The 57,671-nt window shown below is 37.4% G+C and carries 55 protein-coding genes and 1 pseudogene (1 of these 56 running past the window's edge); 42 read left to right on the plus strand and 14 right to left on the minus strand.

Going from position 1 to position 57,671, the window contains the following annotated elements:
• From JEP40_RS14885 to JEP40_RS14925, 10 genes and pseudogenes are all read left to right on the plus strand, one after another.
• The coding region (locus JEP40_RS14885) for a VENN motif pre-toxin domain-containing protein (RefSeq protein WP_198624165.1) at positions 1-399 on the plus strand (399 nt) is incomplete at its 5' end.
• A 38-nt stretch (positions 400-437) separates the two neighbouring features.
• Positions 438-698 (plus strand): hypothetical protein, encoded by a 261-nt coding sequence (locus JEP40_RS14890; protein WP_198624166.1) that lies wholly within the window; start codon positions 438-440, stop codon positions 696-698.
• 142 nt (positions 699-840) lie between these two features.
• Positions 841-1,221: a hypothetical protein gene (locus tag JEP40_RS14895; RefSeq protein WP_198624167.1), complete on the plus strand. Its 381-nt coding sequence runs from the start codon at positions 841-843 to the stop codon at positions 1,219-1,221.
• 268 nt (positions 1,222-1,489) lie between these two features.
• Positions 1,490-1,774, plus strand: a complete 285-nt coding sequence (locus JEP40_RS14900) for an EndoU domain-containing protein (RefSeq protein WP_198624168.1) — start codon at positions 1,490-1,492, stop codon at positions 1,772-1,774.
• Positions 1,775-1,787: 13 nt separating this feature from the next.
• Positions 1,788-2,045 carry a MafI family immunity protein gene (locus JEP40_RS14905; RefSeq protein ID WP_198624169.1) on the plus strand — a complete coding sequence of 86 codons (258 nt, stop codon included), beginning with the start codon at positions 1,788-1,790 and terminating at the stop codon, positions 2,043-2,045.
• 893 nt (positions 2,046-2,938) lie between these two features.
• Positions 2,939-3,016: pseudogene (locus tag JEP40_RS19205) on the plus strand (hypothetical protein); the annotation flags it as partial.
• A gap of 6 nt (positions 3,017-3,022) precedes the next feature.
• Positions 3,023-3,172: a hypothetical protein gene (locus tag JEP40_RS19135; protein ID WP_232799314.1), complete on the plus strand. Its 150-nt coding sequence runs from the start codon at positions 3,023-3,025 to the stop codon at positions 3,170-3,172.
• Positions 3,173-3,281: 109 nt separating this feature from the next.
• Positions 3,282-3,635 (plus strand): hypothetical protein, encoded by a 354-nt coding sequence (locus JEP40_RS14915; protein WP_198624170.1) that lies wholly within the window; start codon positions 3,282-3,284, stop codon positions 3,633-3,635.
• A 265-nt stretch (positions 3,636-3,900) separates the two neighbouring features.
• A complete protein-coding gene (locus JEP40_RS14920) occupies positions 3,901-4,221 on the plus strand; it encodes a hypothetical protein (RefSeq protein ID WP_193014347.1) in 321 nt (106 codons plus the stop codon).
• A gap of 316 nt (positions 4,222-4,537) precedes the next feature.
• Positions 4,538-4,723, plus strand: coding sequence for a hypothetical protein (locus JEP40_RS14925; protein WP_198624171.1), 186 nt, complete (start codon positions 4,538-4,540; stop codon positions 4,721-4,723).
• 769 nt (positions 4,724-5,492) lie between these two features.
• Here the strand turns inward: JEP40_RS14925 and JEP40_RS14930 are convergent.
• Complete coding sequence (locus tag JEP40_RS14930; protein WP_198624172.1) at positions 5,493-8,426, minus strand: autotransporter domain-containing protein; 2,934 nt, start codon at positions 8,424-8,426, stop codon at positions 5,493-5,495.
• Positions 8,427-8,746: 320 nt separating this feature from the next.
• Positions 8,747-10,396, minus strand: coding sequence for an alpha-keto acid decarboxylase family protein (locus tag JEP40_RS14935; RefSeq protein ID WP_198624173.1), 1,650 nt, complete (start codon positions 10,394-10,396; stop codon positions 8,747-8,749).
• A gap of 148 nt (positions 10,397-10,544) precedes the next feature.
• On the opposite strand from JEP40_RS14935, the gene JEP40_RS14940 reads away from it, so the two are divergent.
• Both JEP40_RS14940 and dld read left to right on the plus strand, forming a co-directional pair.
• Entirely contained in the window at positions 10,545-11,432 is an 888-nt protein-coding gene (locus JEP40_RS14940; RefSeq protein ID WP_198624174.1) for a LysR family transcriptional regulator, read from the plus strand.
• 232 nt (positions 11,433-11,664) lie between these two features.
• Positions 11,665-13,425, plus strand: coding sequence for a D-lactate dehydrogenase (gene dld, locus JEP40_RS14945; RefSeq protein ID WP_198624175.1), 1,761 nt, complete (start codon positions 11,665-11,667; stop codon positions 13,423-13,425).
• A 67-nt stretch (positions 13,426-13,492) separates the two neighbouring features.
• Here dld and sbcB read toward each other — a convergent pair whose 3' ends face one another.
• The 3 genes from sbcB to JEP40_RS14960 form a co-directional block, all read right to left on the minus strand.
• Positions 13,493-14,923 carry an exodeoxyribonuclease I gene (gene sbcB / locus JEP40_RS14950; RefSeq protein WP_198624176.1) on the minus strand — a complete coding sequence of 477 codons (1,431 nt, stop codon included), beginning with the start codon at positions 14,921-14,923 and terminating at the stop codon, positions 13,493-13,495.
• A gap of 111 nt (positions 14,924-15,034) precedes the next feature.
• A complete protein-coding gene (locus JEP40_RS14955; RefSeq protein WP_198624177.1) occupies positions 15,035-15,646 on the minus strand; it encodes a LysE family translocator in 612 nt (203 codons plus the stop codon).
• Positions 15,647-15,669: 23 nt separating this feature from the next.
• Positions 15,670-16,092: a VOC family protein gene (locus JEP40_RS14960; RefSeq protein ID WP_198624178.1), complete on the minus strand. Its 423-nt coding sequence runs from the start codon at positions 16,090-16,092 to the stop codon at positions 15,670-15,672.
• Between the two features lie 256 nt (positions 16,093-16,348).
• Between JEP40_RS14960 and JEP40_RS14965 the strand changes: the two genes are divergently transcribed.
• Together JEP40_RS14965 and tmaR are read left to right on the plus strand one after the other, a co-directional pair.
• A complete protein-coding gene (locus JEP40_RS14965) occupies positions 16,349-17,611 on the plus strand; it encodes an MFS transporter (RefSeq protein ID WP_198624179.1) in 1,263 nt (420 codons plus the stop codon).
• A gap of 255 nt (positions 17,612-17,866) precedes the next feature.
• Positions 17,867-18,205: a PTS system regulator TmaR gene (tmaR, locus tag JEP40_RS14970; RefSeq protein WP_023582581.1), complete on the plus strand. Its 339-nt coding sequence runs from the start codon at positions 17,867-17,869 to the stop codon at positions 18,203-18,205.
• Between the two features lie 177 nt (positions 18,206-18,382).
• On the opposite strand, the gene rne is transcribed toward tmaR, so the two are convergent.
• Entirely contained in the window at positions 18,383-21,886 is a 3,504-nt protein-coding gene (gene rne / locus JEP40_RS14975; protein ID WP_198624180.1) for a ribonuclease E, read from the minus strand.
• 531 nt (positions 21,887-22,417) lie between these two features.
• On the opposite strand from rne, the gene rluC reads away from it, so the two are divergent.
• Positions 22,418-23,371: a 23S rRNA pseudouridine(955/2504/2580) synthase RluC gene (gene rluC / locus JEP40_RS14980; RefSeq protein ID WP_198624181.1), complete on the plus strand. Its 954-nt coding sequence runs from the start codon at positions 22,418-22,420 to the stop codon at positions 23,369-23,371.
• Between the two features lie 104 nt (positions 23,372-23,475).
• Here rluC and JEP40_RS14985 read toward each other — a convergent pair whose 3' ends face one another.
• Together JEP40_RS14985 and JEP40_RS14990 are read right to left on the minus strand one after the other, a co-directional pair.
• Positions 23,476-23,871, minus strand: coding sequence for a hypothetical protein (locus JEP40_RS14985; RefSeq protein WP_198624182.1), 396 nt, complete (start codon positions 23,869-23,871; stop codon positions 23,476-23,478).
• A 45-nt stretch (positions 23,872-23,916) separates the two neighbouring features.
• Positions 23,917-24,516 (minus strand): Maf family protein, encoded by a 600-nt coding sequence (locus tag JEP40_RS14990; RefSeq protein ID WP_198624183.1) that lies wholly within the window; start codon positions 24,514-24,516, stop codon positions 23,917-23,919.
• 141 nt (positions 24,517-24,657) lie between these two features.
• On the opposite strand from JEP40_RS14990, the gene yceD reads away from it, so the two are divergent.
• The 21 genes from yceD (at position 24,658) to umoD (ending at position 42,302) form a co-directional block, all read left to right on the plus strand.
• Positions 24,658-25,191 (plus strand): 23S rRNA accumulation protein YceD, encoded by a 534-nt coding sequence (yceD, locus tag JEP40_RS14995; RefSeq protein WP_198624184.1) that lies wholly within the window; start codon positions 24,658-24,660, stop codon positions 25,189-25,191.
• A 5-nt stretch (positions 25,192-25,196) separates the two neighbouring features.
• Positions 25,197-25,367, plus strand: a complete 171-nt coding sequence (gene rpmF, locus JEP40_RS15000) for a 50S ribosomal protein L32 (protein WP_006537252.1) — start codon at positions 25,197-25,199, stop codon at positions 25,365-25,367.
• A 24-nt stretch (positions 25,368-25,391) separates the two neighbouring features.
• Entirely contained in the window at positions 25,392-26,429 is a 1,038-nt protein-coding gene (gene plsX / locus JEP40_RS15005) for a phosphate acyltransferase PlsX (protein WP_198624185.1), read from the plus strand.
• 4 nt (positions 26,430-26,433) lie between these two features.
• Positions 26,434-27,387, plus strand: coding sequence for a beta-ketoacyl-ACP synthase III (locus JEP40_RS15010; RefSeq protein WP_198624186.1), 954 nt, complete (start codon positions 26,434-26,436; stop codon positions 27,385-27,387).
• Positions 27,388-27,406: 19 nt separating this feature from the next.
• The gene (fabD, locus tag JEP40_RS15015) at positions 27,407-28,339 is read left to right on the plus strand and encodes an ACP S-malonyltransferase (RefSeq protein ID WP_198624187.1); all 933 of its coding nucleotides are present in this window, start codon (positions 27,407-27,409) and stop codon (positions 28,337-28,339) included.
• A gap of 8 nt (positions 28,340-28,347) precedes the next feature.
• Positions 28,348-29,082: a 3-oxoacyl-ACP reductase FabG gene (gene fabG, locus JEP40_RS15020; RefSeq protein ID WP_036937746.1), complete on the plus strand. Its 735-nt coding sequence runs from the start codon at positions 28,348-28,350 to the stop codon at positions 29,080-29,082.
• A gap of 157 nt (positions 29,083-29,239) precedes the next feature.
• A complete protein-coding gene (acpP, locus tag JEP40_RS15025) occupies positions 29,240-29,476 on the plus strand; it encodes an acyl carrier protein (RefSeq protein WP_004247087.1) in 237 nt (78 codons plus the stop codon).
• A 74-nt stretch (positions 29,477-29,550) separates the two neighbouring features.
• The gene (fabF, locus tag JEP40_RS15030) at positions 29,551-30,792 is read left to right on the plus strand and encodes a beta-ketoacyl-ACP synthase II (RefSeq protein WP_115349523.1); all 1,242 of its coding nucleotides are present in this window, start codon (positions 29,551-29,553) and stop codon (positions 30,790-30,792) included.
• A gap of 133 nt (positions 30,793-30,925) precedes the next feature.
• Positions 30,926-31,753, plus strand: a complete 828-nt coding sequence (pabC, locus tag JEP40_RS15035) for an aminodeoxychorismate lyase (RefSeq protein WP_198624188.1) — start codon at positions 30,926-30,928, stop codon at positions 31,751-31,753.
• A gap of 17 nt (positions 31,754-31,770) precedes the next feature.
• A complete protein-coding gene (gene mltG / locus JEP40_RS15040; protein ID WP_198624189.1) occupies positions 31,771-32,793 on the plus strand; it encodes an endolytic transglycosylase MltG in 1,023 nt (340 codons plus the stop codon).
• Positions 32,794-32,795: 2 nt separating this feature from the next.
• A complete protein-coding gene (gene tmk, locus JEP40_RS15045) occupies positions 32,796-33,443 on the plus strand; it encodes a dTMP kinase (protein WP_198624190.1) in 648 nt (215 codons plus the stop codon).
• Complete coding sequence (holB, locus tag JEP40_RS15050) at positions 33,440-34,423, plus strand: DNA polymerase III subunit delta' (RefSeq protein ID WP_198624191.1); 984 nt, start codon at positions 33,440-33,442, stop codon at positions 34,421-34,423. Before tmk ends, holB begins: the two co-directional genes overlap by 4 nt.
• A gap of 78 nt (positions 34,424-34,501) precedes the next feature.
• Positions 34,502-35,287 (plus strand): metal-dependent hydrolase, encoded by a 786-nt coding sequence (locus tag JEP40_RS15055; RefSeq protein WP_198624192.1) that lies wholly within the window; start codon positions 34,502-34,504, stop codon positions 35,285-35,287.
• A 42-nt stretch (positions 35,288-35,329) separates the two neighbouring features.
• Positions 35,330-35,680 (plus strand): purine nucleoside phosphoramidase, encoded by a 351-nt coding sequence (gene hinT, locus JEP40_RS15060; RefSeq protein ID WP_198624193.1) that lies wholly within the window; start codon positions 35,330-35,332, stop codon positions 35,678-35,680.
• A gap of 39 nt (positions 35,681-35,719) precedes the next feature.
• Positions 35,720-36,121: a YcfL family protein gene (locus JEP40_RS15065; protein ID WP_198624194.1), complete on the plus strand. Its 402-nt coding sequence runs from the start codon at positions 35,720-35,722 to the stop codon at positions 36,119-36,121.
• A 17-nt stretch (positions 36,122-36,138) separates the two neighbouring features.
• Positions 36,139-36,720, plus strand: coding sequence for a penicillin-binding protein activator LpoB (locus JEP40_RS15070; protein ID WP_198624195.1), 582 nt, complete (start codon positions 36,139-36,141; stop codon positions 36,718-36,720).
• Positions 36,698-37,597 carry a phosphotransferase gene (locus JEP40_RS15075; protein ID WP_198624196.1) on the plus strand — a complete coding sequence of 300 codons (900 nt, stop codon included), beginning with the start codon at positions 36,698-36,700 and terminating at the stop codon, positions 37,595-37,597. Before JEP40_RS15070 ends, JEP40_RS15075 begins: the two co-directional genes overlap by 23 nt.
• Before the next feature lie 38 nt (positions 37,598-37,635).
• Positions 37,636-38,655 (plus strand): beta-N-acetylhexosaminidase, encoded by a 1,020-nt coding sequence (gene nagZ / locus JEP40_RS15080; protein ID WP_072069890.1) that lies wholly within the window; start codon positions 37,636-37,638, stop codon positions 38,653-38,655.
• Positions 38,652-39,197, plus strand: coding sequence for an alpha/beta hydrolase YcfP (ycfP, locus tag JEP40_RS15085; protein WP_198624197.1), 546 nt, complete (start codon positions 38,652-38,654; stop codon positions 39,195-39,197). The genes nagZ and ycfP overlap by 4 nt, the downstream gene beginning before the upstream one ends.
• Positions 39,198-39,641: 444 nt before the next feature.
• Positions 39,642-40,949, plus strand: a complete 1,308-nt coding sequence (locus JEP40_RS15090) for an NAD(P)/FAD-dependent oxidoreductase (protein ID WP_198624198.1) — start codon at positions 39,642-39,644, stop codon at positions 40,947-40,949.
• An 852-nt stretch (positions 40,950-41,801) separates the two neighbouring features.
• Positions 41,802-42,302 carry a flagellar biogenesis regulator UmoD gene (gene umoD / locus JEP40_RS15095; protein ID WP_198624199.1) on the plus strand — a complete coding sequence of 167 codons (501 nt, stop codon included), beginning with the start codon at positions 41,802-41,804 and terminating at the stop codon, positions 42,300-42,302.
• An 86-nt stretch (positions 42,303-42,388) separates the two neighbouring features.
• On the opposite strand, the gene mfd is transcribed toward umoD, so the two are convergent.
• Positions 42,389-45,838, minus strand: a complete 3,450-nt coding sequence (gene mfd, locus JEP40_RS15100) for a transcription-repair coupling factor (protein WP_198624200.1) — start codon at positions 45,836-45,838, stop codon at positions 42,389-42,391.
• 193 nt (positions 45,839-46,031) lie between these two features.
• Here mfd and lolC point away from each other — a divergent pair, with 193 nt between their 5' ends.
• The 5 genes from lolC (at position 46,032) to pepT (ending at position 51,471) form a co-directional block, all read left to right on the plus strand.
• Positions 46,032-47,234, plus strand: coding sequence for a lipoprotein-releasing ABC transporter permease subunit LolC (gene lolC, locus JEP40_RS15105; RefSeq protein WP_198624201.1), 1,203 nt, complete (start codon positions 46,032-46,034; stop codon positions 47,232-47,234).
• A 40-nt stretch (positions 47,235-47,274) separates the two neighbouring features.
• Positions 47,275-47,985, plus strand: coding sequence for a lipoprotein-releasing ABC transporter ATP-binding protein LolD (lolD, locus tag JEP40_RS15110; RefSeq protein WP_232799319.1), 711 nt, complete (start codon positions 47,275-47,277; stop codon positions 47,983-47,985).
• Positions 47,985-49,232, plus strand: coding sequence for a lipoprotein-releasing ABC transporter permease subunit LolE (lolE, locus tag JEP40_RS15115; protein WP_198624202.1), 1,248 nt, complete (start codon positions 47,985-47,987; stop codon positions 49,230-49,232). The genes lolD and lolE overlap by 1 nt, the downstream gene beginning before the upstream one ends.
• Before the next feature lie 84 nt (positions 49,233-49,316).
• A complete protein-coding gene (gene cobB / locus JEP40_RS15120) occupies positions 49,317-50,174 on the plus strand; it encodes a Sir2 family NAD+-dependent deacetylase (protein ID WP_198624203.1) in 858 nt (285 codons plus the stop codon).
• A gap of 52 nt (positions 50,175-50,226) precedes the next feature.
• Positions 50,227-51,471: a peptidase T gene (gene pepT / locus JEP40_RS15125; RefSeq protein ID WP_198624204.1), complete on the plus strand. Its 1,245-nt coding sequence runs from the start codon at positions 50,227-50,229 to the stop codon at positions 51,469-51,471.
• Positions 51,472-51,550: 79 nt separating this feature from the next.
• Here the strand turns inward: pepT and JEP40_RS15130 are convergent, their stop codons facing one another.
• Positions 51,551-52,273 (minus strand): vWA domain-containing protein, encoded by a 723-nt coding sequence (locus tag JEP40_RS15130; RefSeq protein WP_420094342.1) that lies wholly within the window; start codon positions 52,271-52,273, stop codon positions 51,551-51,553.
• A 273-nt stretch (positions 52,274-52,546) separates the two neighbouring features.
• On the opposite strand from JEP40_RS15130, the gene JEP40_RS15135 reads away from it, so the two are divergent.
• Entirely contained in the window at positions 52,547-52,825 is a 279-nt protein-coding gene (locus JEP40_RS15135; protein WP_198624205.1) for a hypothetical protein, read from the plus strand.
• 126 nt (positions 52,826-52,951) lie between these two features.
• On the opposite strand, the gene JEP40_RS15140 is transcribed toward JEP40_RS15135, so the two are convergent.
• The 4 genes from JEP40_RS15140 to purB all read right to left on the minus strand — a co-directional run.
• Positions 52,952-54,073 carry a cupin domain-containing protein gene (locus tag JEP40_RS15140; RefSeq protein ID WP_198624206.1) on the minus strand — a complete coding sequence of 374 codons (1,122 nt, stop codon included), beginning with the start codon at positions 54,071-54,073 and terminating at the stop codon, positions 52,952-52,954.
• Between the two features lie 192 nt (positions 54,074-54,265).
• Positions 54,266-55,720, minus strand: coding sequence for a two-component system sensor histidine kinase PhoQ (gene phoQ / locus JEP40_RS15145; protein WP_198624207.1), 1,455 nt, complete (start codon positions 55,718-55,720; stop codon positions 54,266-54,268).
• Position 55,721: 1 nt separating this feature from the next.
• Positions 55,722-56,396, minus strand: a complete 675-nt coding sequence (phoP, locus tag JEP40_RS15150; protein WP_232799316.1) for a two-component system response regulator PhoP — start codon at positions 56,394-56,396, stop codon at positions 55,722-55,724.
• Between the two features lie 214 nt (positions 56,397-56,610).
• Positions 56,611-57,671, minus strand: partial view of an adenylosuccinate lyase gene (gene purB, locus JEP40_RS15155; protein ID WP_198624208.1) — the 3' portion only. 310 nt of this gene lie beyond the right edge of the window; only the last 1,061 of its 1,371 coding nucleotides appear in the window; its start codon lies off the right edge, out of view; it ends in the stop codon at positions 56,611-56,613.

Below are 57,671 nucleotides of genomic sequence, written 5' to 3' on the forward strand. Positions count from 1 at the left end.
TTTTATGGCAAAACCCCCAAAGAACTCACCGAGACTGAAAAGCAGAATATAAGTGCATGGGCAACGTTAACTTCAGGGATTGTCGGCGGTTTAATCAGCGATAATAGTGCAGGTGTTGCCAATGCTGCCCAAGCAGGGAAAGTGGTGGTTGAGAATAATGCGATAGGTGCTACTAAGCCAATCATTAAAGGCCTAGAAAAGGGTTACGAATGGTGCATAAAAAATGTGACCTGTCGAAATGGTCCTATGCAATTAGGGGTAAATTTTGGTTTAACATCAGCGCAAACTCAAGAAGCCATGGATGCTGGAGCTGCTGCCAGAAATGGTGATATAAAAGCCATGAGGAACCTTTCACCGGAACAGGTTGCTTATATTGATGAACAAATTCTAGAGATTTAATAAACAAAATTACAGAACATAATACTCAGCTAGGCGTATTGAATCATAAACAAGGAACTATTTCAGGTGCACATAAACAAGATTCATTTTTAGAATCTGTTGAAATGATAGGAGCTAAAGTAAATCTCACTATAACTGATAAAAAATATCCTGGCTTAATTGAATATAAATATCAAATTCCAGCATTTAATGGCAGAGGGCAGCAAATAGGATTTAAAGCAGAGCAAACAAAAACAACATATGATCCTGCTATATTGACTGACTCAAAAATTAACGATATGTCCTATAAAGCTTCGTAAAAAGCGGAAAATTTTTTCAAAGATAATCCAGATTATAGACAATATTCAGCTCAGATTGATGGTTACTGGTTTCTGGTGACTCGAGATGCAAAAACTGGAGAAATTAACAACGCATTTATAACAATGCCCCCAAGAGGTAAAAATGAATATTGACAAATTAGATTGGTTAATAAATATAAAAAAAAATCTGTATAAAAATGATGGCAGGGACTTATATGATATTATTTTTGAAACGCTAAAAAATAATAAAATGATGTATCCTGCGTTTTTAAGGATGGCTAGTGAAGGACATGGTTTTTCTCCATCAGAAGGTAATGGTTACGCATTAGACCAAGATTGGGATATACCCGATGAATTTGATGAGGTCAGTTTTATGTTTGGAGATTACGAAAGTTCTACTCTCTCTCCTCAGAAATTTGTTGAGTTAATGCGACTAATAACGAATGGCTATTTAAATGAGTATCCAGAAAATGAAGATATGATAGAGCGTTCTATGAAAAGGCTTCAAGAACGCTATACCTAATGTTGAAGTATTTTTAATTACTCTTCAGCCAACTGGACAATCAACTGTGCAGAATTTAGAGCTATTAATGAACTTATGTTGTCAAATCCTAATTTAAAAGTTAAGGATATACAACTTACACCAGCGGTTCGTCCTAGAACTGGTGAAGTTGTTACCCGCGGTGATAATTGTAAAAATATATTTGGTGCTAAATAATGATATTTATGGATGAAGAGTTTTTAGAATCTAATGACCTAGATTGGTTCTCTTCTTATGAGGATGGGTTGTCTTGTTCCCTGGTAATCCAGAGAAAACAACTTTTCCATCTAATTGGCCAGCAGAAAAAGTAATACATGAAATTAGTGATATAGCGACATCACCAACGACTCAGTGGTATGCACAATCAGGAACCGGCGGTTTATATACAAAAGCGGGAAGACCAGCTAGATGGGTGGCATGGGAAACTCGTGATGGAGTACGTATGAGGGTAATTTACGAGCCAGCAAATGGTAAAGTAGTTACTGCTTTTCCTGATAAAACATCGCAACCAGGTTCTCTGAAACCAATAAAATGATTAGGTAACAAGTATGGGTGTTAATCAGAAAATACAATCTTTTGGCAACAAATTAAAAGGACGTTTAGATGCATCATTAGCTGACTTTGATTTAGAGTACATAAATCATTCAGAAAATATTTTAGCATTTGAAACATTATGTGATCATATAGCAGATTATGGTGTAGAAATAACAAAAGATGAGTATAACCAAGTCATAGAGATAGTGAATGAACTCAACCTTGAATTAGATGAAAGATATTTATATATAAAACCAGAAAAAAGTAGTTAAGTTGAACGCTATCGTGGATCCCAAGGTTCAGTTGGGATCCATCTTGTGACTTTACTTTCATTCAGCCAATCGAATAATCAACTATTCAACTTGGCTAGTAAGGTATGAGCACCCATTTCAAACTTGGGGGCTAATTTCAATATCTATATTCGCTTTAAGCTGACGAGATATTTGAATTAGTAGGCGAAATTGGGGCGCAGGTTATCGACTTAGCAACCACGGTTGATACTATTCGTGGCACTCACCAAGCGAAAGCCGATTCAAAACTCGATAATCTTTCTGATACGGCTTACGACAATCTCTATCAAGCCCTTTCAGAAACCAACGATAACGTTACTGAGCGTGATATTCAAAATCACCTAATGACAGCTCCGCCGAGTGTATCAGTAGTACCAAGTATTGTTGGAAATACAATTGGAGCGATTGGTTCTGAATCAGCAAATAAAATAATTACAGAAGAGTTAAAATTAAAGGATGGGAAATGAAAATATTTATATACTTTTTATTTTGGTCTTTGAGTATGTGTGTAACTGTTTTTTTGACAATAATATTAATTAAACTTCTAGTTAAACTAATATTATATTTTGAAAAAAACTCGTTTATTTGGGAATTAAATGATTTTATTGATACATTAAAAATAGGAGGAGTAATGGGATTATTTTTAGGAGCCGTAATTTGTTTAGTTAACTATTTAGAATATAAAAGGCACTAGTGTGATTTTACAAAATAGCTAATAAAATTAATTCTTAAATTACAGGGGGGATTGATAGATATAACTATTAAGCCCCAAAGAGTATATCAATCCTTAACTCCTGAAATTAAAACTGAAGGATATTATGGAAAAACCGATATAACAGGGACAACTACTTTGTCCACTTTCCTTAACTTCCGGAATTGTCGGCGGTTTAATCAGCGATAATAGTGCCGGAGTTGCCAATGTAGCCCAAGCAGGGAGAGTGGTGGTTGAGAATAACTTTTTGAGTACGAATCAATTAGAAAATTTTGCCCATCAGGCAAGAAATTGTGTTGGTGAAGAATGTCAGAAAATTATTCGTGATATGGTATACCAATGTAAAGCAACAGGAAGAAATAAAGCAGATTTGTTCAACCTCGCCAGAGCAGTGTAAACAGCAGTATGGGTATTTAGTTGAACAATGAAATGCTTTCGATACAGCAATAAAACATCTAGCAGCAGACCAATCGTTGCCTGATGATTTCCGTGATTATCTGCCTGCAGTGTATATGTTAAGTATGGATGCGACAGGGATCACAGTCGAACATCAGTGGGCTAAACGATTTGAGGCAATGGGGCTTGAACCAGAAGCAGCCGGTTTGATAGCGATGGCACTTCCCGGAATGATTAATGGTGGAAGTGGTAAAGGTAATCGTGGAACAACAGATAAACGAATCAATAGCACCAAGTTAGGATCAGAAAAAAATGCGTTAAATAGAATTGGTGAGAATTCAAACAATACTAAAAATCTTGGTCAGAAAGAAGTTAACTCAGTTTATAATAAACAGCTGATTATAAATGCAGAAAAATATCAACTGCGAAGCCTGGTCTGCAAACTGCTATTCCCCGAGATCTGAATGAGCAAACATTTTGGAAATCAGTTCAATCTAAGCCACTACAAGGTAAAGAGTTACCAGGGCTTAATAATGATCCTTGTTTTCCTACATCAGCTGGATTTCAAAAAATGGAAGCGAAACATAGACTCCCATATGGTCAAACTATAACAATGCATTACCAGTATAACTCAACGACTGGTAAAGCTTACGATATGAAAATTACTATACCTCAGAGGGTTCAACAAGATCCGAAACAAGTTGTAGATACAATAAAGGATAATGTTAAATGAGAATACAAGAATCGAGCGGTGAACTGATTGATGTGTTTGCTATTTATTGGATAAACAATAAATCATTATGTCTTGGTTTGCCTAAAGGTTATGGTGGATTGTCTGTTTATGATTTATCAGAAGTTGATCTAATAGAATCGAAACTTATTGGTACATTAATTTACTTCCAAAATGATGGTGCGGGTTCTGGCGTATACCATTGGGCTTTAATCGAAGAATCATTATTGGATGACTTGCTTGAATTAGATGAAACCGCCTATAAAAGATTTTTAGAGATATTAAAATCTGAAGGTCAGTTAGACGATAATTTTTATTGATAATAGATCCCTGCATTTACAGGGATCTCCCTTACCCCCTCACTTCTTTGCCAGCCGGATAATCAATTGTCTGGTTTGGCGAGTGAGGGTGACGTTGCTACCCACTGTAAACCCTAACTAATTCAGTTAATTACTTCTAGTAATCAGTGTCGGACTCGCAATTATGCATTAATTCTCTGGTGCTAGTTTTTTCTAATCTAAATGACGACAATCTCTATCAAGCCCTTTCAGAAACTAACGATAATGTTACAGAGCGTGATATTCAAAATTACCTCTTCCAGCAATGAGAGCAATCACGACAGAAAGTGGGGCATTAATGGGGTATGGATTAGGTAATTTTATAGTAAAATCGGTAACTAATTGGATAGGTAAAGTAATAACAAAAGGCAATAATCCTGGATTTAATAATGTATTGAGACAATATTCAGAGTCGGAAGTTAAGGGAAACTCTTATATTATGCAGGAAGTACCCGAAAGTAAAATTCCTTCTGGGAGTAAGTAATGTGAGTGGTAGCTTTTCAGCGGAATTTTGGGTATCTAAATTACAATAGTTAATAGATAAAAGAGAAGAGAAATGAGAAAAATAAAAAAATCACTTTTTATTTTTGCTATTATTTTATATTCCACGATAGGTATGTTAGGCTTATTTTTAATGGGGATTGTTTTTGATTTTTTCCTATTTATTGTTGATTACTTTTATTTTAATACCCCTGTTTCAATATTATTTTAAGATTATGAAGTAGAGAGACTATTAAAAATGAGTGTGGGTGGTGGAGTTATTCTTGGTATTAGTATCTTTATTATCCAACTAATGGAAGTGAGAGAAAGATAATTTGATGATTTTTTATTAAACATTATTAACACTTCTATTTTAATATCTTAGTTATAATCGACAGGTTATATTTAAATATAAGCATTCGGTGTGATGAATCTGTAAAAACATGGCTATATTCACCAATCAAAATGGTTGCTAATTCGAAATATCTTTCTGTCAAATATAAAAAATAATGGCATAGTGGTATTAAATAGTGACTATGCCGACGAAACTTAATCTTTTGCCTAAATTACTTTATTCGCTCTCCGCATGACGGATAATCCACTATCCGGCTTGATGAATGAGAGGAAAATTCCAAATTCTCAGGTATGTAACAACTTATCATTGCGGATAAATTCTGGTTAGAGTTGAGAATTCATCAATAACAGCCTCATTCCTATAAACTATCCGCTTTGAATATTTCGCTTTATCATAAGAAGAGTGTTAAAAATCTTAATCAGAAAGAGATAGATACTTTTATATCAATACTATTATCTTGTTGATTTTTTGCTGTTAATCCACTATATCCAATTGATAATTTTGATATTTCATTGATTTGGATAGTTGTTCCTGCTTTAACCACAAGAGCATCCCGTGCCGTATCAATGCTATTAGCTGTAAATGTCGGTTGGGTATCGGTGAAACGTAAATTGATACCTCGATCCACATCGTTATATTGGTGTAACCAACCTAGTTCACCATACATCGAAATATTAGATTTACTGTTAAGTTTCCACTTGTTATTTAAACGCAATCCTGTAGTAGATGTGGTTGAATCTAAGCTTTGTGAATGGGCTTGTAAGGATGCACGGCCTCCTTGTTCGTTAATGGTAGCACTTTTTGTTTTGGCGTATTCTAAATTAACAAAAGGCTCTAATTGTGCGTTCGAGAGAGTTATTGGATAAGCTGCTTCGATAAATATCTGGCTGGTATTCCCATTATAATTAGCCTTATTTTTATCTGATTGCACGCCATAGTTGACCGTTTTTGACGTATGGACACGATGAAACGTATTCGATGCACCTGCACGTAGCGTGATACGGTTAAAATCATAACCACCATAGAGTGATAAGTGGTAATTTTCGCTATTTGCGTGACTGTTATAACCTGAAAGAGAGGTTTTGGTGAACCCCGTTGCTATACCAAGTAGCGTTTTATCATTGTTAAAACGCTGGTCCGCACCTAATAGTACGCCATAGGTAGAAGCATCATAGCTATTCGCATTACCATCACTTGAGCTATCTTCCCAATTATAAAGAATTTTAGCCCAGAGATTGCCTTTGTTGTCTGTACTTTCTTTTTCACCATTAAGTATTTCTGCGTTTTTGACCTGAGAGAGGAGTGTCTCTTTTATTTGTCGGCTATTGTTAAGTTGATTAGATAAAACATCGGCATGAATTTGGCCAGTTAATTCATTAAAGGCATAGCGGACATCATCCTTTAGGTCCATTCCTACAACGCTTTCATAGATAGAATGCCCTGAAGGCAATGCATCTATGGCATTGGCGATTGATGTTTGGTTTTTTGTTTTTGCTAAGCTTGAAAAAGCAGTATTATTTCTTCCGACATTTAATATTACTGAATTCTGATCGTAAGATAGTGTTGTTCCTACAAATAGATAGTTTGGTTTAACATAAGCAAATTTACCATTAATGCCTTTATCTGCCATTAAAATAGTATATTTTGTGTTATATAAACTCTGAATATTGGCTTTTGTGAGGAGATTTTGATTATTTTCAAGAGTTACATTAACCGTTCCTCCGTTAAGTACCGCGGTGCCGAGGCTCGTTATTTTATCGCTATCACCTTGTAAATTTATTTCAACCAGATAGTGACTACCAGAATTAAAAATCACAGTATCATCTATACTAATCGTACCAATTGAATGGCCTGGTGATACGATGCCTCCTGAATTAACCTCTAGCTTATTAATTTTTCCTTTACCAGCAAGTACACCCTTGTCATTGATATTGACTTGAGAATTTATGCTCCCATCATTTAATAGCAACGTTCCTTTGTTAACATCCAGTAAAGAATTTAATTTTCCTTCAAGTAGCAATGTACCACCATTGATGGAAGAATTTTTTGAATAGTTATTTTCGCCTATAAGTAGTAAATTTCCTTGATTAACCTCGACGCCTGCAAAATGGTTATTGCCTGATAAGATCAATGTACCATCGCCTTGTTTGATTAATTTACCTGGCCCACTAATATCATTTTTCCATTCATCAAGTTTACCAAACTCAGCGAAGTCGAATTCATTAGTTGTTTGATTAACAAGAAAATGATTATAGAAGTATGAAGGTCCATTATAGGCTTTAGGAAGATTAATTAATCCCCAGTTAGAGTTTGGATCATTTTTATTTGAAGCCCAGCCAGCCAAAGAATTACTCGGATAGGCTGTGCTCGCTAAAATAGATTGCCTTTGTTCTTTGGTTAAATATGCAAAACGTAAACGTAGCAAATTGCTGGCTGAACCGGGTATTTTGTTGGGAGAAATTAGCGATGAGATTTCAGGATCTTTTGTTCCATAATAACCTGCTTCATCGTTAGTTATTCTTTTCGATGTAGTTAAACAACTTTGATTTTTACACTGATTAGCGACATTTTGGCGGACTTCTTTGGCAAGTTTAACAAAAGTTCGAGTTATGTCATCATCTGCAAGCATCTGTGATAACAGGTAATAATTTCCTATTCTCGATGCAATAGTATCTGTTGCAAAGTGAGCCCCTACGATGACTCGGCTTTCACCATATTCTATTGCTCGAGCAAACATTTCACTACCCTTTTCAGGGAATAAAATGGATAAAACTGCGGCTTGCTTATATCCGTTCCATGTATGCCCACTTGGGTAAGATGAACCTGTTATATTGCTGTAATCATTAATGTAATTACCTTCTTTATCAATTACTTGATAAGGTCTACCGCGTAAAAAGATTTCTTTTAAGATAAAATCTATCGAACGTGCTCTTTTTTTGTTTGGATCATAAGCATATGTACCTGTGTTATGTAATATGTTCAGATCTTGGTAAGCTTGAATATCGCTAAAATTGATCGACTTGGCATTGTCGCCAAATAAAATATTAGCATAGGTATTCAAAACATAAGAATGATCCTGTGACTTATCGGCCTCAGCTAGTTCTCTACGTTTACCAGTGATAGCTTGATAATTATTGCTTATTATTCTGTCTAGTTCGGCTGTTGTTGACCCTTTTTTAGGTGGAGTTGTGATGACGCCATTTTTGATCTCTTCCAGCCAATTATTGCGTTGGTCTATAATACGTTGTTTGGTTTCGGAAAGATCTGTTTCAGACCATGATGAACTCGAAAAAAGTAAAAAAAAGAAGCTTAACGAGGTAGGAATTACAATGTTTTTCATAAGATAAGCCATAGTCTCCAAAAAGTTTGGAGCTAATTTATATTATCTATGTTTAATTTTTATGACAGGCATTATTATATTAATAGGTATATTTAAAGTGGTTTTTAATTTACCTATTCAAAAATGTTTTGGGTTGTTTTTTTACTAGCAATATATGATTATTTTAATATGACATTAGGAACAATGTAATAATAAAATATTGGCATGATATATATTTAAAATTATATCACACCAATTATTTAATCTAATCTAGTTTAATGAATAAAAACAAACTAGAATTTTGTTCGTTTTGTTCTATTAGAGTGCTTAATTTATCGTTTTATCTATTTATTTTAAAATGAATATAACGAACTCTTTGACTCTTTTAATTTTTTCGCTAATTCAGAAGCTTCATATCGCTCTGTTACTATTTCGATGTAAGAGGCACTTTCTGTTGACTCAGCTACTTTAAGTGCTTTGTTTAATTCATCTATCGTTATAACTTTCTCACAATGCCAATCTTTTGCACCGAAAGCTTTAGGCAATTGATGATAATTCCATTGAGCAAGATCGTTATAATAAGCTTCAGGATAATCACATAATAATCGTTCAATTAAATAACCATCGTTATTTAAAACAAGAATAATCGGTTTTAATCCAAAACGAATAAATTGGCTAATTTCTTGTACGGTTAATTGATGTGAACCTTCACCTGTAATTAAAATAACTCGTTTCTCAGGCGCGGCAAGTGCGGCACCAAATGATGCTGGTGTTGCCCAACCAATGGAACCCCATAATGTTTGGTTATGAAACTGAGCACCTTTTGGTAATAGAGCAAAGCCTAATCCCATTGATGATGTACCTGTTTCAGCAATAATAATATCGTTAGGTCTAAAGAATTTCTCTAATCGAGGATAGAGATATTGAGCAGTAATTTTAGCATTATCAGATAAAATTGCGTCCCCTAATCCTTTAGCTTTTATTTGATGATAAGTTTTATTAGGTAGTCGTTTTGTTAGTTCAGAGAGAATATCTTCCATATAAACAGAAGAGTAGATAACAGAATCAATTTCAATATATTCTGGCATGATGCTGATAAATTGTTCTGGTTTAATATTGGCAGTGAAACTCCCTGTATTAAAGTCAGTCATCATTGCTCCGATCCCTAATACGTATTCACTATTTTCGACAAATTCTCTGACATCAGGCGTCATTAATTGACCATCATACATCCCAACATATTGAGTATTAGATTCACTTAATATGCTTTTATCCATAAACATAGTGGCATAAGGTAAACCTGTTTTATCAATAAAAGCTTGGACATTATCTGATAACCCCAAACGTGTGGATAAAATACCGGGTAATACGCAGATATTATTGCTTTGTGTAAGCTTATCAATAAGCAGTGATACCACTTTTTCTAGTGTTTCTTTATCACTTATTGGTTTTTTCGGTGTGGTAGCCGAAGTGTTTTCTATCACTGGCATCACAGCATAATCAGAAGGTAAACCAATATAAACAGGACGACGTTCTTTTAATGCTGCTGCAATTAAACGCTCCATTTCAGCGATACAATTTTCAGGCGTTAATATTGCATGAGCACAAGCAAGACGTTGGGCTAATTGATAGAAAATATCAAAATCACCATTACCTAAGGTATGATGAACGAGACGTTTACTTTTTTGTACACCACTTGCAGGCATACCAACTAAATGAAAAATAGGTAGATTTTCTGCATAAGAGCCAGCAATAGCATTAATCGCACTTAATTCTCCAACTCCAAATGTTGTCGATAATGCTGCCATACCTTTAATTCGAGCATAACCATCAGCAGCATAAGCTGCATTTAATTCGTTACAGTTACCAATCCAACGCATATGGTTGCTATTACAAATCGTGTCTTCTATAGGAAAGGCGTAATCACCGGCAACACCAAAAATATCACTTATACCCAAGTCATATAATCGGTTTAAAATATACTCAACGACAGTCTTATTCATATTATCTCCAGAAAATCCGAATAATCATCTGTAAAAATAGAGTGATTCATTTACATTATGCTTAATGTTTTATCGTGGATATAAATCAATATGAAATGGTTTATTATTATTGAGGGTATAACTAAATGTAATAAGGTAAATATTACTAATGGATATTCGTGCATTGCGTTATTTTGTTGAAGTCATTCAATTAAATGGCTTTAGCCGAGCAGCTGATGCTCTATTTATTACTCAGCCTGCAATTAGTCGTAGCATTAAGAAATTAGAAAATGAATTAGGTGTTATTTTATTAGTAAGAGAAGTCGATGGCGTAAGGTTAACTGATGATGGCGCGATACTTTTTGAACATGCAAAAAAGATAATCGCACAATTTAACAGTATGAATAAAGCTCTACAGGACAAGTCTGGACCATTAACAGGTACATTAAATGTGGGATTACCTCCGGTAATAGCTTCGACGTATTTTGCTGATATCATTATGGCATTTAGTTCTCGGCACCCTCAGGTTGAACTAAAAATATTTGAATTAGGAACTAAACTAATGGCGGAAGCGATGATAGAGGGAAAAGTAGAAACTGCCGCCGTGGTGTTACCTTTTAATAATGACATATTTGAATTGACGCCTTTTTCAGAAGAAAGCCTGATGCTATTAGTGTCTCCGTCACATCCTTTAGCCATCAAAAAAGAAGTATATTTTAAAGAGTTGATTAATGAGCCTTTTATTTTTTTCTCTGAAGATTTTCGCATTAATGATTTAGTTTATAGTGCTTGCGGTATTTATAATACAAAGCCTATTGTTGCGGGACGTAGTAATCATTTAGATTTAATTATAGCGATGGTAAAAGCGGGAGTCGGTGTAACATTACTGCCTGGGAGTATGTGTCATAAAAATCCTATTGATGATTTAGTAGTGCTTCCTGTTTTTGAACCCACATTGTCATATCAATTAGCATTAGCAAATAATAAAAGTAGTTATAAAAGTCGAAGTTGCCAAGCATGGGATCGACTAGCAAGAGAAAAGTTAATAATAGAATAAAATAGTAAATTGATGCTTATTTATATTCTATTTAAGAAATAAATATCAAAAATATTTTTAAATAACAAAAATAACTGAAGATAAAAAATGTTATTTTTTAGCGAAATGTGCATAGCAGTATAAAAGCAGTTATATAAATGATAAGTTTATATTTTGCACGTAGCCTTATGAGTAATAATAAAAACGAGCAAAATACAAATTAATCAGACAAGACAGGAATAGGATAGGGAAAATGAATGAGAGTAATAGTTCTGTAAATCAACATTTTATTCGTAAACTTGAAAGTATTGTTGGTAAAAAACAGGTATTAACACAAGCACATAAAACAGAACGTTATCGCAAAGGCTTTCGTTCAGGTCAAGGCAAGGCATTAGCAGTTGTATTTCCTGCCAATTTATTAGAACAATGGCGTGTTTTTAAAACTTGTGTTGAAGCTGATAAAATCATTATTATGCAAGCAGCGAATACAGGATTAACAGAAGGTTCAACACCTAATGGTGATGATTATGATAGAGATATCGTGATTATTAGTACATTACGTCAAGATAAAATACAGGTTCTCTCAGAGCATAATCAAGTTATTGCCTTTCCTGGTAGTACGCTGTGGCATTTAGAAAAAGTATTAAAGCCATTAGGACGTGAACCTCATTCTGTTATTGGCTCGTCTTGTATTGGTGCTTCAGTTATTGGTGGGATCTGTAATAACTCCGGCGGAGCTTTAGTTCGTCGAGGGCCTGCTTATACAGAATTGTCGCTGTATGCTCGTGTTAATGAAAAAGGTGAAGCTGAATTAGTTAACCACTTAGGAATTGATTTAGGCGAAACCCCAGAAGAGATTTTAACCAATTTAGATAATCGTCATTACCATGAGAAACAAGTACAAGTGACAGAAAAATTAGCGTCTGATCATGAATATCATGAACGTGTGCGTGATGTAGATGCCAATACGCCTTCTCGATTTAATAATGATGAACGCCGTTTATACGAAGCTGCGGGTAGCGCGGGTAAATTATCTGTATTTGCTGTGCGATTAGATACATTCCCTGCTGATCATCGTACTCAAGTCTTTTATATTGGTACTAATAATCCTGACGAGCTAGAAGATATTCGTCGCCATATTCTCAGTCAATTTAAAGTATTACCCGTTGCGGGTGAATATATGCACCGAAGTTACTACAAAATGGCAGAAGTTTATGGCAAAGATACATTTTTAATTATTGATAAGTTAGGTACAGATAAGATGCCTGCTTTATTCGCTATTAAAGGGCGTGTTGATGCTGTTCTTAATAAAGTCCCATTATTGCCTAAGAATCTAACTGATAGAACAATGCAATTTATGAGTAAGTTGTGGCCTGCTCATTTACCCGCTCGTATGACAGAATATCGTGATAAATATGAGCACCACTTAATGCTACGAATGGCTGATGGTGGTATAGAAGAAGCCTCAACTTATTTAAAAGAATACTTTAAACAAGCTTCGGGTGATTATTTTGAATGTACTGAAGAGGAAGGTAATAAAGCATTCTTGCACCGTTTTGCTGCCGCTGGTGCAGCTGTTCGTTATCATGCGGTTCATGTGAATGACGTTGAAGATGTATTACCATTAGATATTGCATTGCGTCGAAATGACAAAGATTGGTTTGAAAAATTACCACCCGAAATAGAGAGTAAATTACTTTATAAACTCTATTGTGGTCATTTTATGTGTCACGTTATGCACCAAGACTACATTATTAAAAAAGGTGTTGATGCGAAGGCATTAAAAGCAGAAATGCTGGCGTTATTAGATCAACGTGGGGCAGAGTATCCCGCAGAGCATAATGTAGGTCATATGTATTATGCTAAACCTCAATTAAAAGCGTTCTATAAACATAACGATCCTACCAATAGTATGAATCCAGGTATAGGTAAAACCTCGAAATTAAAATATTGGGGAGAAGAGTGCGGATGTGGACGTGCTCATAATGATGCTAATGTAGAGAATAAAGAATAATAGTTTTATATCGCGTTTATTAAATTAAAAACAAAGGCAGGATAAAACCTGCCTTTTATTTTATCAATTAACTCGCAATCTCTTGAGCATATAAATAAAGCTCTTGTAGCTGTTTTAATTTTTCCTCGTTATCAGCATGTTCTTCAGCTAATAACTGAATGGTATTAATATATTCGGTTAGTTTTTCTGGCGTTAACATCTCTTTTCTATGTGCTAACCAACGTTGTTGCTCATCATAATTGAGAGTGGAAGGGTAATTTCTTGCGCGATAGCGGAAAAATAGCGGTTCCATTCTTGCATCTTCAAATGTTAAATCTAAAGCAGGCAAATTTTGAGGCTGCGTTGAACGAATAATCTCCATCGCACTACGATCATTATCACTAAAAAAGCCATTATAAATTTGAGAATCAACATTATCGGAGACAACAAAAGGCGTTTGTTGTGCAAATATTTCCACGACTTTATTGCGTATCTCAGGATGAGAAAATAAGATCGCTTGGTTTTTTAAACAAGTATCAACATTTAAACCAATTCTATCTGCATCTTGTGGTCTTAATGTATTTTGCGGTGCCACAATAGGACATTTATTAATATGCAGTAATTTTATTGGAACAGGTGGCTCATCAGCTGACAATTCACTGCGTGGCGTATATAAACGCTCGCGTAATTGGTCTGATGTTAAGGTTAATAGCGGGGATATATCCGCTGATAAATCACATACAATAACCGCATTACGATTATCAGGATGCCAAGCCAATGGTGCCACAAGACTTAAATTAGAACGAGCCGCCCCAAACATACCTGAAACATGTACAATCGGCGTCATGGCAGGAATATCAATTAATGCCTGAACTTTACGTTTATCGCGTAAATTAAAGAAATAATCAAACATACGCGGTTGAGCTTGTTTTAATTTTTTTGCCATCGCAATGGTGGCGTAAACATCAGACATAGCATCATGTGCATTCTCATGAGAGATACCATTGGCTTTAGTTAATAGCTCTAGACGAAAGCTTGGAAAACCATCTTCATTTTCAGGCCAAACGATACCTTCTGGACGTAGTGCATAATAGGCTCGTAAAACGTCGAGTAAATCCCACCGAGAATTTCCTTTCTGCCAACTATAGGCATAAGGATCATAAAAATTACGATAAAGGATATTACGGGTTACTTCATCATCAAATCGAAGGTTGTTATAACCCATAATACAGCTATTAGGCTGACTAAAGGCTTGATGAATTTGACGGGTAAACTCAGCTTCAATTAACCCATTTTTTGCCGCAATTTGTGGCGTTATTCCCGTGATCATTACCGCTTCGGGGTGGGGTAAATAATCATCATTAGGTTTGCAATAAATAACGAGAGGATCTTCAATTATGTTGAAATCCATATCAGTTCTTATTCCAGCAAATTGAGCTGGGCGATCTAGCGCTGGGTGTGTACCAAAAGTCTCGTAGTCATGGATGTAAAATGTGGGCGTTTTCGCTGAATTAGACAAGGTTTCCTACCGTAAATTTATTGATGATTTTTTAAATCATTACTCAATGAGTTGTATTGGGTTTAATTAAGACCATGGTAAACCATAATGCGGTAAACGTGAAATGTCAGATCAAAGCACGCTTATGTAGTGTTTAATATAAGGAGTTGCAATGAGAGTGAGTAGAAGCGTACCACCGCTAATATTGATTACTTTTTTCATAGTAACAATATTGATCTTTTGTGATGACAATAAAATAAAACCACAGCAAGCAATCAGCCAGAGACTCATCATTAAAATATGAATAGAAGATAAAGCAAGATAATTACCTAGTGTTGGTTTCGCACCTGCATAACTGGAAACAACCACGAGATATAACATAATTGCTTTAGGATTAAGTACATTAGCAATATAAGCGGTTTTGATAGAGGCTTTTTGATGAATAATAATGGTGCTTTTAGAGGCTTTTAATCCAGAGCGTATCAGTGAAATTCCAAGATAAATTAAATATAAGTTACCAAGAATGGTTAACACCATAAAAGCAGAGGGGGATGAAACTACGAGTTTGGTTATTCCCAATCCAACCAAAAAACCATGAGTAACAATACCTAACGCAGTACCTATAATCGTGATTAATAATCCTTTTATGCCATAGGTTAAGGTGTTATCTAATGCAATTGTAAAACTTGCACCTGGCGAGATAATTATAGGCAGTAACGTAATAATAAAACCCAGTATATCCATAGTATTATCTTAGCCATTAGTCCTTATATTTTTTCGTTTTCGTCAAAAAATTGCATCCCAGAATAAGGATGTTGACGACAAGTTTCTAAGCGACTTTTTAAATCACCCACATGGGCTTCAAGTTTATGATGGTCAGGATCGTAAAAATAGAATGAATCGCCTTCACTTTTATTTTCTTTCCATGCAGTAATGCCATGAGATAAAAGGTGTTGTTTAAAGGCTTCAAAATTATTTGCAGATAAACTGAAAGCATAATGGGTGTAATCACTGTCTTCCGTAATATGGCGTTTATCGTGAGATAAACATAACCATAATGAACCCAATTGTAGATAAGCGCCGTTATCCCATAAAGCTAGAGGCTTAAAACCTAATATTTCAGTATAAAAGGCGAAGCTTTTATTCACATTATTGACGGCGAGTGTTAGGTGGTTTAAATCAGTTAGCATGGCTTCGAAGATGTTATAGAAGAGATACCGTTATTTTAGCAAAGAAAATCAAAGAAAAAGGATTATATGATACCTATTTGTGCGTTTTAATGTTAATAAAGGCAATAAAAAATAAATGTAGATCTAGCGCACATAACTCAGTTTGTTAACGTTAACTTATGTGCTTAATATCACATTACAGTAAGAATATTGTTTGTTAGCTAGAAAGTTAACGTTAACATTTGAGGGTGGAATGACTTTATAAGGCGCTTAACCAATGAACAAAGACTCAAAAAAATACTATGCGATTTTAAGTGCACTGTTATTTTTCTTCTTTTTTACCTGGTCTTCATCATTTTCATTAGTTTCTATTTGGCTAAACCAGTATGTTGGATTAAAGGCGACTGATACCGGATTAATATTCTCTGCAATTTCTCTTATTGCATTATGTGCGCAACCTTTATATGGCTTTATTCAGGATAAATTAGGGCTGAGAAAGAATTTATTATTAGTGATAGCAGTATTACTTATTCTTTCTGGCCCATTCTTTCTTGGGTTTGCATCAATACTACGTTGGAATATTTTTATTGGCTCCATTTTAGGTGGCTTATATGTGGGTATGACATTTAATGCGGGTATTGGCGTATTAGAGTCATATACAGAGCGTGTTAGTCGTATTCGTGGTTTTGAATACGGTAGGGCGAGAATGTGGGGCTCGCTTGGGTGGGCATCAGCAACATTTATTGCTGGGCACAATATTAATATCGATCCTAATTATAATTTTGTGATGGCATCTATTTCTGGTGTTGTGTTCTTAATTCTTTTAGCTCTATTAAAAACAGGAAAATCAGACGCATTTAATCAATTAGAGCATGGGAAAACATCGGGCATTACTGTAAAGGATGCACTTAATTTACTTTCATTACCTCGTTTTTGGGCTCTTATCTTATTTGTGATTGGAACCTGTGTATATGGTGTTTATGACCAACAGTTTCCAGTCTTTTTCTCATCGCAATTTGCTACTTTACAGCAAGGTAATGAGATGTACGGATATCTAAATTCATTACAGGTGTTCTTAGAAGCTGGTGGTATGTTTATCGCTCCGTTCTTAGTCAATAGAATCGGTGCTAAAAACGGTTTATTACTGGCAAGCAGTGTTATGGCTACACGTATTATTGGATCAGGATTAGTCGAAGGGCCTATTTTGATCTCTTGCATGAAATTGTTACATGCAGTTGAGTTACCGATTTTATTGATTTCAATTTTTAAATATAACAGTCAGCATTTTGATAAACGTTTATCATCAACACTCTATTTAGTGGGTTTCCAATGTGTGAGTTCTATTGTTGCAACATTACTCTCACCATTAGCAGGTTATGGATATGATCATTATGGATTTGCACCAACTTATATGGTGATGGGTTGTATTGTAATAGGCACAACACTTCTTTCAGCTGTATTTTTACGCTCAGATTCGAAAGCGTTATTGCCATTTGATAACTTGCAACATGGGGATCAAAATAAAGCTCAGCCTGTTTAATCGTGCTCTAATTTATCCTTTGTCGTGTCGATTTTGGCTACCCATGAAAATGTGTAGCTATTTTTTAATAATAAGTAAGCCAATATTTACTCATTAGAAAATGTTGGCTATATTTATTAATACAAATAATCCTAATTATTTGTTAATTAAGTGAAATCAATTAAATTTGTAAACTTTGCTTGTTTATTGACACGATTAAGCGATAATCTTAAACAGAACTATTTATCTTAAATATCAATTGTAAAGGTGTAGGAAATGGATAACGCAAACAAGCCGTCTTTCCAAAACGTACTGGAGTTTGTGCGTATGTATCGTCGTAAAAACAAAATCCGTCGTGAGATCACTGACAATGAGAAAAAGATCCGTGATAACCAAAAGCGTGTTCTTTTATTAGACAACTTAAGTGAATATATTAAACCTGGTATGTCTATCGAGGATGTTCTGGGTATTATTGCGAATATGCGTAGCGACTATGACGATCGTGTTGATGATTACATTATTAAAAATGCAGATCTGTCTAAAGAACGACGTGAGCTTTCTAAACAGTTAAAAGCGATGGGTGAAATTAAAAATCTTCCCGAGCTAAAAGACTAATTATTTTACTAAGCAAGATTCAGGCCTCTGGACAGAAAATTCAGGGGCTTTTTTTTATCTTATTTTTAGCACAATAAATATTGTTGTTTTGATTAATTGACGAAAAAAAGAACCCACTTTTTTAGTGGGTTCTCAATTTAAAGGAATTATCAAGATATTCTTAATAACGACTTATTATCAGTTTTGACTTTCAGCTTTAGTCATTACCGATGACGCTTGATTGGTAGAACAATGTCCACCTGCACCAGTACGACCTTTCTTATCAAAAGCAGGGCGAGTTTCCCATGCTTTGATTTCAATCGCGATAGTGGCTTCATCAGATGCTGGCGCTTTTGTCATTGGTGCGCTTGCATGAAGTTGGCGTACTACCGGCTCTTGACGAATAATAACGGTTGTAGGTTTGCTTTCTTTTACTGGTACTGACTCTGCTTCTACTACAGGTGTTGCACTTTCTTTAGGCTGACTTTCAATAATCGCTTCAACGATAGGCTCAGCAACAGTTTCAACGATAGGCTCAGCAACAGTTTCAACAATAGTTTCAGCATCACTTTCTGTGTGTTGTTCAACTGTTTCTTCGGTTGTAATTGAAGTGGCTACAGGTTGAGACTCAGTGGTAGATGTTTCACTCATTTCGCGTTCTACAGGTGCAGTAACCTCTTGTGTAACTTTTTCAGTCTCTGCACTTGTTTCGACTTGCTGTGAAGCTTCATGCATATAAGCCTCAGTTGTGTTTAATACCGCAGAAATATTTTCTTTACGAGTGATATGTTCCTCGGTATTCACATCATTGATAACGTTGCTGATAGCACTTTCTTCAACTTGGTTCTCGATGTTATTCGCTTCTGTAGGTGCTGATTGTGGTTCTACGGCAATAATTTCAGCAACAGCTTCAGTGGTTGATTCAGAGCTAACAGTCACAGTGTAGGTTGATTCTGTTGTATCCGCTTGTTCCACTTTTTCAACAATGGCTTCTGAAACCGCCGGTGCGATAGCAACCATTTGAGGGTCTGCATGAGTAATGATGTTCTTTTCAACATTATTCTCCATAAATGAAGCATCACTGACTGGTGTTACAGGGTAACGAATAAATACTTTACCAGAAGCAAGCTCAGGCGATGCAACCGCCATTGTAAGTGGCATTGGTGACACTGTTAATGTACGTTCATCACGATAACGACGGCGACGTTGACCACTCACACGCAAATGACGAGGTGAACGACGAGAACGACGAGGCATGACATTCTCTTGCCCGTTGTTGTCTTCATTTTTATTGTCATCTTGTGCTTTTGGCGCGACATCAGGTAAGGCTTTTACCGGTTGTGCTTCATTCGTCTCAACTTTTACAACTGCATCGGCTTTAGGTGCTGTTTTTTCAGCTGGAGCAACTTTAGCTGTAGCGATAGCAACAGGGGGTTCTGAAATTGCCTTTTCTGTTGTCGCAACAGTTGCAACTGGAGCAATGGCTAATGTTGTATCGCTATCTGTTACACGTATAGATTGTGTCAATTGGCGACGATTACGACGTTGCATAGCTGGGCGACGAGGTTCTTCTTTCTTCTCGTTTGCACTGTCTTTTTCAGTTGTATCATTTTCGCTAAGTGCAACTTGTGCTTTTGCAGCTTCTTGTTGCTGCTGACGTTTTTCTTCTTGGCGACGACGTTGTTCTGCGCGTTGTTCACGACGTTGTTGGCGACGCGCTTCACGTTCTGCAATCTCTTGTTCACTACTGACTTCAGTTGTTGGAGCTGTTTGTGGTTTTTGATTGCGATTCTTGCGATTGTCTTCGCTATTTGTGTTATCACGATTACGATCGTTATCACGGTCACGGCGATTATTGCTGTTACGTCGATTGTTGTTATTACGACGCTCACGACGATTATCCGTATTCTCTTTCTTGGTTTCCTGTGGTTTTTCTTGTGTTACCGCAGGCTCTGGCTCGCTACCAAATAAGTTAGAGAAGAATTTCGCAATTGAGGCGAAGAAACCGCCACCTTGCTCTTGCTCTGATTTAACTGGCTTCGCTTGTGGTTGAGGTGTTTTTTTGCTTTTTGTTGTTGTTTCAGGTGTGTCTTCTTCTTGCAATCCAAAGGCTGAAATAGCAGGTTGTTCAGGCACTTTGCGCTCAGTGACAACATCGTCTTCAGCTTCATTTAACTGACTTTCATGGAATTGCGCTAAGTTGTAGCTTAGAGACGTAATTTCTTCGCCCTTACGCACACGAATAACAGAGAAATGAGGAGTTTGCATTTGGTCATTAGGAACAATAACCACTTTAACGTTAGATTGACGCAGTTCAATATCTGTTACAGCTTTACGTTTTTCGTTAAGTAAATAAGAGGCAATTTGAACAGGGACAATCGCATGTACTTCGTGGGTATTTTCTTTCAGCGCTTCTTCTTCAATTAGGCGTAACACAGAAAGTGATAGTGATTCGTTATCACGAATAGTACCAGTACCTAAGCAACGAGGACAAACGTGATGGCTTGATTCACCTAATGAAGGACTTAAGCGTTGACGAGACATCTCTAATAAGCCAAAGCGAGAGATGCGTCCAATTTGAATACGCGCACGATCTTGGCGAACAGCCTCACGCATTCTATTCTCAACTTCACGTTGATGACGAACTGGTGTCATGTCGATAAAGTCGATAACAATTAAACCACCGAGGTCGCGTAAACGTAATTGACGCGCAATTTCGTCAGCGGCTTCTAAGTTAGTATTGAATGCAGTTTCTTCAATATCACCACCACGTGTTGAACGTGAAGAGTTAATATCAATCGCTGTTAATGCTTCAGTGGTATCAATAACTAATGCGCCACCAGAAGGTAAGCGAACTTCACGCTGAAAGGCAGATTCAATTTGTGATTCAATTTGATAATGGCTAAATAATGGAACAGCGCCAGTATAATGACGAATTTTGCTGGCAAAATCACCACGACCAATTGCTTCTATATGGCTACGAGCCATTTCAACAACTTTTGCGTTATCAATTAAGATTTCACCAATATCAGGACGTAGATAGTCGCGGAATGCGCGAACGATTACGTTACTTTCCTGATGAATTAAGAAAGGAGCAGGGCGATTCTCGGCTGCTTTTTTTATGGCATCCCAATGTCTTAAGCGATAGCTTAAATCTTGTTGTAGTGCTTCAGCCGATTTACCGACACCCGCAGTACGTACAATTAGACCCATGCCATCTGGAATTTCAAGACTTGATAAGGCTTCTTTGAGTTCTGTACGATCTTCACCTTCGATACGGCGAGAAATACCCCCTGCACGAGGATTATTTGGCATTAATACCAAGTAGCTACCAGCAAGGCTGATAAAAGTGGTTAATGCAGCACCTTTATTACCACGCTCTTCTTTATCAACTTGAACAATAACTTCCTGGCCTTCTTTCAAGACATCTTTGATGTTAGGACGACCATGGGAGTGATAATTGCTAGGGAAGTATTCGCGGGCTATTTCTTTAATAGGAAGGAAACCGTGGCGTTCCGCACCATAATCAACAAAAGCAGCTTCTAGGCTGGGTTCAATTCGAGTGATTTTACCTTTATAGATATTCGCTTTTTTCTGTTCATGACCGGGGCTTTCGATATCCAGATCGTACAAGCGTTGCCCATCGACAAGGGCAACACGCAACTCTTCCTGCTGAGTCGCGTTAATTAACATTCTTTTCATATTGTGACTTACTCGTTATTTTCACGTTTTATAATGTGCCACTAACATACGTAATTACACTATTGATAACCGATGACCTCGTGTCTTTTACAAATGCGTCAACCTCACGGCTGTCGGTTGTATAGAGGTGCAATATCTCGGTGAGTCTGATTTTTAGTTCAAAAACTCAGCACTCTTTAATTGAACACAATGTTTCAACTCAATAAGCGATGTATTTGTGGCATACTAAATTGTTTGATTTTCGACTATGTCTTACGCCATTGCTGCATTTTGAAAATCAAACAAACAAAATTTTCATAAATATACCTGATAAACATAATCAGGAGAGACTGCATTATTCCATTGGTGTTAGGGTTATAGCAAGATGACTTTTCCGCTTTGGTGACTTTTTCTGTATAAATATGAGAGATTAGCTAATGTTTCGTCTTTTTCCCATTATTCAGGTTAAAATAGACGACAAAATTGATGTTATTTTGTGCACCACAAAGTTGTTTGTTATTTTTATTTTAAGAGAGCCAAAGAATCGCCACTATGAAATCATTTAATCAAGTTCAGTTCGTCACCATTGATGGCGATGAAGCAGGCCAGCGTATCGATAATTTTTTACTGGCACGCTTAAAAGGTGTACCAAAAAGTATGATTTACCGAATTATCCGTAAAGGGGAAGTTCGAGTCAATAAAGGGCGAATTAAACCTGAATATAAATTAAATGCAGGTGACAGTATTCGTATTCCTCCTGTGAGAGTAGCAGAAAAAGAAGAAATTGCCGTATCGCCAAAATTAGACAAAGTTTCTGCATTAGCTAATTGTATTTTATATGAAGATGAATATTTAATGCTGATTAATAAACCATCAGGTACAGCAGTGCACGGTGGTAGTGGTTTAAGCTTTGGTGTTATTGAAGGTTTGCGTGCATTACGCCCAGAAGCTCGCTTTTTAGAGCTTGTTCATCGCCTTGATAGAGATACTTCTGGCGTGTTATTAATTGCAAAAAAACGTTCAGCACTACGTGCGTTACATGAACAATTACGTTTAAAACAGATGCAAAAGGATTATTTGGCATTAGTTCGTGGTCAGTGGCAATCACATACCAAAGTGGTGCAAGCGCCGTTATTGAAAAATATTCTTCAAAGTGGTGAGCGTGTAGTAAAAGTAAATAATGAGGGTAAGCCTTCAGAAACACGTTTTAAAGTGGAAGAGCGTTTTGAGTTCGCTACTCTGGTGAAAGCAAGCCCTGTGACCGGAAGAACACACCAAATCCGTGTACATACATTACATGCAGGTCATCCTATTGCTTTTGATGATCGTTATGGTGATCGTGATTTTGATGCACAACTGGTTGGAACAAAGCTTAATCGTTTATTTTTACATGCAAGTTCTTTGACATTTACTCATCCTGCAACGGGTGAACAGTTGCGAATTGAAGCACCAATGGATAATTCATTACGCCATTGCTTGCAAGTATTACGTAGTCAAAAATCTTAGGTCTGAAAATCTTATTTTGACAGAAAATCTGAACACACAATGCGCCCAGTTAGCTGGGCGTATTATTTTCTAAGCATTACGTAAAACGGTTAATTAAAACACGATTAACCTTCTACTTTTGTCATACATTGTTCAACGATGTTATCAATATCCCACTCTTTAGGCAGTGATTTTGAACCATTTTTGCGCATTTCCATATCCACACGAATAAATTCGGTAATACCGTAATTTTTAATGATGCTGTCGTAGGTGCATCCGCACACTTCTGTAATTTGAGGAATGAGTGCATCATCAGTAATACCCGAACCTAATATGCAACTGCTGACAAAATTCTTTTTGAATGAGGATGTGTTGTCATCTTTTTTATTTGAAATTACACTGTCTTGGGCAATATTGGTTGCATGAGTCGTTTGAGCTGTTTCGGTATCTTTTTCATCAGAACAAGCTGCTAATGTTGTTGCCATTACTAACGCTATCAAGACGGATGTTAGTTTATTCATAATACGTTTTATCGCTACATAAGATTAAAAATAAGATGATCGGATTTATTTTTGATCATCAGAGAGAAATAATGGGTTTATTCTTTGCGAGAGTAACATTTTATTCAATCGGATAAGTGGTAAACCAATTAAAGAATTTGGATCGTCACCTTCAAGTTTATCAAAAAGAGCAATACCTAACCCTTCAGACTTAAAACTTCCCGCACAATTGAACGGCATTTCTTTATTTAAATAATGTGTAATTTCATCATCAGTTAAATGGCGAAAGTATACTTGAAATAATTCACAATGCGTTTGATGTTCTAAAGTTAAACTATTGTATACTGTTAATCCGGTATAAAACGACACACATTGTCCTGAAGCTTGCTTTAATTGTGCGAAAGCATTATTAAAATTATGGGGTTTACCTGTGATTTTTTTATTTAATACACAAACTTGATCAGAGCCAATAATAAGGTGATGTGGAAATTTTGCTTGTAAAGCGCTGGCTTTTTCATAGGATAAGCGGGTGACAAGATCTTGAGCACATTCAGTCGGCTTTGGGGTTTCGTCAATATCGGGAGATGCCTGTATAAAGGGCATTCCAAGCTTTTTCAGTAACTGAGCTCGAAAGGGTGAAGTAGACGCAAGAACGAGTGGCAACATATTTTTTTTAAAATCCGTAGCAAAATGATGCCTGACATTCTAAACTATGCGCCGCTGATAAAGCGAATTTTGGTGGAAAGGTGTAGATAACCCGCCTTTTTCTTTGACTATATTCCATTACAAAGATAATATGCGCGCCTTATGCAAAAGGTAAAATTACCCCTGACCATTGATGCGCTGCGAGCAGCTCAAAAGAATTTAGACTATGACGGTCATTATTCTCCAGAGCAAGTAAGCCGCTTAGCTGAATCGGTGGTCAGTGTGGACAGTAATATTGATGTGGCTTTATCATTTGATATTGACCATCAACGTCTTGCCGTGATTAAAGGACATTCCGATGTGAGTGTGACTTTAGAATGTCAACGTTGTGGTGGCCATTTTCCTTATCATGTTCACGCAACATATTGTTTTAGCCCTGTTGTCAGTGATGAACGGGCCGAGGCATTACCGGAAGAATATGAACCAGTCGATGTAAACGAATTTGGTGAAATAGATTTGCTGGCAATGATTGAAGATGAAATAATCCTCAACTTGCCGGTGGTTCCGGTACATGATTTTGAACACTGTGAAGTGTCCGACGCGGATATGGTGTTTGGTGAACTCCCTGAGGAATTATCAGAGAAACCAAATCCATTTGCCGTATTAGCCAGTTTAAAGAAAAGTACTAAGGAGTAAGGTCAATGGCCGTACAACAAAACAAACCAACTCGTTCTAAACGCGGTATGCGTCGTTCTCATGACGCGCTGACAGTAACTCAAGTTTCAGTTGACAAAACTTCTGGTGAAACTCACCTGCGTCACCATGTAACTGCTGACGGTTACTACCGTGGTCGCAAGGTTATCAACAAGTAATTAGCTTTATAACTCGTTGATACCTTGACAAATCTAACCATAGCGTTAGATGCGATGGGCGGGGACTTCGGTCCTCGCATCACAGTGCCTGCTTGTTTGCGGGCGCTGGCATCTAATCCTCATTTAAAAATATTGCTGGTAGGTCAACCAGACGCTATCTCTCCTCTGCTTGCAGATCAAAATGCCGAGCTAATCTCCCGTTTACACGTTATACCCGCAGAACATATTGTTGCCAATGATGCTAAACCTTCACACGGTATTAGAGCAAGTAAAGGTACATCAATGCGAGTGGCACTTGATCTCGTGAAAACAGGTGAAGCACAAGCATGTGTAAGTGCAGGTAATACTGGCGTATTAATGGGATTAGCAAAACTGCGACTTAATGCTATTGATGGAATTGAACGTCCCGCACTGGTTTCAGTATTACCCAACCAGAAAAAAGGCAAGACTATCGTTCTTGATTTAGGCGCTAACGTTAACTGTGATAGCCAAATGTTGGTACAGTTTGCCGTGATGGGCGCGGTGATGGCCGAAGAAATTGCAGGGATTAGTTCACCTAAAGTAGCACTTTTGAATATTGGTGAAGAAGAGAGTAAAGGATTAGATAATATCCGCGAAGCCGCTACAGTATTAAAGTCGACACCTAATATCAATTATATTGGTTATGTTGAAGGTAATGAATTACTGACAGGCAAAACAGATGTATTGGTGTGTGACGGCTTCGCAGGTAATGTCTCCCTTAAAACGATGGAAGGAGTTATTCGAGTTTTCCTTTCATTGATTAAATCTTCTACTACCGAAAATAAAAAAACGTCGTGGTGGATGAAAATATTGAAGAAGTGGTTACAAAAACGGCTAATTAAGCGTTTTGGACACATGAACCCCGACCAGTATAACGGTGCTTCTCTGTTAGGATTACGCGGTATCGTCATTAAGAGCCATGGTGGCGCAAATGAAAGCGCGTTTACAGCAGCAATAGAACAGGCTGTTCATGCCGTTGAGCGAAAAATCCCAGAACGGATCGCTTCTCGACTGACAACAGTATTACCCAAGAGCGATTGATAGAATGTATACAAAAATCTTAGGTACTGGTAGTTACTTGCCTGTACAAGTGCGAACTAATGCCGATTTAGAAAAAATGGTTGAAACATCTGACGAATGGATTGTTACCCGAACAGGTATTAATGAACGTCGGATTGCAACAGAAGAAGAATCTGTTGCTGTGATGGGAGCAGGTGCCGCTGAAAAAGCACTAGAAATGTCTGGTATTGATAAACAAGATATTGGGTTGATTGTTGTTGCCACAACATCAGGCTCACATGCATTTCCAAGCGCAGCATGTCAGATTCAAAATGCGTTAGGTATCAATGATTGCATCGCTTTTGACGTTGCAGCTGCATGTTCTGGCTTTGTTTATGCATTAAGCATTGCTGATCAATTTATTAAAGCAGGTTCTGTTAAGCATGCTCTTGTAATTGGTGCTGACAGATTATCCCATGCGTTAGATCCTAACGATCGTGGCACCATTATTTTATTTGGTGATGCAGCAGGTGCAGCAGTTGTGGGTGCGTCAGAAGACGAAGGTATTATTTCTACACATTTACACTCTGATGGGCGTTTTGGCGATTTATTAGCATTGCCTTATCAGCGTAAAGAAAATGAAGATTTACCTGCTTACGTTACAATGGCAGGAAATGAAGTATTTAAAGTCGCAGTTCGTGAACTTGCCCACATTGTGGATGAGACACTCGAAGCTAACAATATTGATAAATCTGAACTGGACTGGCTTGTGCCTCATCAGGCAAATTTAAGAATTATTTCAGCGACAGCGAAAAAGCTGGATATGACAATGGATAAAGTAGTGGTGACATTAGATCGCCATGGCAATACGTCAGCAGCATCAGTCCCAACAGCATTAGATGAAGCTGTAAGAGACAATCGCATTCAACGTGGTCAGTTAATCTTGCTGGAAGCGTTTGGTGGCGGTTTTACTTGGGGTTCTGCACTTATCCGTTTTTAATATTATCAGGAAAATAAACATGACTGATTTTGCAATGGTTTTCCCTGGACAGGGATCGCAAACTGTTGGAATGTTTGCAGAACTTGCAGAGCAATATCCGATAGTGACTGAAACATTTGCTCAAGCATCTGATGTATTGGGTTACTCTCTGTGGGATTTAGTCCAAAATGGCCCAGAAGAAGAGTTAAACAAAACATGGAAAACACAGCCAGCCTTATTAGCAGCATCAGTTGCTGTATGGCGTGTATGGCAAGAAAAACAAGGCAAAATGCCACAAATGATGGCAGGTCACAGTCTTGGCGAGTATTCTGCTTTAGTGTGTGCAGGTGTTATTGATTTCGCTGAAGCTATTAAATTAGTAGAATTACGCGGTCAACTGATGCAAGAAGCTGTACCAGCAGGTACTGGTGCAATGTATGCGATTATCGGTTTAGATAACGACGCTATTGCAAAAGCATGTGAAGACGCTGCTCAAGGGCAAGTTGTTTCGCCTGTAAACTTTAATTCACCGGGCCAAGTTGTTATTGCAGGTAACAAAGAGGCAGTAGAGCGTGCTGGTGTTTTATGTAAAGAAGCCGGAGCTAAACGTGCGTTACCGTTAGCAGTGAGCGTACCTTCGCATTGTGCTTTAATGAAACCAGCTGCTGATAAGCTTGCGGTTGCATTACAAGAAATTGAATTTAAACAACCTGAAATTCAGGTCGTTAATAACGTTGATGTGAAAACGCAAACTGATGCGAATGCTATCCGTGATGCGTTAGTTCGCCAGCTTTATAACCCAGTTCGCTGGACTGAAACGGTTGAACTTATTGCTGAAAAAGGCATCACACAACTATTAGAAATCGGTCCAGGAAAAGTATTAACTGGTTTAACAAAACGTATTTCTAAAGAAATGAACGCTGTAGCAGTTAATGATATTGCGTCATTAGATGCTGCATTAGGAAATGACTGAGGGATCTCATGGGATTTGACGGAAAAATAGCGCTAGTTACTGGTGCAAGCCGTGGCATTGGCCGTGCGATTGCAGAGGATTTAGTTGCGCGCGGTGCGACCGTAATTGGTACAGCAACGAGCGAAAATGGTGCGCAAGCTATCAGCGAATATTTAAGCGGTAAAGGTAAGGGTTTTGTGTTAAACGTCACAGAAAACGACTCTATCGAAAAATTTTTAGCTGAAGTGCGTGCTGAATTTGGCGAAATTGATATTTTGGTCAATAATGCAGGTATTACTCGTGATAACCTGTTGATGCGCATGAAAGATGATGAATGGCAAGATATCATCAACACAAATCTTTCATCAGTCTTCCGTCTGTCTAAAGCAGTTATGCGTGCTATGATGAAAAAACGTTATGGTCGTATAATTACCATTGGTTCTGTTGTTGGAACTATGGGTAATGCAGGACAGGCAAACTACGCGGCGGCAAAAGCGGGTGTGATTGGTTTTAGTAAATCATTAGCACGCGAAGTTGCTTCCCGGGGCATTACGGTAAATGTTGTTGCACCTGGTTTTATCGAAACTGATATGACAAGAGCACTAACAGATGACCAAAGAGCAGGTATTTTATCTCAAGTCCCTGCTAACCGTTTAGGTGATGCCAAAGAGATTGCCAGTGCTGTAGCCTTCTTAGCTTCTGATGAAGCGAGCTATATCACGGGTGAAACATTGCATGTCAATGGTGGCATGTACATGATCTAATTATGGGGACGTCTTTATATTTGCTTTTTGCGTACAATATAATGCAAAATATAGCGAATAAAGTAGTCCACACAGTCGGGATTGGTTAGATCTTTTCCTGTATTTATAAACTAAGAAAATCATCGCGCAAGCGAGTTTTGATAGGAAATTTAATAGTATGAGCACTATCGACGAACGCGTTAAGAAAATCATTGTTGAACAACTGGGTGTTAAAGAGGAAGAAGTTGTAAATTCAGCTTCATTTGTTGATGACTTAGGCGCTGATTCTCTTGACACAGTTGAGCTGGTAATGGCTCTGGAAGAAGAATTCGATATCGAAATCCCAGACGAAGAAGCAGAAAAAATTACTACAGTTCAAGCTGCTATTGATTACGTTGAAAACGCAGGTAAATAAGCTTGCTAATCTAGGCGGTCACTCGACCGCCTATATTTTTAATCCTAAACTTTTTCCCTCCTTGGAGGATAAGCGTGTCTAAGCGTCGTGTAGTTGTGACCGGACTAGGCATGTTATCTCCTGTCGGTAATAACGCAACAGCTTCTTGGGAAGCCGTGTGTGCCGGACAGAGTGGTATCGGCCTTATCGAAGATTTTGACACCAGTCATCATGCGACTAAATTCGCAGGATTGGTAAAAGATTTCAATCATGAAGATTATAATCTTTCGCGTAAAGACGCGCGTAAGATGGATCTTTTTATTCAATATGGTATTGCAGCTGGTGTGCAGGCCATTGCGGATTCAGGTCTTGAAGTAACAGAAGCCAATGCAAGTCGCATCGGAGCTGCTATTGGTTCTGGTATTGGTGGCTTAGGCCTTATCGAAGAAAACCATACGTCAATGACAAATGGTGGCCCTCGTAAAATTAGCCCATTTTTTGTACCTTCAACCATCATTAACATGGTCGCAGGACATTTAAGCATTATGTATGGTCTTCGTGGCCCTACAATCTCTATCGCAACAGCATGTACATCAGGTGTTCATAATATTGGGCATGCTGCACGTATTATTGCTTATGGCGATGCAGATGCAATGCTCGCAGGCGGTGCCGAAAAAGCAACTACTCCATTAGGTTTAGGTGGCTTTGGTGCAGTTCGTGCATTATCAACACGTAATGATAATCCTCAAGCAGCTAGTCGCCCATGGGATAAAGATCGTGATGGTTTCGTATTAGGTGATGGTGCAGGTGTTCTGGTTCTTGAAGAATATGAACACGCTAAAAAACGTGGCGCTAAAATTTATGCTGAAGTAGTGGGTTTTGGCATGAGTAGCGATGCATATCACATGACTTCACCAGCAGAAAATGGCGAAGGCGGTGCGCTAGCGATGACAAACGCACTAAAAGATGCGGGTATTGATGCATCTCAAGTGGGTTATATCAACGCACATGGCACATCAACGAATGCGGGTGATATTGCTGAAGCACAAGCAGTAGAAAATGTATTTGGTAAAGGCACGGATGTATTAGTTAGCTCAACAAAATCTATGACAGGCCATTTATTAGGTGCTGCTGGAGCTATTGAGTCTATTTTTACTATTCTTTCACTACGTGACCAAATCGTACCTCCAACAATTAACCTTGATAATCAAGACGAAAATTGTCATCTTGATTTTGTTCCACATAAAGCACGTAAAGTTGAGAACATGGAATATGCTCTGTGTAACTCATTTGGCTTTGGTGGTACTAATGGTTCAATTCTCTTTAAGCGCGTTTAAACCGTTTTTTGTAGAAAGTTGAAAAATACTTAAAGACCCAGGATTATTCTGGGTCTTTTATTTTGTCCTTTTACTGCCAGTTGTTTTATCATGTACAGATTGATATCAATAACATAGATGTAGGGTGTGTTTGATGTATTGGGTAAATGGACAACAGCAACAAAATGTAGATGCAAGTGACCGAGCGATACAGTTTGGCGATGGCTGTTTTACTACGCTCGCAATGGAGCAGGGCAAGCCTTCCATGCTATCTGCACACCTCAATCGTTTAAAACAAGGCTGTGAGGCTCTTTTTCTACCTCATCCAAATTGGTCTGATTTGAAAAAACACATTATAGATATCTCTTCTAGTACTCAAGAGAAAAGTGTTATTAAAATTATCATCAGTCGCGGTTATGGTGGCCGTGGTTATTCTTCAAATGGATTTATTACACCAACAGTTATAACGTCATTATCATCTTATCCTGCCCATTATTTCCACCAGCAAAGTGAAGGCATATCACTTGCCGTCAGCCCTGTTACTTTAGGAAAAAATCCACAATTGGCAGGAATTAAACATCTAAATCGTTTGGAGCAGGTTCTTATTAAGCATCATTTAGAAAAAACAGATTTTGATGATGTTTTAGTGTGTGATAATGAAGGATATTTAGTTGAAGCAAATGCGGCAAATCTTTTTTGGCGCAAAGGGAATACACTTTTCACACCGGATCTGACGGATTCCGGTGTAAATGGCATTATGCGTCAATCAATTATTCAATTAGCGCAAAAATTGAATTGGAAAATGGATATTGTGAGAGAGAAGCCGGAAACGCTTTATCAAGCAGATGAAGTTTGGTTAACAAATAGCTTAATGCCAGTACTTCCTGTTTCATGTATCACTTTCTCGAATGATAAGTGCTACCAGTATTCAAGTAGAGAGTATTATCATGTTGTTTTACAACACAGTTTGTCACTTAAATAGAATTTGATGAGTTATAAATGAAGATAAAAAAAATAGTATGGATAGTTTTTTTTGCCTTATTAATTAGCATCGGTGCAATTGCGTTGTATATGATGCAACATATTCGTGGATTAGAAGAAAATATTGTTGTAAAGCAAGATGAAATGCTACTCACAGTGCCAGCAGGAACAGGGCGCGTAGCCATGGAACAACTGTTAATAAAAAATAATTTACTTAACGAAGGCGATTATTTTCAAATTTTGCTAAAAGTAAAACCAGAGCTTAGCCAATTTAAAGCAGGTACATATCGTTTAACAAAAGGTATGTCTTTACGCGATGTTTTATTATTGATTAAAAGCGGTAAAGAGGCTCAATTTACGATCCGTTTTATTGAAGGTAGCCGTTTACAAGATTGGCAATCTATTTTTGAACAAGCCCCCAAACTTACGACTATCGCACACACAATGGATAGCGATAAATTACGCGAAGAAATAGGGATAAAACCTGAAATTGCTAATCTAGAAGGTTGGTTTGCACCAGATACATACCATTACACGGCAGGTACGACAGATGTCGCAATTTTAAAGCGTGCCTACCAACAAATGGAAAAAACATTAGAAGAAGAGTGGATTAAACGCGATAGTGACCTACCGTATAAATCGGCTTATGAAATGCTTATCATGGCATCAATTATTGAAAAAGAGACGGGTATTGATGCTGAAAGAACAAAGGTCGCGTCTGTATTTATTAATCGATTAAAAACAAATATGCGATTACAGACCGATCCTACCGTAATTTATGGCTTAGGTGATAAATACAGAGGTACGATTTATCGCAGTGATTTAAATGGTTATACCCCTTATAACACGTATCAAATTGATGGATTGCCACCAACACCTATTGCGATGCCTGGTGTTGCTTCAATCAGAGCTGCCGCACATCCAGCGGATACGCGTTATCTCTATTTTGTTGCAGATGGAACGGGTGGTCATAAATTTTCAACCACACTTAATGAACATAATAAAGCCGTCGCACAATATCGACGCTTACAACAAAGATAATTATGAACAACAGTAAATTTATTGTAATTGAAGGATTAGAAGGTGCTGGAAAAACCAGTGCAATTCAAACCGTTATTAATACGTTAAAAGAAAAAAATATCACCAATTTAGCATTTACCCGTGAACCGGGAGGCACCCCACTTGCCGAAAAATTACGAGAGCTTATTAAACAAGGCATTGAGGGTGAGAAAGTTACTGATAAAGCGGAGCTGTTAATGCTATATGCAGCACGTGTTCAGCTTGTTGAGAACGTGATAAAACCAGCGTTAGCTGAAGGTAAATGGGTGATTGGTGATAGACACGATCTCTCTTCACAAGCCTATCAAGGCGGTGGACGTGGTTTAGATAAAGATCTTATGCTGTCACTTCGCAATACGGTTCTTGGTGATTTTCGTCCAGATTTAACGTTATATCTTGATTTAGATCCAGCTATAGGGCTTGCAAGAGCACGAGCTAGAGGTGAATTAGACCGAATTGAAAAAGAGTCAATGGATTTCTTTTATCGCACTCGTGAACGCTATCAGGTATTAACCCAAGGTGATGACTCTATTATTACAATAGATGCATCTCAAACTATCGATAAAGTTCAAGCGGATATTCGTCAATCACTCATTACATGGTTAGTCCAGCAGGAAAATAAAGCATTATGAATTGGTATCCTTGGCTAAATCAGGCATATCGGCAACTTATTAGCATGTATCAAGAAGGGCGTGGCCATCATGCTTTGCTTTTACATGCGACAGAAGGAATGGGAGCAGATGCTCTCTCTTATGGATTAAGTCGTTGGTTAATGTGTCAGAATAAACAGGGATTAAAAAGCTGTAATGAATGCCACAGTTGTCGCTTGATGCTTGCCGAAACACACCCTGATTGGCACCTTTTGCAGAATGAAAAGGGCAAAACATCTATTGGTGTAGAAACCGTTAGAAAAGTGACAGAAAAACTGGAACAACATGCCCAGCAAAGCGGTGCAAGAGTCGTTTGGATAAAAGAGGTTGAAGCTTTAACTGAGGCTGCGGCAAATGCATTGCTCAAAACGTTAGAAGAGCCACCTAAAAATACGTATTTTTTACTTAATTGCCAGCAGCCCGAAGTTTTATTAGCCACATTGCGTAGCCGTTGTTTTTATTACCATTTAGCTACGCCTGATCACCAGTATGCTACACACTGGATACAACAGCAGTTGCCGAATGTTCCTTACGCTAATAGTGTAACTGCGTTAAATTTATCGCAGAATGCACCAATAGCGGCGCTCTCATTACTGAAAGATGAATGGCAAGAAAGAGAACTTTTTTGCCAAGCGTTATATTCAAGTTTACAACAACGTGATTTATTTGGGTTTCTTCCACAACTAAATCAAGATAATGTAGATCGTCGTTTGTATTGGTTGTTATCGCTTTTACTCGATGCATTAAAGTATCAAACAAATGCGCAAGCTTATTGTATCAACCAAGATCAACAACCTTTAATTATGGCGTTATCACAATTGCCTTCAAATATTGTGTTAGCCATTATTGATGGATGGAAACAGTGTCGTTATCAGCTAATGACCATTCCAGCCTTAAATAAAGAATTATTACTGGCAGAACAGCTGCTAGATTGGGAAAGTCAGTTAGTAACACAACATTAATTAGCAACATAAAATTAATTGTGATTTAGCTGTAATAAAAAATACCTATAAGCCATACCAGATAAATGAGAGTACGTTATGTTTTTAGTTGATTCACACTGCCATCTCGACAGCTTAGATTATGAAAAACTACATGAAAATATTGATGATGTTGTCGAAAAAGCACAGCAGCGTGATGTTCAATATATGTTAGCTGTAGCAACAACATTGCCGGGTTTCAAAAATATGCGTGAACTTATCGGCAAACGTGAAAATATTGCATTCTCTTGTGGTATTCATCCCTTGAATTTAGACGAAGGCTACGACGTTGAAGAATTAGCGCGCTTAGCTGCTACGCCTGATGTTGTGGCTTTAGGTGAAACAGGACTAGATTACTATTACCAACAAGAAAATGCGACATTACAACGTGAAATTTTCCGTGAACATATCCGTATTGGCCGACAAGTTAACAAACCTATTATCGTACATACACGTAGCGCACGCGAAGATACGTTATCGATTTTAAAAGAGGAGAAAGTGCAAGATTGTGGTGGTGTATTGCATTGCTTTACAGAGGATAAAGAAACGGCAACAGCATTACTCGATCTTGGAATGTATATCTCTTTTTCTGGTATTGTAACATTTAGAAATGCGGAACAAATTAGAGAGGCTGCACGTATTGTTCCTCTTGATAGAATTTTAGTTGAAACAGATTCCCCATATTTAGCGCCAGTTCCTCATCGCGGCAAAGAAAATCAACCTGCTTATGTTCGTGATGTTGCGGAGTATATGGCTGTATTAAAAGGGGTGAGTGTTGAAGAGTTAGCACAACAAACAACGCGCAATTTTGCTAAGCTCTTTCATATTCAAAACTTACCTGCTTAATTGAATTAATCAGAAATTAAAATAAATAATAAGGTGATGGAAATGGCAGAAGAAACAATTTTCAGTAAAATTATTCGTGGTGAAATACCGGCTAACATTGTTTTTCAGGATGATAAAGTCACTGCATTTCGTGATATTTCGCCACAAGCGCCTACGCATATTTTGATTATTCCTAATAAACTTATTCCTACGGTAAATGATGTTACTGTTGAAGATGAACAAGTGTTAGAACACCTGTTTGTTGTTGCTGCTAAAATTGCTCAACAAGAAGGTATTGCTGAAGATGGTTATCGCCTAGTGATGAACTGTAATAAACATGGCGGACAAGAAGTTTTCCATATTCACATGCATTTATTGGGTGGAAAACCATTAGGGCCATTATTAAGCCAATAATCGGTATGATGCTAAAAGCGAGATGACAGGAAGTAATACATGATAAGACAAGGTAAGGTTATTTACTCATTACTTATCGCTATGTGTATGACGACATTGCTCTCTGGGTGTTTATCATCTCATTCAGATAATAAACTCTATTTTAATCGTCAACAGGCCATTATTATGGAGCCATCGGTCTTAGCTGTGGGAGTTGTGGCGGGACAACCGGCCCTTGAACACCATACTAACGGCACAAGAGCGACAGTTATGTTGTCAAATACACAATCTTACCCTGTTTCAATTCGCTATCGCTTTTACTGGTATAACGAACAAGGGCTTGAAGTATCTCCTGCAGGACATGTAAATGATGTGACTATTCTTGGTGATGGAGATACTGAAATTAGCGCTGATGTTCCAGATAAAACCATTAGTTATGTCAGAGTTTATCTTTTTACTTAGGATAAGGTAACGCGAGTATGAAAAGACTTCTATTTGTGGCGATGTCTGTATTTTTATTAGCAGGTTGTCCGTCTATGTTGCCACAACAACCGCCTGTACCTGTAGAGCCGGTTACACCCACAGAGCCGGTTGAACAACCTAAACCCATAGAGCCACCGATTGAAGTAGTGCCAACACCCCCTAAAATTACTAGTATTAATTGGAATAATGTAGTCACACCTTTAATTAGAGAGATGGCGGTCACTGACGATTTAGAAACGGGTAAGCTAATTGTTATTGATAATGTCAAAAACAACTCGGGTGGAAATATCCAAGCAGTAAATGCAACCAATACAATTATAGAATCAGTTAATAGTATTAGTGCACTGCAAACTGTACCTTACGCACAAATGATGTCAGCACGAAAAGCACTCGGCTTATCAGGAGAAGACAGTTTAGGTCTTCGTAGTGCAGCTATTGGATTAGCGCGTCATTTAAAAGCAGATTATATTTTATTCTCAACTGTTGATGGCAAAAAAGATAACCGTGTTATTAGTATGCAATTAATGTCGGTTTCTTCTGGCGAAATTCTTTGGAATGGACGCAATAAGGTTGAGTGATCGGTATGGCTCAAGTTTACTTAATGCCTTGCAAACCCTTTTTCCTGCAACGGCATTAAGTAAATGGAGGATAACAGCATTAACAGGATTAGGCGGTGGTTCTTTTCGTGTGCAATATGCTGATATTGATTGGATTGCTCGTTACTACGGAGATGAAAAAAAAGGACTTTATGTACACGGAAGAAAAGAATATGCCATTTTAAAACAGCTGGCAGGTTTTGATTTGTCCCCTGAAGTTGCAACACGCTATGGAGAATGGTTTTTTCTTCATTGGTTACCTGGTGAACATCTTACCCATCAATTACTTTTTAGCGCCTATTTAAAGCCATTAGCTGAAAAAATAGCAACGTTACATCAGCAAACACCATTTGGTTTCCCTCTTAATTTAAACCATGAGTTATCCCTTTATTGGCAACGGATCGATAGAAAACGGTTATCTGCTAAATGGTTACGATTACAACAACATTTTTTACGTCAACCTCAACGAAATCTCATAAAATACGCGCCAGCTCACATGGATTTGCACGTTGAGAATATTCTTCTTAGTGATTCAGGTATAAAATTTATTGATTGGGAATATGCAGCAGATATTGATACGGCTGATTCATTAATGACGTTCTTTGCCACAAATCAATTAGATGAAACGCAAAAAACGACATTTTTGGATTATTATTGTTCGTATCATTATCATTATACAGAGCAAAAAGAGGTTTGCTCTTATTCTGTCAGAGAATTAAGAAGGTGTATTCTTTCAAGAGAACCATTCATTTTTTATATGATGCTAATGTGGTATGAAGTCCGTTGGCAACAAACAAAAGATGGATCATTTTTAATAATGTCTGAACCTTTACGTCGTTATTTTAGTCTGACGAATTAAAGACATTATCTTGTCACAATTACAAAGAGAGGAATGTTATGGGTCCAGTAATGCTTGATGTTGAAGGATATGAACTCGATAGTGAAGAGCGTGAAATTTTAAAGCATCCTCTTGTCGGTGGATTAATCCTTTTTACCCGCAACTTCCACGATGCTGAACAATTAAATGAATTAGTTCGTCAAATTCGTGACGCATCTCATGAACGCCTTGTGATTGCCGTTGACCAAGAAGGTGGGCGGGTACAACGATTCCGAGATGGTTTTACACGGATACCAGCGGCACAATCCTATGCAGCATTAAATGAAAGCTATCAAGCTAGCCATTTAGCACAAGAAGCAGGATGGTTAATGGCATCAGAAATGATTGCTATGGATATTGATATCAGTTTTGCGCCTGTTCTCGATTTAGGTCATAACTGTATTGCGATTGGTGAGCGCTCTTTCCATGACTCTCCTGAGATTGCGATGACAATGGCAGAAAGCTTTATTAAAGGCATGCGTTCAGCGGGCATGAAATCAACAGGTAAACACTTTCCAGGACATGGTGCAGTAAGAGCTGATTCTCACAAAGAAACTCCTCGTGACGATCGCTCTTTAAATGATATTCGCCAACGTGATATGTCAATTTTTAAAGATTTTATTCAGCGTCAATTGTTAGATGCAATTATGCCAGCCCATGTTATCTATTCTCAGGTTGATGATCGCCCAGCAAGTGGCTCATCCTACTGGTTGAAATCAATTCTACGAGAACAACTTGGCTTCCAAGGTGTTATTTTCTCTGATGATTTATCCATGGAAGGTGCTGCTATTATGGGGAGTTACGCAGAAAGAGCACAGCGATCCCTTGATGCGGGGTGTGATATGCTTTTAGTGTGTAATAACCGAAAAGGGGCTGTGAGTGTGTTAGATAACCTGTCCTCAGTCAAAGCAGAACGTATTTCCACATTGTACCATCACCGTGGTCGTTACACATTGAGTGAGCTACAAACTTCTGATCGCTGGAAAAAAGCGAATCAGTTGCTGACCCAATTACAGGAGCAATGGCAGGAGCGCGCATGATTATATATTTACATGGTTTTGATTCCACAAGTCCTGGAAATCATGAGAAGGTTTTACAGCTACAGTTTATTGATCCTGACGTTCGTTTTTTAAGTTACAGTACCTTGCATCCTCGTCATGATATGCAACATTTACTGAAAGAAACGGATAAAGTGATTAAATCCACTAAAGAGCCCGTATTAATTTGCGGTGTTGGGTTAGGGGGATATTGGGCAGAGCGTATTGGTTTCTTATGTAATATTCGTCAGGTAATGATTAACCCTAATCTTTTTCCTTATGAAAATATGGTTGATAAGATAGACAGGCCTGAAGAATATCTAGATATCGCAACGAAATGTATTAAAGATTTTCGTTCTAAAAATAAAGATAATGCTTTAGTGATTTTATCCCGCAATGATGAGATTTTAGATAACCAGCGTTCTGCTGATGAATTATCACCTTATTATTCTGTGATTTGGGATGAAGTACAGACGCATAAATTCAAGAGTCTCTCTGAGCATCTATTTAAAATTAAAGCATTTAATAGCAAAATCTTAGATTAAGATTGTTTCTAAAAAATGGGTGGTTTTTCCATCCATTTTTATTTCTACCCGCCTAAGGTTTTCATCTACTTCTTGTTTCCTTCGATTTTAGAACGATTATTTTAAGATGAGACTTTCATCATCTAATGATACTGTTCTGTTTTATTACGCCAACTTCTCTTTCATTCTCTAACTCATTGTATTTATTTAAAAATTCCGTTACTCACACCATTGAGGTGGTCGTTTTATCATCAATAAAAGGTTTGTTAACGTCGATTTCTTCAAAAAAGAGATATGAATATTCAACTATTTTTGATATAAATCAACTTTGGTATGACCATCTTTCCAGTTAATTTGTTTAAGAACAAAAATAACAGCCGAAACGATTTAACTGTCGTTATATAAGTAGATTTCACCAAGGCTATTTAAATAACAACAGTAAATATCTTTATGGAGTGACGTTAAATGTCATTAAAAAAAATTGTTATTGTCGGTGGTGGCGCTGGTGGCTTGGAACTTGCGACAAAATTAGGCAATAAATTAGGCCGCAGCAAAAAAGCAGAAATTACCTTAGTTGATCGTAATAATAGCCATTTATGGAAACCGTTATTACATGAAGTAGCGACAGGCTCTTTAGACGATGGAGTTGATGCACTGAGCTATTTAGCTCATGGTTATAACCATCATTTCAACTTTCAATTAGGCTCGCTCATGGGGCTTGATCGCGAACAAAAAAATATTACATTAGCAGCTATCTATGATGAAGACCAAGAGTTGCTCGTCCCTGAACGCACGCTTGATTATGATATTTTAGTCATGGCATTAGGCAGTAAATCGAATGATTTTGGTACTCCGGGTATTAAAGAAAACTGTATTTTCTTAGATAGCCCGCAACAAGCCCATCGTTTTCATAATGAAATGCTGAATTTATTCTTAAAATATTCAGCTGACGCTAATGCACAAGCTGAAGATCGCAAAGTGAATATCGCTATTGTTGGTGGTGGTGCAACGGGAGTTGAACTTTCTGCTGAATTACACAATGCAGTGCGCCAACTAAATAGTTATGGATTAAAAAAATTAGCCCCCTCCGCGTTAAATATCACTTTAGTTGAAGCAGGGGAGCGAATTCTTCCTGCATTACCAGTACGCATTTCGAGCGCAGCACATCATGAATTAACAAAATTAGGTGTGCGAGTCATGACCAAAACCATGGTCACAAGTGCAGATGAAGGTGGATTAAACACTAAAGAAGGTGAGCATATTGATGCTGACTTAATGGTGTGGGCGGCCGGTATTAAAGCACCTGATTTTATGAAAGAGATTGCAGGTCTAGAAACAAATCGTATCAATCAATTAGTTGTTAAACCGACTTTGCAAACAACTTTAGATGAGTCTATTTTTGCTATCGGTGACTGTGCATCATGCCCTCGTAAAGAAGGTGGTTTTGTTCCGCCAAGAGCACAATCCGCACATCAAATGGCGAGTCGCTGTTACAGTAATATTATCGCAATGTTAAAAAACAAGCCGTTAAAAGATTATGTATTTACCGATCACGGTTCATTAGTTTCTCTTTCTAAATTCAGTACAGTCGGAAGTTTAATGGGCAATTTGATGAAAGGTGACATGATGATCGAAGGACGAATTGCTCGAATTGTTTACATCTCTTTATATCGAATGCACCAAATTGCATTACATGGTTATATCAAAACAGGACTTATGATGTTGGTTGGCTCTATCAACAGAGTGATCAGACCTAAGCTAAAACTTCATTAATTTATCTTTTGCTTTGCAGGTAAGACAAAAGTTATCTTTTTAAGCCCTCATATTATATGAGGGTTTTTTATCTATTTTTTCTTTCAAATTAAATAATTAAATGAGAATATCCAAATAAGATAAATAATATTAGCATAAATGACTAGATGATTTATCTATTTATATCAAAAATAACCAATAACTCTAAAGCTCAATAAGACAATAGTAAATATAATTTTATCATTAAGATTAAATGAGTAATATTATAGGTCGGATCTGTTTTGGTTATTATGCTAAATTATTTAAGATTTTTCTTAAATAAAAAATGATATTTAATTCATTAATTTATCAAATAAAATGTTATGGTATTTCTCTAATCCGTATTATAAATATAATAAGTGAAAAGGGTTAAAGGTAAGTTTAACTTGTTATTTTTATTCAATTTTAATTGATTGAAATATTTTTATAAACCTTGGAGATAATTTTTAAAATATGAATTTAAAATGAAATGCCACATATTTCTAAGTAACAATTGTTAACCTCGTGTTATCATAATGATGTATTATAAATAGTATAACGGTTTCAATTTTTTCAGAAAAATAAATTAAGATCACTCTTAATATAATAGATAAATCCTAAAAAAGTGGTGGTATTTATTTAATTAGGTAATTAAAACAGAAATAAGTGGTGTATTTAACATGTCATAAATACGTGGTTTGCTTATTATGTTAATCAGCATGGATGTTGAATTAAGCTATCAGATAGAGAATTCATTTATTGAATACTAAATATATTAGCCAGTTATCGTAAAACAGTGGCTTTGTATTGCACATCTGTAGCAATTAAGGATAAAACAAATAAAAAGGGGTAAAAGTGAGTGTTGATGTCAGAAAGTATACACTGATAGGACTAATCATTGCATTAGCTATTCTTTTATTTATTTCGTGGAGGTGGGTATTTCCCCAGCCTCAATTTGCTCATGTCGTTTCCGCTACACCGATTAAATCAACAGTTTTTGTGACAGAAGAATATTGTCATCGAATCGGTTTACCAACACCTTTTACACCTGAAAATTTGTCACGATTTCATCCGGCAGAGCAAGAATGTCGCGTGTTTTACATGATTGAAGCACTTAATAACAGTAATATTGCAAATTTCCCTTATCCTCAATTCAAAGAGTGTATTCCGATTTATCGACAAGAGCGCAGAATTGTAGGTTATGATGTGCTTTACACCATTGATGGCACGCCGGGTAAAGTACGCACCACGTTTAAACCTGGCGAAGTTATTGCTTTAGATGCTGATGGTAGGTTGATTTTAGAACAAGAGCCCTATTGTTCAATGAATGAAAAAGTCCCTTGCCGTAAAGATTAATACCAATAATATAAAAAGGCGTAATGAAGGGAAAAATTACTTCAGTTACGCCTTTTTATTAGCTTAAATAACGGTTAGTTCCCGCGTTATTTCATCTTATGATCATCGAATGCACTTAACATATCATCAATAAAAGTGAGCCGCTTTTCACGTTCAGCCAAATCAATAATAAACTTCAATTTAGATGGGCCATCTAAGCGGAAAACTGCAGGTTGTTCTTGAAGTAAGCTAATCAAATAGCCTGGATCAACCTTATTTTTCTCACCAAATTCAATAAATCCACCTTTGTCATAGGCTTCAATACGAGTAATACCTAGGCTCATGGCATTTAAACGAATAGCGGCATTACGCAGTAAATAACGACCCGCATCAGGTAATTTACCAAATCTATCGATTAATTCTGCTCTTAAATCATTAAGTTCATTTAAATCAATCGCACTTGCAATTCGTTTATAGAATGAGAGTCTGACATTTACATCTGGAATGTAATCATCAGGCAATAAGACAGGCATTCTTAATTCAATTTCAGTTTGCTGGTTAGTGAGATCTTCAAGCGATGGCTCTCTGCCATCTTTAAGGGCTTCTACTGCGCTTTCTAATAATTCCATATAAAGTGAGAAGCCTACGGTATTCATTTGACCGCTTTGTTCTTCGCCAAGTAATTCACCCGCACCTCTAATTTCCAAGTCATGTGTCGCTAATGCGAAACCTGCACCCAGATCTTCCAGTGAAGCAATCGCTTCTAAACGTTTATGAGCATCTTTTGTCATGGCTTTAGGATGTGGTGTCAACAAATAAGCATAAGCTTGATGATGAGAACGACCTACACGACCACGTAACTGATGTAATTGTGCTAAACCAAAGTGATCGGCACGCTCAATAATAATGGTGTTCGCGCTAGGTATATCGATACCTGTTTCAATTATGGTAGTGCAAAGTAACACATTAAAACGTTGATGATGGAAATCATTCATCACACGTTCAAGTTCACGTTCACGCATTTGCCCATGGCCAATCCCAATACGTGCTTCAGGTACGAGTGTAGCCAGTCTCTCGCGCGCTTTTTCAATATTTTCAACATCGTTATACAAATAATAAACTTGCCCACCACGTAATGTTTCACGCAAGATGGCTTCACGCACTACTAAATCATCATATTCCCGTACAAAGGTTTTCACGGATAAACGGCGTGCAGGTGGTGTTGCGATAATAGAAAGATCACGCATACCACTCATGGCCATATTTAATGTACGAGGAATAGGTGTTGCTGTTAGTGTTAAAATATCCACATTAGCACGCATAGCTTTAATCCGCTCTTTGTGGCGAACGCCAAAGCGATGCTCTTCATCAACAATGAGTAGCCCTAAATCTTTCCAGTGAATGCTAGGTTGTAGTAATTTGTGTGTACCAATGACGATATCAATGGTACCTTCAGCCAGTTTTTCTGTAATTTGTTGCTGTTCTTTTGCGCTACGAAAACGCGAGATCATCTCAATATTAACGGGCCAATTAGCAAAGCGATCACGGAAATTATCAAAATGTTGCTGAGCCAATAGGGTGGTAGGGACTAAAATCGCAACTTGTTTATTATTGTTAACCGCGAGAAATGCAGCGCGCATTGCCACTTCTGTTTTACCAAAACCAACATCACCACAGACTAATCTGTCCATTGAAATGGCTTGGCACATATCACTTAATACAGCATTGATAGCTGTTTCTTGATCGGGGGTGGTTTCAAAAGGAAAGCTTTGTCGAAAAGCGTGATATTGCTCTTTATCCATTTTAAAGGCAAAACCCGTTTTTATTTCACGCTGGGCATAAACATCTAATAGCTCAGCCGCGACATCACGGACTTTTTCAGCGGCTTTTTGACGCGCTCTTATCCATGCGTCGCCCCCTAATTTATGTAAAGGGGCATTTTCATCAGCACCACCGGAATAACGACTGATTAAATGCAATGATGAAACAGGGACATAAAGCTTGTCATTACCTGCGTAGCTTAACATCAAATATTCAGCTTTCACGCCACCAGCTTCTAAGGTCGTCATACCTTGATAGCGTCCGACACCATGCTGAAGATGAACAACAGGTTGCCCTACGCTTAATTCAGCAAGGTTACGAATTAAGGTATCGGTATTAATTGCGCGGCGATTGTCTTGACGGCGGCGATTAATACGCTCGCCTAACATATCGCTTTCACAGATCATGGCTAATTGACGATGACTATCAATAAAACCATGTTCAGCTGCACCAATAATAAAATAAGATCCTTTTTTTTGTTTTTGGGCGTCTGATAACTCAATGATCTGTGTGGGTGCGATTTTTATCCGTGATAACAGTTCTTGTACCGTTTCACGTCGGCCTTCGCTCTCAACAGAGAAAATTACACTACCTGAAAATTGTTCTTGGAATCGACGTAGATTGTCTAAAGGGGATTTGCTTTGCGCGTTGATCGATAAATCAGGAAGTGGCTGATAACCTAAATTAGTTTGCCCTGCTTTCTCTGGCAATGTTTCTGTTTTAAGTTGAATTCGTGGCCATTGTTTAAGCTCTTTATTAAATTTATCAACGTTAAGCCAAATATCATCAGGAGGAAGCAATGGTCGCATTGGATCAACTCGACGGCTTTCGAAACGTTGATTGATGTCTTGCCAGAATTTATCTGCAAAATCTTGAAGATCTTGCGTTACTATCAGAGTGTTTTTGGGAAAATAAGCAAATAAGTTAGATAAAGGCTGTTCAAAAAACAGCGATTGCCAATATTCAATCCCCGTAGGCAATATATGTTTACTGACTTGCTGATAAATATGTTCAGGATCACGTCTTACATCAAAGCGTTCACGCCACTGACTACGAAAGAGCTCAATCGCATTAGCATCTGTAGGAAATTCGTGTGCGGGCAATAAATTTATTTGTTCTACTTCTATTAATGTTCTTTGGGTATCAACATCAAAAGTACGCAGGCTATCAATTTCATCATCGAAAAAATCAATACGATAAGGAAATTCACTTCCCATAGGAAATAAGTCAAGCAATGCACCACGTGTTGCATATTCACCGTGCTCTAATACTTGCTCTACATGGCGATACCCAGCTTCATCGAGAGTTTTACGTAAATTATCACGAGAAAGTATCTCTCCTTTTTGCATTACCAACGCATGACTTGCGAGATAATCTGTAGGACAGACTTTCTGCATTAACGTATTGACGGGTAAGATTAAAATTCCCTTGAGAAGTGATGGAATACGGTATAGCGTAGAAAGGCGGTTTGAGATAATTTCTTGGTGAGGTGAAAAACTGTCATAAGGCAGCGTTTCCCAATCCGATAATGTCTCTACTGGATAATCACAAAACTGACGGATTTCATCTTGTAAACGTAATGCATTTTGCATGTCACGAGTAACAAGGACGACTAATCCAGAATGACGTTTGATGATCTCTGCACATTCTAGAGCACAAGCGGCACCAGTCAGTTGACCTAGCTGGCGAGTATCCCTTTGTTTTATAGGAAGTTGATAACGATATTCTGAGGACATAAGCGTGTAATGTGAACTCTTTGTTGTAGTTAACTCCCAACACATCTTCAGCGTACTCGCTAAAGCTTAAACTGGCGGGCAGGTTAAGATAAAAGAAAAACCACAGTTTGGGAATAGAGTGGTTCCATTCAGTAAGACTACCCTTTATTATCCCTGAACACTTCGCATTAGCAACAGGAACAGCACAGATTTCATGTACAATTCTGTCTCATTTTATATAGGGCTCCGTTATATGCGGGGTCGCGCGGTCGATAAGTTCGGTCGCTTCGTCTCATGGCTATCCGCTTTAGGGATCATGTTAGGTGTAGCAGCGCTTATCACAGTGACTTCTGTCATGAATGGCTTTGAGCGTTCATTGCAAGAAAGCATTCTTGCTTATCTTCCACAAGCCATAGTGACATCACCTAATGGGCAATTACCCCGACAATCAAATATAGCCGAAAATCTACTGACGCGAGAAGGTATCATAAACGTTGTCCCTTTAGTAGAAGGTGATGTTGTTTTACAAAGTAAAGACAATATCAGCGTTGGCGTCATGTTAGGAATTGAGAAAGCACAAGATGAACCCTTAACAAAGCATATTCGTTATGGTGATTTCTCGATGCTCAAATCGGGTGACTATGGCGTTATCTTAGGAAGTGGCTTAGCTAAGCAATTGAAAGCTAAAGAAGGGGATAAAATCCGTCTGATTGTACCGAGTGTCAGTCAACTCACTCCAATGGGAAGATTACCCAGCCAACGATTATTTACTGTTAAAGGCGTTTTCCAAAGTGGTGGGGATGCTGATGCCTCTCAAATTCTAGTTAATCAACAAGATGCAGCGCGTTTAATGCGTTATCAGCCAGGTAATATTACAGGATGGCGTCTTTTCTTTTCTGATCCTCTCAATATTGAAAAATACAGTGCTCAACCTTTAGCTGAACATTTAAGCTGGAAAGATTGGCGTGAACGTAAAGGTGAATTTTTCCAGGCGGTTAAAATGGAAAAAAACATGATGGGATTATTATTAAGCTTAATTATTGCTGTAGCCGCCTTTAATATTATTACCTCACTTTCTTTATTAGTTATGGAAAAACAAGGTGAAGTAGCTATTTTGCAAACCATGGGCTTAAAGCGATCTCAGATTATGTCTATTTTTATGTTGCAAGGTGCTGGTGCAGGTATGTTAGGTGCTGTTGCTGGGGGACTTTTAGGTGCATTGCTCTCTAGTCAGTTAAATACCATTATGCCGGCAGTAGGACTTATTCCACAAGGTGTTGAATTACCTGCAACACTTGAATGGGGACGCGTATTTATGATTGGCTTTGCTGCTATTGTGATTTCCCTTTTATCGACTTTATACCCGTCTTGGCGGGCCGCGACTATTCAGCCGGCAGAGGCACTACGTTATGAGTAATTCTTCTATTAATAAACAACCAATGGCATCAGAAAAGAACATGCAAATTGACAAAAATTGTTTATTGGATTGTCACGCTCTGTGTAAACAATACCAAGACGGTACAATTTCAACCCAGGTGCTGAAATCGGTTTCATTTAAAATGGAAAAAGGTGATTTTTTAGCGATTGTGGGTAGTTCAGGTTCAGGTAAAAGTACCTTATTGCATTTATTAGGTGGCTTAGATTCACCTACATCTGGCGAAGTCTTCTTTGAAGGGCAATCACTCAATACATTATCTTCTTCAGAAAAAGCCGATCTGCGTAATACACAGCTGGGTTTCATTTATCAATTCCACCACTTATTACCGGATTTTACTGCACTTGAAAATGTGGCAATGCCATTGATGATCGGTGGGAGCAGTGTTGTAAAGGCGAAAGAGAAAGCGATGTCTTTGCTTGAAGCGGTTGGTTTAAAAGAGCGAGCTCATCATCGTCCTTCAGAGCTTTCAGGTGGTGAAAGACAACGTGTTGCGATTGCAAGAGCATTGGTTAATGATCCGGCATTGGTACTTGCCGATGAGCCAACAGGTAACCTTGATCAGAAAAACGCTGAAGGTATTTTCGAGTTATTGATTAAATTAAATAAAGAGAAGCAGACAGCTTTTCTGGTGGTGACGCATGACTTATCACTGGCAGCTCGTTTTCAGCGTCAACTTGAAATGAAAGATGGTCAATTACAGCCACAAAACATGATTTCAGGAGTGAAATAATGGCGCAATTGCCACTTGCATTAGTGACCGCTTTACGTTTTTCAAGAGGGCGAAAACGTGCGGGAATGGTTTCGTTAATCTCGGTTATTTCAACATTGGGTATTATGCTTGGTGTTGCTGTTTTAATCATTGGCTTAAGTGCCATGAATGGGTTTGAACGAGAATTAAAAAATCGTATTTTATCTGTCGTTCCTCATGGACAAATTTACTCTGTTGAACAGCCATTTATACAATGGCAATCGGCATTACCTCGAATTGAAAAAACACCAGGGGTTGTCGCGGCAGCTCCGTATATCTTATTAACGGGATTGTTAGAAAAAGGTACGGAACTAAAAGCAGTGCAAGTCATGGGGGTATCTCCTGAAAAACAAGGTGATATCAGCTTATTACCTCGTTATGTACAAAACAATGCATGGCAAGATTTTCGTGGCAGTAAGCAACAAATTATTATTGGGCAAGGTGTTGCAGATGCATTAAAACTTAAACAGGGTGATTGGTTAACGGTATTAATCCCAAATAATGATGATCCCACTAAGCTATTACAACCTAAACGTATCCGCCTACAAGTCAGTGGCATATTTAAACTGAGTGGAATGCTTGATCACCAATTAGCATTAATTCCTTTAGCGGATGCTCAACAATATATGGATTACGGGCAAGGTATTACGGGGATTGAAGTGAAAACGGTTGATCCATTTTTGGCTAATGAAATTATTCATAATGCGGGTTTAAATAGTGAAGAGTATGTTTATGCTAAAAGTTGGATAAGTGACTATGGCTATATGTATAGTGATATTCAAATGATCCGTAGCATTATGTATTTATCCATGATCTTAGTGATTGGTGTGGCTTGTTTTAATATTGTTTCAACACTGATTATGGCGGTAAGAGATAAAAGCAGTGATATTGCTATTTTACGTACGCTCGGCGCACGTGATAGTCATATTCGTAATATCTTTTTATGGTACGGCTTATTATCAGGCATGATTGGCTGTATTGCAGGTGTTATTTTTGGCGTGCTAGTGGCTTATAATTTAACACCTTTAATCTCTGTTATTGAGTCATTAACAGGGCATAGTGTACTTTCAGGTGATGTTTATTTTGTCGATTTCCTCCCTTCAGAAGTGCATTTGATTGATGTTTTTTCTGTATTTATCACCACTGTGATCTTAAGCCTGATAGCAAGTTGGTATCCTGCTCGTCGAGCCACTAAACTAGATCCTGCAAGAATTTTAAGTGGACAATAAGTTTATTGACATACAACGAAGAAAAAACGCTTAAAATAGTGACGTTAGAAACGCGATATTTAAACTTGAAAACCAAGGATTGTAATGATGAAACTTAAACTTCGTCATCGTCGGCTTAGGAAGTTTCGTAAGATCAAAAGTTTACGCAGACAACATTCACGTTGTCGTTATTTTCATCTCACCCATAAAACGGAACATGAAATGAATTTACCCAAAGTTGTCGTATTAACAGGGGCTGGCATTTCTGCTGAATCAGGAATTAAAACATTTCGTTCAGAAGATGGATTGTGGGAAGAGCATCGCGTTGAAGATGTTGCAACACCTGAAGGTTATCAACGCAACCCACAATTAGTTCAGCAGTTTTATAATGAACGCCGCCGCCAATTGCAACAATCTACAATTCAGCCGAATGAAGCGCATTATGCATTAGCGAAACTTGAGCAACGCTTAGGTAAAGATAACTTCCTTCTTGTAACGCAAAATATTGATAATTTACATGAAAAAGCAGGTAGTCAGCATGTTTTGCATATGCATGGTGAATTATTAAAAGTACGTTGCCCTCAATCCCGCCAAGTTTTTGAATGGAAAGGTGATTTAGAAACAACAGATCACTGCCATTGTTGCCAATTTCCATCACCATTACGTCCACATATCGTCTGGTTTGGTGAAATGCCTATTGGTATGGATGAGATTTATCGAGCTTTGGCTGAGGCTGATATTTTTATCTCTATCGGTACTTCTGGTAATGTCTATCCTGCTGCGGGGTTTGTGCATGAAGCTAGGCTAACAGGCGCTCATACTGTTGAGCTAAATCTTGAGCCAAGTTTGGTTGAAAGCCAGTTTGAAGAAAAACATTATGGACCAGCAAGTCAGGTTGTTGATGAATATGTTCATAAATTGTTTGAATTAATTAATGATCCTAAAGCTGATTTGACGCAATAATTATTTTATAGAGTTCCCTATTATTGTTATTAGAGAGATCTTAGGGGGCAAAATGGATAAATTATTAGAACGTTTTTTTGAATATATTAATTTTGATACACAATCAAAACCATCTTCAAAAATGTCACCAAGCAGTGATGGTCAGCTAAAACTGGCTAAGGCATTGGCACAAGAATTAAAAAAACTGGGTTTTTCTGATGTAACACTCAGTGACAAGGGATGTGTAATGGCAAGTTTGCCATCCAATGTTTCTTGGCCGGTGCCTGTAATTGGTTTTATTTCGCATCTTGACACAGCGCCTGATTTTTCTGGTAAGCATGTAAAACCACAAGTGCTTGAAGATTATCGTGGCGGTGATATTGCATTGGGTATTGGTGATGAAGTGTTATCACCTGTTATGTTTCCAATCTTACATTCCATGATTGGTAAAACATTAATCACTACAGACGGTAAAACCTTACTAGGTGCTGATGATAAAGCAGGAATTGCTGAAATTATTACCGCCATGGTACGTTTGAAAGAAACGAATCGACCTCATGGTGATATTCGTATTGCGTTCACACCTGACGAAGAAATTGGCCGAGGTGCACATTATGTAGATTTAAAAGCATTTGGTGCAAGTTGGGCTTATACCGTTGATGGTGGTGGTGTTGGCGAACTGGAATATGAAAACTTCAACGCAGCATCAGTGAATATTAAAATTGTTGGTAATAGTGTTCACCCTGGTAGTGCAAAAGGGGTGATGGTAAACGCATTAGGGCTAGCTTCTCGGATCCATCAAGAATTACCTGTTGATGAAACACCAGAAAATACTGATGGTTATGAAGGTTTTTACCATCTGCAAAGTATTAAAGGTACGGTAGAAAGGGCGGAGATGCATTATATTATCCGTGATTTTAATCGTAACTTATTTGAAAAACGCAAACAGAATATGATTGCGATTGCTGAAAAAGTAGGTAAAGGCTTACATCCTGATTGCTATATTGAGCTGACTATTGATGATAGTTATTACAATATGCATGATAAAGTTGTTCAATTCCCGCATGTTATTGAAATAGCAAAACAAGCAATGATTGATTGTGATATTGAACCTAACATCAAACCTATCCGTGGTGGCACAGATGGTGCTCAGCTTTCTTATCGCGGATTACCTTGCCCTAATATTTTTACTGGTGGTTATAATTTCCATGGTAAACATGAATTTATCTCTTTAGAAGGAATGGAGGCTGCGGTGAGTGTGATCATGCGTATCGCTGAAATTACGGCTGAAAGAGAAAAGGCAAAAGTGATTAGTTAATCGCTTATTGAACTTAGAAAATAAAATAATAGCCGATATATCGGCTATTATTTTTAGTTATATTGTTAACTTAGATGACTTATTTACGCTCTTTATAATCTTGCTCAACAGAAGATTTCCAATCTTCATTTAACTCTTTACCTTCAATCTTAGACTGAACGGCTTTATTAACCGATTCATAGGCATTTCCATAGCCTTTAGCATCTTGAATATATTGAGTTGAGTTAGACGATTTAATACCAATACTTTCCGCAGCACTTATCGCATCAAAATTAGCACCTAAAAAGATAAATTCCCAACTTTTCTCTTTTTCTGCTGAAGTAATTAATGATTTTACTTTTTCTAGCGAATATTCACGGCTACTATTTTCTTCACCATCAGTTATGATCACCATCATAACATTTTTATAAGGTGAATTTGGTTTATTTCCTTCAGTGATCGCATTTCCCACTGCATCTAACAATGCGGTAGTACCTGATGCAAAATAATCATTAGCAGTTAAATCTTCAATCTTATTAATATCAATACGGTTATGTAATTTTTTAGCCTTACTATCAAATAAAATCGTGGTGATATAGACTTTTTCTGGGCGATTTTTATTTTCAGCTAAAATGGTATTGAATCCACCAATAGTATCTTTTTCATATCCTTGCATTGAACCACTTTTATCTAATACAAAAATGATATCTGTTTGTGCTGGTGGTGCTTTCACATTGGCTATTTCTACTGTTTTTGCAAATACCATGGACGGTAAAATAAACGCAGCGATTAAAAAAATAAACTTTTTCATAGACGACTCCATTGTCGAAAAAAGAAGTGGAGCAGTAAAAATCTAAATTTATCTTAGAAGATATTGATAAAATAAAATAGGAGAAACGACTGAAAAATAGACAATGTTTTTATAGGGGAACTTATTTAATTAAAAATAAAATAATTTTATAATAATAGGCTTACTTATTATTTATTATTAAACTTTTAATATAGACTTAATATTAATAACTCTTTGGTAGATTGAACTTGTTGAATATCTCTTATAATCGTAATGAAACGAAAATATATAATATAAGGATATTGAATGGAAACCATAACAGGAAAATTATTAAAACCTGTAATAGAAGAGCAACTAAGTTCTCATAAAAAGAAAGTAATTAAAAAGTCTGAGCAACAATCATTTATTATTATTTTTAGCTATTTTCTGATGACTTTTTTAATCTCACTTTCTCTTTATGCAACAAATAGCAAACATACATTATTACTTTTTTTCTTACAGTGTACATTTTTTATCGTTATTCCTTTTTTCTTTCATAATACTAGAGTACTTTTAAAAGAATCGTTAAATTATTTAATGCGTTAAATTTTAGAATAAGAGATGTTTTAAAACATCTAATAATAAAAAAACACCCCAAAGTTGGTGTCCAACTTTTGGGGTGCAGTTCAAACATGACAGGGCTTTATAATTTATCATGAAAATTAGTGGTAATTAATCTTCAAAATACCAATAGCCTTGATTAACTAAGTGTGTTAATAAACGCACAAACTTCGGATCAGATAGCGCCTCACCTAGGTGTTGTTTATCAATATAATCATATTGGCAAAGCGCATCTGCTGCTTCAATATGATCAGTATCTATTAACTCACCATTTACAAAACAGCTATCCCCAACACGCAGTGCACGAATGCCATTTAAACGATGAAGCTGTTCACCTTGTTGCAGTAAATCATGAATTTCTGCGTTTTCATATAAAGGCTCAGGAACTGCAAGATCGAGTTCATGGCGAGATTGAGAAATAAATTCACCAAACCAATGGCGGAATACTTCTGGTTGAGCTAGTAAATCTTCCATCATTTCATGAAGTTTATTTAACTCTTGATGTTGCACTAATGCTGAATTTTCACGCTCTGTTAAATCAGGATCACTATAACGATAACTACCTAAATCGTTAGCTAACACATAGTCAGCAAAACCACTAAAAAGTTCACGTGCATTAGGGGCTCTGAAACCAACAGAGTAGTTTAGCGATCCTTCAATCGCATAGCCTTCATGTGGGAATCCAGGTGGGATGTAAAGAATATCACCCGGTTCTAATTCTTCATCAATAATGGCTTCAAAAGGATCCACTTGAAGTAAATCAGGGTGAGGGCAGTGTTGTTTCATCGGAATTTTTTCACCCACACGCCAATGACGACGCCCCTGTCCTTGAATAATAAAAACATCATATTGATCAAGATGCGGGCCTACACCACCACCGGGAACAGAATAAGAGATCATTAAATCATCAATGCGCCAATCGGGTAATACACGAAATGGCTTCATTAATGCCGCACTAGGAAAATGCCAGTGATCGACAGCCTGTACAAGTAAAGACCAGTCTTTATCACCAAGTCCTTCGAAGTGCTCAAAAGGCCCGTGTTTGACTCCCCATTGTCCGTCTTGACAACTAACAAGACGGCTATCCACTTCATCTTCCATTGCAAGACCAGCAAGTTCGTCAGGAGATAAAGGATCAACAAAACGTGAGAAGCCGTTTTTAATTAATAAAGGGCGTTTTTGCCAATGGCTTTCGAGAAATGATTGCCAATCTAAATTAAGTTTATAGTCCATTGTGTATATCCTGAATTCGGGAAGCCTGGAGTCATAATATAATGAATTTTAACTTCCTGCTAAACATTCCTTTGAGCAATGTGAGTAACAGCGAGTAACACTGTAATAACTGTGTAGATATCATACATAATACAGTGTGTAGAGTGGAGTATTTGATAAGAAAGTGTTTTTTATAAAGAATTGTTATTCACGCTAAGTCGTGAGTTGTTGTTCTGCAAAAGTGACAATTATGCGCGCGCCTCCTAAAGGGCTATCTGTTATGCTAATTTTGCCACTATATTGTTCAATAATATCAACAGCAATAGATAATCCTAAACCTTGTCCTGGGCGTAAAGTATCTGCTCGAGTTCCTCGTTGGAAGATGGCTTCCCTTTTTTCAGGGCTGACACCGGGACCATCATCATCAACAATGATTATTACGCTGTTTTCATTATTGCTTACATTGATTTCAACAAATTCTAAGCAGTATTTGCAGGCGTTATCAAGAATATTACCCATCACTTCCATAAAATCATTTTTCTCACCTAGCCACATGATTTCAGGTGAAACATTGAGTGTTAAATCAACGCCTTTTGACTGATAAACTTTATTTAATGCACTACAAAGATTATCTAACAGCCCTGACAGTGAATGGAGTTTTCGCGTGGTAATGTCGTGATCACCATGAATAGATGCTCGATGCAGATAATAACCGACTTGCTGTGAAATTCGTTCTATTTGATCGAGCATGATAGGTTCAGCTTGCTCTATCGTCATTTGCTTACCAGATCGCAAAGAGCGTAATGTTGATTGTAATACGGCAAGTGGCGTTTTTAAGCTGTGAGTAAGATCAGATAAACTTGTGCGATATTTACTGTAACGGCTTCGTTCATTACGCAATAACACATTTAAATTTCGGACTAACCCTTTTAATTCTGTTGGTGGGTTTTCATCTAAATCATTACGTGTCCCTTTTTCTAATGCACTGATTTGTTCTATCACTTGCTTGATAGGCCGTAAGCTCCAATGTGCAGCCAACCAAATTAAAGGTACAACTAAGAATAAATTAGCGAGAATAATATATAAAAACCAGTCCCAAACCTGACTGACTTTTTGCATACGTTGAGGAATTGGATCGATAACAGCGATTGCCATATAAGGCATATTATCAGCCGCAGGATAATGGTTAATTACCACGGAGTGAGTTAAAAATTCGTTACTTGAATATTCTTCGAGACGTTTGAGATAAACGCGGTATTGAGGCAACTGTTGCAGCATTAAACGAGTTGTTTTGACATCAACAGAAATTTCAAATAACCCTTCCTCATGACGCCATTTATGTTTAATGCTATCAGGAATGGCTTCAGGTAAGTCAGAAGGTGTCCATAAGACATTGCCTTTATCATCAAAAACGACCACCAGCGATGTATTGTTATTATTCAGATTTGTTGGAAACTCAATATTCAGCTTACCTTTATTCCACTGAGCTAAGCTATAATAAAGATTACTCTGACTACGCATCAGCATAAAAGTGGTTTTATCTACACTGACAATAGAACCAACTATAGCAACCAATCCATAAGAGAGTGTAAGAGCCAAAATAATAGCACTCGTTGCAAGTAAAAATCGTGTTCGTAATGAGAGTGGAGAGCGCTGTTTTTTTTGCATATTAAGGTTTCATATCAAAACGGTAGCCTTGTCCACGTACTGTCACGACAACATCATCGGGGTATTTTTCTAAGATTTTTTTACGTAATCGCCCCATTAATACATCAATAGTATGGCTTTCTTTTAATTCAGCATCAGGATACAACTGACGCATCAATGCATCTTTGCTAACAACTTTGTTTTGATTGCGCATTAATGTTTCTAAGATCGTATATTCAAATGCTGTTAATTTAATTTGCTCGCCTGAAATCATGAACTCTTTACGTGACAAATCCAACTCAAAAGGTTCAATCGAGAGTGTTTGTGATGCAATTCCCATGTTCCTTCGCATTAATGCCTGAATACGTGCAACAATTTCCTCAAAATGAAAAGGTTTTGTCACATAGTCATCAGCACCCGCATTTAATGCGGAGACTTTTTCTTGCCAACTTTCTCGTGCCGTTAAGACCATTATTGGTAGGGTGATATTATTTTCCCTCCATCTACGAATAAGGCTAATGCCATCTTCATCTGGTAATCCTAAATCCACAATGGCAACATCTGGTGTACCTTCTGCTATAAAACTATCTGCTTCTTTGGCGTCTTCTGCTACGTCAACTTGGTGACCTGCATCACGAAACTGCACAGATAAGTGATGACGAAGTAAGATATTATCTTCAATAATTAAGATCCGCATTATTCCACCTTGAGTACAATCGGTAAAAATACACCGTTGTAAAATAAATATAGGACATGATAGTCAGTCTATTAGATAAAAATATAAGGTTATCATAGACAATCTATTGATTAAAAAATACTGTAGCCAGCAAAGTGTTTAGGTTATAGATAGCTTTCTTCATTTTTTTGTTATAAAAAAAGGCAGAAATTATCTGCCTTTTTCGTGTGATAAATTAGTTTAATTTATCAACAAACTGAGTTGCAAAACCAATATAACTTTCAGGTGTCATTGCCTTTAAGCGTGTTTTTTCATGCTCAGGCAACTCTAAACCGTCGATAAAAATAACCATGTCTTGCTCAGTAATACGTTTACCACGAGTCAATTCTTTTAGTTTTTCATACGGTTTTTCAATGCCATAACGACGCATTACGGTCTGAATTGGCTCTGCTAACACTTCCCAGTTACAGTCTAATTCTTCGCGAAGATGTTTTTCATTCACTTCAAGCTTATTAAGGCCTTTCATGGTTGATTGGTAAGCAATTAATGCATAACCAATACCCACACCTAAATTACGTAAAACGGTTGAATCCGTTAAATCACGTTGCCAACGCGAAAGTGGTAATTTGCTAGAAAGGTGCCCCATAACTGCATTGGCTAACCCTAAGTTTCCTTCCGAGTTTTCAAAGTCAATTGGGTTTACTTTGTGTGGCATGGTGGATGAGCCAATTTCGCCTGCAATAGTTTTTTGTTTAAAGTGATTCAGTGCTACATAACCCCAAATATCACGATCGAAATCGATCAAAATTGTATTGAAACGGCTAATACAATCAAAAAGTTCAGCAATATAATCATGCGGTTCAATTTGTGTTGTATATGGGTTCCATGTAATACCTAATGAAGTTACAAATTCTTCACTAAATTGGTGCCAGTTTACTTCAGGATAAGCAGCTAAGTGTGCGTTATAGTTGCCGACGGCACCATTGATTTTACCTAGGATTTCAACTTGTGTAAGTTGACGATATTGACGTTCCATGCGGTAGGCAACGTTAGCAAACTCTTTACCCATTGTAGAGGGGGTCGCAGGTTGACCATGAGTACGAGAAAGAAGAGGTAAGTCGCGGTATTCTTGCGCCATTTTACTAATTGTATCAATAAGCTCACGCCATGTTGGTAGTAGGATCTCTTGGCGAGCGGTTTCTAGCATAATGGCATGTGACAGATTATTAATATCTTCAGAAGTGCAAGCAAAGTGAATAAATTCAGAAACCTGATGTAAAGCAGGGATGGTCGCCA

Source organism: Proteus vulgaris (assembly GCF_016239305.1).
GTDB classification, from domain to species: Bacteria; Pseudomonadota; Gammaproteobacteria; order Enterobacterales; family Enterobacteriaceae; genus Proteus; species Proteus vulgaris_C.

What these genes read in the sequence shown, in the direction of transcription:
- JEP40_RS14895 (WP_198624167.1), top strand. Translation starts at nt 841, where the DNA reads ATGAATATTGACAAATTAGATTGGTTAATAAATATAAAAAAAAATCTG.
- JEP40_RS14905 (WP_198624169.1), top strand. Translation starts at nt 1,788, where the DNA reads ATGGGTGTTAATCAGAAAATACAATCTTTTGGCAACAAATTAAAAGGA.
- JEP40_RS14920 (WP_193014347.1), top strand. Translation starts at nt 3,901, where the DNA reads ATGAGAATACAAGAATCGAGCGGTGAACTGATTGATGTGTTTGCTATT.
- JEP40_RS14925 (WP_198624171.1), top strand. Translation starts at nt 4,538, where the DNA reads ATGGGGTATGGATTAGGTAATTTTATAGTAAAATCGGTAACTAATTGG.
- JEP40_RS14930 (WP_198624172.1), bottom strand. Translation starts at nt 8,426, where the DNA reads ATGGCTTATCTTATGAAAAACATTGTAATTCCTACCTCGTTAAGCTTC.
- JEP40_RS14935 (WP_198624173.1), bottom strand. Translation starts at nt 10,396, where the DNA reads ATGAATAAGACTGTCGTTGAGTATATTTTAAACCGATTATATGACTTG.
- JEP40_RS14940 (WP_198624174.1), top strand. Translation starts at nt 10,545, where the DNA reads ATGGATATTCGTGCATTGCGTTATTTTGTTGAAGTCATTCAATTAAAT.
- dld (WP_198624175.1), top strand. Translation starts at nt 11,665, where the DNA reads ATGAATGAGAGTAATAGTTCTGTAAATCAACATTTTATTCGTAAACTT.
- JEP40_RS14955 (WP_198624177.1), bottom strand. Translation starts at nt 15,646, where the DNA reads ATGGATATACTGGGTTTTATTATTACGTTACTGCCTATAATTATCTCG.
- JEP40_RS14960 (WP_198624178.1), bottom strand. Translation starts at nt 16,092, where the DNA reads ATGCTAACTGATTTAAACCACCTAACACTCGCCGTCAATAATGTGAAT.
- JEP40_RS14965 (WP_198624179.1), top strand. Translation starts at nt 16,349, where the DNA reads ATGAACAAAGACTCAAAAAAATACTATGCGATTTTAAGTGCACTGTTA.
- tmaR (WP_023582581.1), top strand. Translation starts at nt 17,867, where the DNA reads ATGGATAACGCAAACAAGCCGTCTTTCCAAAACGTACTGGAGTTTGTG.
- rne (WP_198624180.1), bottom strand. Translation starts at nt 21,886, where the DNA reads ATGAAAAGAATGTTAATTAACGCGACTCAGCAGGAAGAGTTGCGTGTT.
- rluC (WP_198624181.1), top strand. Translation starts at nt 22,418, where the DNA reads ATGAAATCATTTAATCAAGTTCAGTTCGTCACCATTGATGGCGATGAA.
- JEP40_RS14985 (WP_198624182.1), bottom strand. Translation starts at nt 23,871, where the DNA reads ATGAATAAACTAACATCCGTCTTGATAGCGTTAGTAATGGCAACAACA.
- JEP40_RS14990 (WP_198624183.1), bottom strand. Translation starts at nt 24,516, where the DNA reads ATGTTGCCACTCGTTCTTGCGTCTACTTCACCCTTTCGAGCTCAGTTA.
- yceD (WP_198624184.1), top strand. Translation starts at nt 24,658, where the DNA reads ATGCAAAAGGTAAAATTACCCCTGACCATTGATGCGCTGCGAGCAGCT.
- rpmF (WP_006537252.1), top strand. Translation starts at nt 25,197, where the DNA reads ATGGCCGTACAACAAAACAAACCAACTCGTTCTAAACGCGGTATGCGT.
- JEP40_RS15010 (WP_198624186.1), top strand. Translation starts at nt 26,434, where the DNA reads ATGTATACAAAAATCTTAGGTACTGGTAGTTACTTGCCTGTACAAGTG.
- fabD (WP_198624187.1), top strand. Translation starts at nt 27,407, where the DNA reads ATGACTGATTTTGCAATGGTTTTCCCTGGACAGGGATCGCAAACTGTT.
- fabG (WP_036937746.1), top strand. Translation starts at nt 28,348, where the DNA reads ATGGGATTTGACGGAAAAATAGCGCTAGTTACTGGTGCAAGCCGTGGC.
- acpP (WP_004247087.1), top strand. Translation starts at nt 29,240, where the DNA reads ATGAGCACTATCGACGAACGCGTTAAGAAAATCATTGTTGAACAACTG.
- pabC (WP_198624188.1), top strand. Translation starts at nt 30,926, where the DNA reads ATGTATTGGGTAAATGGACAACAGCAACAAAATGTAGATGCAAGTGAC.
- mltG (WP_198624189.1), top strand. Translation starts at nt 31,771, where the DNA reads ATGAAGATAAAAAAAATAGTATGGATAGTTTTTTTTGCCTTATTAATT.
- tmk (WP_198624190.1), top strand. Translation starts at nt 32,796, where the DNA reads ATGAACAACAGTAAATTTATTGTAATTGAAGGATTAGAAGGTGCTGGA.
- holB (WP_198624191.1), top strand. Translation starts at nt 33,440, where the DNA reads ATGAATTGGTATCCTTGGCTAAATCAGGCATATCGGCAACTTATTAGC.
- JEP40_RS15055 (WP_198624192.1), top strand. Translation starts at nt 34,502, where the DNA reads ATGTTTTTAGTTGATTCACACTGCCATCTCGACAGCTTAGATTATGAA.
- hinT (WP_198624193.1), top strand. Translation starts at nt 35,330, where the DNA reads ATGGCAGAAGAAACAATTTTCAGTAAAATTATTCGTGGTGAAATACCG.
- JEP40_RS15065 (WP_198624194.1), top strand. Translation starts at nt 35,720, where the DNA reads ATGATAAGACAAGGTAAGGTTATTTACTCATTACTTATCGCTATGTGT.
- JEP40_RS15070 (WP_198624195.1), top strand. Translation starts at nt 36,139, where the DNA reads ATGAAAAGACTTCTATTTGTGGCGATGTCTGTATTTTTATTAGCAGGT.
- JEP40_RS15075 (WP_198624196.1), top strand. Translation starts at nt 36,698, where the DNA reads ATGGACGCAATAAGGTTGAGTGATCGGTATGGCTCAAGTTTACTTAAT.
- nagZ (WP_072069890.1), top strand. Translation starts at nt 37,636, where the DNA reads ATGGGTCCAGTAATGCTTGATGTTGAAGGATATGAACTCGATAGTGAA.
- ycfP (WP_198624197.1), top strand. Translation starts at nt 38,652, where the DNA reads ATGATTATATATTTACATGGTTTTGATTCCACAAGTCCTGGAAATCAT.
- JEP40_RS15090 (WP_198624198.1), top strand. Translation starts at nt 39,642, where the DNA reads ATGTCATTAAAAAAAATTGTTATTGTCGGTGGTGGCGCTGGTGGCTTG.
- mfd (WP_198624200.1), bottom strand. Translation starts at nt 45,838, where the DNA reads ATGTCCTCAGAATATCGTTATCAACTTCCTATAAAACAAAGGGATACT.
- lolC (WP_198624201.1), top strand. Translation starts at nt 46,032, where the DNA reads ATGTACAATTCTGTCTCATTTTATATAGGGCTCCGTTATATGCGGGGT.
- lolD (WP_232799319.1), top strand. Translation starts at nt 47,275, where the DNA reads ATGCAAATTGACAAAAATTGTTTATTGGATTGTCACGCTCTGTGTAAA.
- lolE (WP_198624202.1), top strand. Translation starts at nt 47,985, where the DNA reads ATGGCGCAATTGCCACTTGCATTAGTGACCGCTTTACGTTTTTCAAGA.
- cobB (WP_198624203.1), top strand. Translation starts at nt 49,317, where the DNA reads ATGATGAAACTTAAACTTCGTCATCGTCGGCTTAGGAAGTTTCGTAAG.
- pepT (WP_198624204.1), top strand. Translation starts at nt 50,227, where the DNA reads ATGGATAAATTATTAGAACGTTTTTTTGAATATATTAATTTTGATACA.
- JEP40_RS15130 (WP_420094342.1), bottom strand. Translation starts at nt 52,273, where the DNA reads ATGGAGTCGTCTATGAAAAAGTTTATTTTTTTAATCGCTGCGTTTATT.
- JEP40_RS15135 (WP_198624205.1), top strand. Translation starts at nt 52,547, where the DNA reads ATGGAAACCATAACAGGAAAATTATTAAAACCTGTAATAGAAGAGCAA.
- JEP40_RS15140 (WP_198624206.1), bottom strand. Translation starts at nt 54,073, where the DNA reads ATGGACTATAAACTTAATTTAGATTGGCAATCATTTCTCGAAAGCCAT.
- phoQ (WP_198624207.1), bottom strand. Translation starts at nt 55,720, where the DNA reads ATGCAAAAAAAACAGCGCTCTCCACTCTCATTACGAACACGATTTTTA.
- phoP (WP_232799316.1), bottom strand. Translation starts at nt 56,396, where the DNA reads ATGCGGATCTTAATTATTGAAGATAATATCTTACTTCGTCATCACTTA.